Consider the following 55365-nt stretch of genomic DNA (forward strand, 5'->3'; position numbering starts at 1 on the left):
GTGCCGCCCGCAATCGGCGCCGATCCGTCGCCGATCACCAGCTTGGCGTTGGTGACCGCGATATCCTGCGCCATCGCAGGCGCCGCCAGCGCCGCGCAGGCAGCCGCGGCGAGAAACAGGGTCTTCCTCACTTCACATCCCCCTCGCCCGGCTGGCCGAGCTCGAAATCGGAAACCGGGCGGCGCTTGGGATCCTTGGCGTCATACAGCAGCGCGCCGTCGACCCACACCATTTCCGGCCGCGTGTAGACGCTGAACGGATTGCCGTTCCACAGCACCACGTCCGCCATCTTGCCGGCCTTGAGGCTGCCGGTCCTGTCGGCAATGCCCAGCGCGATGGCGGGATTGATCGCCAGCCACTTCCAGGCCGTCGCCTCGGACACGTCGAAGCCGCCGCGGATCGCCGAAGCGCGCGCCTTGGCGACTTCCTGGTTCAGCCGCTGGATACCGTTCGCATCGTCCGAATGGATCATCGCGCAGGCGCCTTCCTTCTCCAGGATGGCGAGGTTCTCGGGCACCGCGTCGTACGACTCCATCTTGAATCCGTACCAGTCGGCCCAGACGGCGGCGCAGGTATTGTTGACCTTCAGCAGATCGGCGATCTTGTAGGCTTCCACCGCGTGGTGAAATGCCGAGACGCGATAGCCGAATTCCTTGGCCATATCGAGGACATTGGCCATTTCATCGGCGCGATAGCAGTGATTCTGCACGCGAATTTCGCCGTCGAGCACGCCGCGCAGCGTATCCATCGCGATGTCCCTGGACGGTGGCTCGCCGCCATCCTTCTCATATTTCTCCCAGCGACGCTTATATTCGGCCGCCTTCGCCCAGGTCTGGCGGTCGACGGCGATGTTGCCCATCCGGGTGGAGGGTTCGCGGCCCCGGCTGCCATAGACGCGCTTAGGGTTCTCGCCGCACGCCATCTTCAGGCCATAGGGCGCGCCGGGGAATTTCATCCCCTGCATGGTGCGGGCATAGACGTTCTTGAGCACCACGGAACGGCCGCCGAACAGGTTCGCCGAGCCCGGCAGGATCTGGAGCGTCGTCACGCCGCCATTGGCAAGCGCGCGGCCGAAGCCGGGATCCTGCGGCCAGACGCTATGCTCGGCCCAGACATCCGCGGTGACCGGCGAGGTCGCCTCGTTGCCGTCCGAAAGGGCATCCACGCCCGGCGAGGGATAGTCGCCGAGATGGCTGTGGATGTCGATCACGCCGGGGGTCACATATTTGCCCTGCCCGTCGATCACGGTGACGCCGGCTTCGGCGGTCAGGGTCTGGCCGACCGCGACGATCCTGCCGTCGCGGAACAGCACCGCGCCCCCGTCGATCCGGCCGCCTTCGCCGTCGAGGATCGTCACGTTGGTCAGCAGGGTCGGCACGCCCGGATAGGGGCGGTAGGTCGACGGATAGGGATCGTGATCGTACCCCTTGCCCAGGCCCGGCCCCTTCTGCGCGGGTGCGGAGGAGGCGCTGGCGGGCTTGCCGCCGCTTCCCCCGCAGGCGGTTAGGGCGACGCAGGCGGCCGCCATGGCAAAGCTTCGGATCAAGCGTGACTCCCTGATGTTCTTATGATTGTCCCCGCGCAATTGATTGCTGTCACCGGCCGATTTGGCAAGCGCCTGTTCGAAGAGGAAGACGAAATCCGCAGAAAAGCGCGCGTCACCCTATGGCTTTTCGTTGGGAATTAACCGATGCTGACTAAATCGTAGCCTTGGCTTCGACCTGTTCAGGGGCAGGTAGTTTGCACGTTGATACCATGAAGCTGGGCGCTGCAGGCCTTGGCCCTAAGCGCCTGAACGTCTCCGCAGCGAAGACGCTCGCCGTCATCGCCTTCGTGTGCGGACTGACGACGCTGCTGGGCTGGGCGCTCGACATTCCCCTCCTCTACCGTTTCCTGCCGACCACCTATCCCCTGTGGCCGCTCAGCGGCTTGGCCTACACCTGCATCGCGGCCGGCGTGCTGGCGGATCAGGCCGAGCGGCGCCGCCTTGCCCTGCCGCTCTATGCCATCGCGCTGACCATCGGCGTGCTCGGCACCGCCCAGCCCCTGATCCATCCCTGGATCAATCCGGGCATGCTGCTTTTCCCCAGCCGGATCGAAGTGCTGGGATTGCCGCACGGCGGCAATCCCGGGGTGAACGCGGTCGTCTACCAGCTGATGCTGCCGATCGCCGCACTCGCCTGCCGCAGTCGATGGCGGCTGCTGCGCGAGGTCGCACCGCTGGTGGCCATCGCGCCGCTTGCCCTGGCGTTGTCGAGCGCCACCGCGATGATGCTGGCGACCAAGCCCAGCGTGGTAAACCTCGACCTGCGCGCGTCGGTGCCGGGCACGATCATAGCGATGTCGCTGACGGCAGCCATTCTGCTCGGTCATTGGCGCGTGGTCGGGCAGGCCTCGGCCAGGATCGAGCGTCCGCAACCGAGCGCCATCCAGACGGTCGTCGCCGGGGCGATCCTGCTGCCCGCCCTGCCCGCCACGATCGAGCTTCTGCTCGAGCGCCGCGCCGACGGCGCGATGATCCCCGGCCATCTCGTGCTCGGCATGTTCAACGTTCTGGCCATCGGCCTGATCGCCTATTGGGCGGTTCATCGCGTCGGCCGCGAACAGACCGCCCGCGCCGAACTGACGCTGGCGCTGGACGGCGCGACCGTGACGATGACGGACGCGCGGGGCGCGATCATCTACTGGTCGCTCGGCTGCCAGCAACTCTACGGCTTCACGGAAGCCGAAGCACTGGGCGCGAACATCTACATGCTGCTCCGGGCACGCTGTCCCAGCTGGAACAGCAGCTATGCCTTGCCCGACGCCGACGGCGCACAGGAACTGGTGGAACAGCGCAAGGACGGCAGCGAACTGCATGTCATCGAACGCCAGCTTCGCTTCGCAACGCCGGACCGCGGCGCCATCGTGGTGCACAGCATCCTCGATATCTCCGAGCGCGTTTCCGCGCTGCGCGCCCTGCGGGCCAGCGAGGAACGCCTGGCACAGGCCGCGGCGGCACACGAACTCGGCATCTTCGACTGGGACGTGGGGAGCGACCACGTCAACTGGTCGCCGGGTACCGAACAGCGCCTGGGCCTGCGGCCCGGCGCCTTGTCCAACTTCGAGTCCTGGCGACACCTGATCAACCCGGACGATCTGGAAAGTCTTCGCAACACCGTCACCCTCGCGACCAAGGAACGCGCGGACCGATTTGCGTTTCGGTACAGGCTGGACAATCAGGAAGGCGTGGCCCGGACTCTGGAGGGCTCCGCACGCTGCTTCTACGGCGCGAACGGCGAGCTGATCCGGGTGGTGGGCGCAGCCCTGGACATCACCGAGCGCGACGAGCGAGAAGCGGCGCTCCGGCGGCGCGAGGCGCAGATGCGCACGGTGCTCGAAACCGTCCCGGATGCGATGATCGTTCTGGGCAGCGACGGTTCGATCCTGCAGTTCAGCGCCGCCGCCGAACTGCTCTGGGGCTATCGCGCTTCGGAAGTGGTGGGGCGCCACTTCACCATGCTGATCCCGTCCGACGAAGCGGAAGCGGACGAGGAACTGCTGCGGCGCTTCATCGAAACCGGCGAGGGGCTGGTCGGCGAGGTGCTGGTCGGCACCGCGCTGACCGCCGACGGGCGACGCTTCCCGGCGGAGATGCGCGCCGGCGTCGCGCGCAGCGACGGGCATCTTCTGATTACCGTCTTCATCCGCGATCTGAGCGAGCGCGTTGCGGCCGAGCAACGCCTGAGCGAACTCAACAACGAGATCGCGCATGTGTCGCGCCAGAGCGCGATGAGCGAGATGGCCGCGGATCTTGCGCATGAGCTCAACCAGCCGCTCAGTGCGACAGCCAATTTTCTCGCGGCCGCCCGCATGTTGATCGAGCGCGGCGAAGGCGGCCCGCGCGTCACCGACCTGTTACGCATGGGCTCCGAGCAGACGCAGCGCGCCGGCGAGATCATCCGCAGGCTACGCGCCTTCGTCGCGCGCGGCGAAGTCGAGATGCGGGTTGAATCGGTCGAGCGGACCATCCGCGACGCGGTGGAGCTGGTGCTGGTCGGCACCGGCCATTTCAACCTGCGGGTGAGCTTCAACCTCGACCCTGCCGCGCGCTTCATTCTCGCGGATCGCATCCAGGTGCAGCAGGTGCTGGTCAATCTGCTGCGCAACGCGGTGCAGGCGCTCAAGATGGTCGATCCCGACGACCGCCAGATTACAATAACATCCGAGACGCTGCCCGACGAAATGGTAGCAATCACAGTTACGGACAGCGGTCCGGGCCTCCCCGCGCATGTGTTGGAAACACTTTTTTCACGCTTCAGTACGACCAAAGGCGGGGCTGGTGGAATGGGGATTGGACTTTCGATCAGCAAACGCATTATCGAGGGTCATGGGGGGATACTCAGTGCGGAAAATGCGCCGGGGGGTGGTGCGTCGTTCCGCTTTACTTTACCCGGTGTCGAAGAAGGTGAAGAATAATGACCCGAACGATCTACATCGTTGACGATGACGATGCCGTGCGCGCATCCCTGCACAGCCTGTTGTCCGTACGGCCGGACCTGATCGTCCGCGGCTATCGCTCCGGTGATGCTTTTCTCGAGCAGGAGAGCGAGCTGGATCCCGGCGTGGTGCTGCTCGATTTCCACATGCCCGGTTCCAGCGGGCTCGATGTTCTGACCACCTTGGATCGCGCGCCCAAGTTCGTGCCGATCGTACTCACCGGTCAGGGAAATGTCGGCCTGGCGGTGCAGGCGATGAAGGCGGGCGCGCTCGATTTCATCGAGAAGCCCTATGAAGCCGAGTTCCTGCTGAAGGTGATCGACCAGGCCTTCTCCAAGCTGGAGGAAGACAGCGAGGCCGCGGCACGGACCGCGACCGCGGAATCGAAGATCGCCAAGCTCTCGCCGCGCGAGACCGACGTGCTGAAGGGCCTGATCGAAGGCCGTTCGAACAAGATCATCGCCTATGAGCTGGACATCAGTCCGCGCACGGTGGAGATCTACCGCGCCAATCTGATGGAAAAACTGGAAGTCCGCAGCCTTTCCGAAGCGCTGCGCATCGCCTTCGCCGCGGGGCTGTTCCCCAAGGGGTGACTTATTGCATCGTCCCGCCATCGCGCAGCAGTGCAGCGATGGCGGCGGCGGGATCGTCCCCGCTGACATGATGCAGATGCGGTGCGACCGCGTCGACTTCCGCGCCCACTACGATCAAACGCTGCCAAAGTGGATCCATACAGAGCGCCGGCAAGCCGCCGGGCTGCTCGCGCGTTGCGGACAGATCCGCGACCAGGACGGGCGCGACCCCACCCAGCCGAGCGATGCGCGCGGGATCGACCCTTTCCATGCTCACGACATCGATGCCGGAAAGCGCAAGCCGCGCCGCCAGCATGCTGCGAAGGCTGGCCTCACGAACCATCAGGATCACCAGCATGTTGAGCACACCATCTTCTCGGCCTTTGTAACGCGCTTGTTTCCGATCATATTCCGGATCGTGGCTGCTGACCACCCAGGTATCGCTTTGGTCCGATATCCGTGGTCAGAACTTGAACACCAGATCGGCATAGCCGTAGCGCGCGTCGCTGCTATGCGGGGCATTGGGGGCCTCATGCAGGAAGCGGCCCTTGGCGAGATAGGCGGCGCCGACCTCGATCCGCAGCCGGTCCGGGATGAGCGAACGGCGCACCCGTACCTCCATTTCGGTTCCAGCATGCCGCCCCGCGGCACCCGATTTGTCACGCACGTTGGTGAAGGCGAAGGTGTCGGTGCGGTCGGCGAGCCACAGCCCGCGCACGGCGCCCATCAGATCGAGCCGCTTCGACGGCTTCGCCTCGAGGCGGATGCCCGGCGACACCAGATTCGCCAGCCCGACCGGGCCGAACAGGGACGTGGGGCCATAATCGGCGCGGCGCGCGCCATATAGCGAGTCGAACCGGCCATAGGCGGCATTGGCCCCATCCCCGCTGGCATAATCGAAGAAGGCGGCGATGCGCGGTGTCCAGCCCTTGGGGATGGTGTACCCGCCTTCGACATGGGCGAAGCCCGCACGCACCGTAAGGTTGGTGCGATCGGTGACCGCGTTCGTCAGATGCGTCTGGCCCCGTTGCAGCGCCGCTTCGGCCTCGACGTCGAACTTGCCCTTGGCGGGCACCCGGCGGAGACGCAATCCGAACGTCACCAGTCGGCGATCGCGGGTCTGATACCCCGGGCGATCCTGTTCGGTAAGGCGATAGACATAGCCGCCCACGCTCACCTTGTGGCCAATATCGGCAAGATTACCGTCGCCCCCGAAGAACACCGTGCCCGTATCGATGCGGTCAAGTTGGACACGATTGCCGATGATGTCGTCCATCGACGTGGCAAGCGCAGTCACGGGATGGGTCCAAAACAGTACCAGCTCGTCCTTGTGCTTGTTTCGATAGTCGACACGGCCGCCGAGATAGGACGGGAAAGTATTGCCAAAGTCGGCCCGCGAAACGAGGCGCATGGCGCCGAACGTCATGGTGAACCTGCCGCCGATGGCCGTCAGGCTATCTCCCCTGCTCACCAGATTGTGCAGCTTGTAGGTTGCGAAGGCCTGAAGCGGCTCGATCGTGTTGACGTCGCTGGCCTTGACCGAGCTGTTATGCCCCTCGCCGTAACCGCGCGCATCGAGCAGCTCGCCCGTGACGTTCAGATCGCCCCAGTCGACCTTGGCCAGGACCAGCGTCCGCACCGACGCGAACACGGTGCTTTCGTCCACCTTGGGACGGAACTGGCCGTCGATACCCTCCAGGCGCGCACGGACACTGCCTTCGATGTGCAGCTTCGGACCCGCCGACGCGGGCGGCGGGGTCGCGGACCCGGTCTGCGCATGCGCGGTCCCGGCGACGAGCGACAATGCCAGACCGATGCTGCGCCACGAATTTAGACGCTGTTGAATGCCGTACACCCGCGCGCTCCTGCCGCCCCTAATTGTTGGCCTTATAGGAAGGAACGGCCGCAAGATTCGTGCGCGCGACATCGGACCCGGAGTTTTCCGGAAGTTCCCGAGGGACTGTCCGTAATCGCCGAAAGGTCGGTCTCGCCGGAAACGCCTCTATAATAATCACCACGTCGCATCCGCGGCGCGGACAAACGCTCCGGCTGCAGATCGGGGCTTGCGGGTGGTATCTACATGTTCGCATTTCTCGACGATTGGCCCCTCACCAAGAAGATGCTGGCCGCCTTCAGTTTTCTGGGACTTCTGCTGGTCGGCCTCGCGATCAACGGCTGGATGTCGAACCGGGACCTGACGAGCATCGCGCGCAAGCACGTGGAAGTCAGCGTCGCCGGCATGTCCAACATGACCGACGTGATCAGCGACATCAAAGAGATGCGCATCATCGTCTACAGCCATTTCAATGCGCTGTCGGACGAGGAGCGCGCCAAGCTGCAGAAGCGGCTCGACACCGCGTCGGACGAGCTGGACAAGGATCTCAAGGGCTTCGCTGCCGTCGCCGATCCCTCCATGGCCGGTGACATCGCGCGGATGACGGCGATCAAGGGGCAGCTGGACGACATCAATCGCCGCATCTTCGAGGCGGACCTGGTCAACAAGGATACCGGCCTCAAGCTGATCAAGTCCGAAGGCAAGGAACGTTCGCACGACGCGCTCGACCAGGCGCAGAAGATCCTCGATACCCTGCGCAAGGCGTCCGAGGAAGCGAATGCGCGCGGCAATGCCTCGGCGGTGACGGCGCTGATCCTCACCATCGGCCTTTCGCTGATCTCGATTGCGGCGCTCGGCGGCGTCTGGCTGGTAATCAACCGTACGATCGCCCAACCGATGGCACGTCTCGCACGCGTGACGAAGACGCTGGCGGAAGGCGGCACGGCGACGGTCCCGAGCCTCGGTCGGGGCGACGAGCTTGGCGAGATCGCCCGCGCGGTCGAGCAGTTCCGCCTCGCCGCTTCCGAGCGCGCGCAGATCGACGCCCGCGCTGCCGCCGAACAGCAGATGGTGACCAACACCGTGCGCGAAAGCCTGGTCCGCGTGGCCCAGGGCGACTTGACCGCCGACATCACCGCAGACTTCCCGGGCACCTATGCCGAGCTGAAATCGAACCTGAACGAAGCGCTCGCGTCGCTGCGCGAGCTGATCGGATCCGTGACGGACTCGACCAACCGCATCCGCACCGGCTCGACCGAGATCGCCCAGGCCAGCGAAGACCTCGCACGGCGCACCGAAGCCAACGCCGCGGCGCTGGAGCAGACGGCTGCGGCCGTCACCCAGATGGACCAGCGCCTCAAGGCGACCGCAACGGCCGCCAACAGCACCGTCCAGCGCGCCGACCAGACGATCAGCGTCGTTTCCTCGGGTCGCAGCACGGCCGACGAGGCAGTCCAGGCGATGACCCGCGTGGCGGAAAGCGCCAAGGGCATCGACAGCGTGATCGAGGGCCTCGACAAGATCGCCTTCCAGACGCGCGTTCTCGCGATGAACGCCGCGGTCGAAGCCGGTCGTGCAGGGGAAGCGGGTCGCGGCTTTGCCGTCGTCGCCGACCTCGTCTCGGCGCTGGCGATGCGCGCGGAAGAAGAAGCCGGCCGCGCCCGCGACCAGCTTACCGCGACGCAGGCCGATATCGTCACGGCGGTCGGCATGGTCGAGAAGGTGGATGGCGCGCTGTCCAACATCTCGAGCGATGTCGGCGAAGTGCACCAGCTGCTCGGCCGCATCGCGACCGACAACCAGGCGCAGTCTTCGGCGATCTCCGAGATTTCGGACACCATCGGCACGATGGATCAATCGACCCAGCAGAATGCCGCGATGGTCGAACAGACCTCGGCGGCGGCCCGCAACCTCACTTCCGAGGTCGGTTCGCTGGCCGAACAGGCCGAGCGCTTCAACACGGGCAAGTCGTCCGGCGCGAGCAGCCGGCCTGCAGCCGCCCCGCGCGCCAAGAGCACGGCCAGATCCTCGGGCGGTGGCTATGTCTCGCCGGTCAAGCCGATGGCAGTACCGGCGGCCTCGGTCCCGGCCGGCGCGGACGACTGGACGTCGTTCTGATCGGCTGACCATCCTGCCACAAATCAAGACGGGCGCTCGGCTATGCCGCGGCGCCCGTTTTCCTTTGCCGCGCCCGCGGTCTGAACCGTCCCTTCGCGCAGCACGCCCGCGCCAGGCAGCGCGCGGCTCCAAACCGCCTCTCGTGCGGACTTGACGAGTAAGTCTACATATGTTGAAAATAGTCGGTACCGCAAAGGTGGCGACGCGATTGCGCACCGGTGGCGCGCCCCACCCGCTGGTGCGGCGCGGCGGACGAGGGAGGAGATGGGCCTGATGCCGGGTACGCTGCGGTCCTTGTACAGGCGCATGGTCACCTCGTCGCGCGCCGGCATCGTGCCCGCATGACCCGGGCTCTGGCGAAAGCGATATTGGCATTGGCGATGGGCAGCCTCGGCGCCGATCGCGGCGGTTGGGCACGGGCGATGGCGGCGGAGTGCGATGCAGCGGAAGCCGATGGCCGATTGCTCGGCTTCGCATTGGGATGCCTGCTGGGCGCGTGGCGGATCCTGCCGCAGCACCGCGAAGGCAGGTTCACCCTGCTGCGCCACGCATTCTCGCTTGGGATGCTGCTTCCCATGGCTGCGTTGCTGGCGGTGGCGGCGATCCTCGGCCTGCCATGGATCGAAGCGCCGAACGGCGTGGCTTGGTTGCTTGTCGGTAACAGCGGATCCGGATCGTTGCTGAACGCGGGATCGCGTAGCGTCGCGCCGGCGCTGACGCTCGTCCTGCTGCAACTCTCGGCCTGCCATCTGCCGCTCGCCTGGTGGATGCTGGACCGTGACTGGAATCGCGTTGCCGCCGCAGCGCGGTTCGGCGCGGCCGCAATGGTGACGCTGCTGATCGTGACCGCCTGCGCTGCCCTGAACGTGACGGCGCTGTTGCTTCCTTGCACCATGATAGGTGTGGAGTTCGCGGCCGTCCTGGCGCTCGCCAGCATGCAATCGCGGCAGGACCGCCATGCGGCAGATAGGAATTGCAGCAAGTCCGTCTGATCGCCGCCACCGAAGGAGACGGGCAAAATGCGCAAAGCGAGGACGAAAGCCGCCCGCCCTGCCGCGAGATCGCGGCAGGGGCGCCTGTGGCCGCTGGTCACCAGTGCGGCGATGCTGCTGGCCGTCCCCGCCGAAGCACAAACCGGCCAGACGATCGTGTCGAATAGCTGGTCCGTCTATGGCGCACCCTACCAGCATGGCCGCGACACGCGTGTGCCGGGGGACGGCGTCGTCGCCGTGGAAGCCATTGCCAATGCGGCTGCGCCCTGGTCCAGCGGCGCCGTTGTCCCGATCGCGGAACCCATCGCTGCCGGGGAGCGTGTGACCGCGATATTCTGGGCCCGGTCCGCGCAGCCGGTGCGGCTCTCGGTCGCGTTGCAGGGGCAGGCACCCGCCTATGCGCAGTTCGCGAGTGCCGACATCGCGCTGACACCGCAATGGCAGCGCGTATCGTTGCGCGGCACTGCGCCGATGGCTTTCGCCGCGAACACCCAGTCGCTCTCGCTGCCCCTGGGTCGGGCGGGTACGGACGTGACGCTGGGACCGATCGCCTTCTTTCGTGGCGAACCCGACGACACAGCGATCGCCAAGGCTTTTGCCAACTTTCACCCGGCCGAAGTCACCACGGATGTCCGCATCGCGTCCGAGCCCGGCGTCATCCTCGCCGGAACGCTGCACCTTCCCAACGGCCCCGGCCCCTTCCCGCTCGTCGTCGTCCTTCAGGGACATGGCCCCAACGGACGCGGCGGTTTTGCCGAGATCATCAAGCGCCTGATCGCAAATGGCGTTGCCGCACTGGAATATGACAAGCGCGGCGTCGGCCAGTCGACGGGCCTCTACAGGGAAGACCTCGAACGTCTGACGCTCGACGCCACCGCGGCGGTGGCGGCGATGCGCCGCCGCCCCGAGATCGATGGCCGCCGCATCGCGCTGATAGGACATAGCCAGGGCGGCGTGATCGCGCCCGCGGTCGCTGCGGCAGATCCCGGCATTTCCGCGATCGTCAATCTGGCGGGCTCCGTCGGGGACGGACTCCCCTATCTTCGCAGGGCGTTGCGCAACCAGATGCTCGCCGCCGGACAATCCGAAGCGGTGGCGGAGCGGGTCGCGGATGCTGCCGTCGCGCTGCTGCAGGCACGGATCGACCATGCGGATGCGGAGACCATCGCGCGCCGCCGCGCTTCCGTGGTCGACCATCTAGAAGCGGCCGGCTTTCCCAGGCCGCAGGCACAAGCCGGGCTGGAGAGGATCGATACCGAGGGCCGGCAGGCAGACAAGCTCCGTTCCGCATCGGACCTGCGGGCGCTGCGCATGCCGGTGCTGGCGATCTTCGGTTCGAAGGATCCGCTGGTCGTCGCCGACGACGAGGCGCAGGCGGCGCGGACCGCGCTCGCGGCGAACCCGCGCGGCAAGGTGATCGTGCTGGAGGGGCTGAGCCACTGGTTCCAGGAAGGGGCGGTCACCGGGCGCGAGGAGGAAGTGGCGAAGCTCGGCCCGAATGCCGGGTCTCCCCGCCTGGTCACCCTGGTGACGGACTGGCTGATCGATGCCTTGGGCCAGGGTGCGTCCACACCGAAAGCCGCCGCAGCGCAGGCCAGCGACCCAGTATGAAAAAGGCCCCGGGGAACACCCCGGGGCCTTTTCTTCTGCCGGTCGGCGGATGGGATCAGGCCGCGGCGGCGCGGGCCGTCGTCGCGGTGCTGCCGCGATCCTGGAAGCCGAGGCCCTCCATCACCGTGCGGTTCACCTCGATCAGCTCCAGGATCGACTCCCGGCCGGCGACGACGTGGCTCGTGAATCGATCGACCCAGAGGCTCAGCGAGATGATCTGCGCGCGCAGCTCGTTGGGCAGCCCGTTGCCGGGGGTGCCGCAATCGGTCGAGAAGACCGACCACATTTCGCGGTTCCGGTACAGCGACGGCATCAGCAACGCGCCCTTCAGGCCGGCTTCGTGCGCATTCATCATCTCTCCGGTGATCTCGCGCATCAGCCGCAACTCTGCAGAGCGCGGCGTTTCGGCCCGGCTCCGGGCCGCCTGATAAGCATTGATCGTCATTGTCGCTCCTTTGCTCGTATCGCCATTGTAGGAAGATTTTGCCGACCTCGCGCACACGCTTCCTATAAGATTCGAGCGCCCTCGCGTACGGGCGCTTTCCCAGGGAAAGCATCGTGATCAATGGCCTATTTACCTTCGCCTCGCCGCGCGCGCGCAGCGGCCGTGCGGGCGGGACGGGCGCACCGCACGACAGCGACGGACCACGGGGCATGATCCCGGCGGCCGCGCGCCCGCTTTCCACAATCGGCTTCGGAAAAACCCGCGTTTGGCAACGGTTCCGCAACCCTCCCGGGTGCATGGACCGGCGGTGCGGTGAACCCGCACCTAAGCATTATCCCCGAAGCACCCGGTACCCCCGGAAACCATCCTATAATTCTGGAAACATCCAGGGAAAGATTTTGGGCTCGTCATGCTGAACGCCGTTGGTTTCGTCATCATTCTCGCGTGCGTGTTCGGCAGCTTCATGATGTCGGGCGGCAAGTTCGAGATCATCGCACATGCGTTGCCGCACGAGCTTATGGCGATCGGCGGCGCAGCGATCGGTGCGTTCATCGTCGGCAACTCGATGCCGACGGTGAAGAAGGCCGGTGCCGGCATCATGCGCGCGTTCAAGGGCGGGCGCTGGAAGGCTTCCGACTATACCGACCTGCTGACGCTGATGTTCACGCTGCTGACGCTGTTCAAGAAGAGCGGCGCCACCGGCATCGAGCCGCATCTCGACAAGCCGGAAGAGAGCGACATCTTCAAGCCCTATCCACGGCTGCTGAAGGACCATCACCTGATCGAGTTCCTCTGCGACTACCTGCGGATGATGACGGTCAATTTCGAGGATCCGCACCAGCTGGAATCGGCGATGGAAGCGGACATCGAGAAGCACCATCACGAGGAAACCCATCCGCAGCACTCGCTGCAGCTGATGGCCGACGGCCTGCCCGCCATCGGCATCGTCGCGGCGGTGCTCGGCGTCATCAAGACCATGGGCTCGATCGATCAGCCGACCGAGATCCTGGGCGCGATGATCGGCGGCGCGCTGGTCGGTACCTTCCTCGGCGTGCTGCTGTCCTACTGCGTCGTCGCGCCGCTCGCCGGCAAGCTCCTCGAGACGATCGAAGCAGACTCCAAGCCCTTCACCATCGTGAAGACCGCCATCGTTGCCTACGCCCAGAACCAGCCGGTGCAGGTCGCGATCGAAATCGCCCGTCGCATGACGCCCTCCGCGTACGCGCCGACCTTCCAGCAACTCGAAACCGCTCTCGACGAGGCCAAAAATGGACTTTCCCCTGCCACCGCTTGAGGCCGGCGCGGACAACGCGCTTGCGCTCCCCGCGCACGGTGCGACCGTGACGGCTGCGGATCTTCAAACCCGCCTCATCCAGGCGGTCGACGGCGACGGACCGGTCGAGATCGATGCCTCGCAAGTCGAGAGCGTCGGCCAGGCGGTGCTGCAGCTGCTCGTCGCGGCCAGGGCCGAAGCCGAAAAGCTCGGCAAGGCCTTCACCATCCTCAACCCCAGCACTGCCTTCACCGATCGTGTGACCCGTTGTCAGCTAGCAGCGGCGATCGGCATTGATACCGGAGAACTTCTGTGACCAAGCTGATCCTTACCGTCGATGACTCCGCAAGCATGCGCATGCTGCTCAAGACGTCGCTGACCTCGCAGGGCTTTCGCATCGAAAGCGCGAACGACGGACAGCATGGCCTGGAGCGCATGCACGAGGTCAAGCCCGACCTGCTCATCACCGACATCAACATGCCGAAGATGGACGGGTTCGAACTGATCGAGGCCGTACGCCAGGTGCCGGAATTCAAGGGCGTGCCGATCCTGGTGCTCTCGACCGAATTCTCGGACGAAAAGAAGCAGCGCGCACGCTCGGCCGGCGCCACCGGCTGGATCACCAAGCCCTTCGAGGCCACCAAGCTGGGAGCGGCGATCCGCCGCGTTTGCCCGTGAGCGACGAATTCGACGATATCCAGGCAATCTTCTTCGAAGAGTGCACTGAAGGCCTCACGACGGCCGAAGAAGGGCTGTCGGCGATGCAGGCGGGAGACCTCTCCGCCGAAACCATCGCCGGGGTGTTCCGCGCGATCCACTCGATCAAGGGTGGCGCCGGCGCCTTCGGCCATTCGGACCTGACCGCCTTCGCGCACAAGTTCGAGAATGTGCTCGACGAAGTGCGTGCCGGGAAGATCGTCCCCACGCCCGGCGTGATCCGGGTGATGCTGAGCTCGTTCGACGTGCTGTCGGACCATGTCGAGGCCGCCAAGGGCAATGCGTCCCGGCCGAACGACGGGGCCGCGCTGAGCGCGCTCGAGCAGGTGCTCGCCAACAAGGGCGTGCCCGAGGGCGACGCGCCGGCTGCGGCCGCGCCTGCCGCACCGGCGCCCGCCCCCGCCGCGCCGGCACCCGCGCCGGCGGCACAGGAAGAGGAAGACGAGTTCGGCTTCCGCCCGGTTGGCGTGTCGCTCGACGATCTCGAGGCGCCCGCGGAGGAAGCGGCCGGCTGGAGCGTACGGTTCAAGCCGTCGCGCGCCGCGCTCGCCAATGCCGGCGAACCGCTGCTCACGGTCCGCGAGCTGGAGGGTCTGGGTGCGCGCGTCGAATCGGTCGACATCAGCACGCTTCCCGCGCTGCGCGACATCGATCCCGAGGACAGCTACTTCACCTGGGTGATGAACGCCCCGGCCGAGCTGCCGGAAAGCGATCTTTCCGACTGCTTCGACTTCGTCGCGCCGGACTCGGTCATCGAGATCAAGCGCACCGAAGACGTGGTTCTGCCCGAAGGCGCAGCCACGACCGAAATGGACGGCGAAGACGAGATTCCGTTCGTGCCGGTCACGGCGACGGTCGACGACTTCATGGATCTGGGGGCAGCCCCGGCAGCGCCCGCGCCGGCGCCCGCGACGGCACCGACGCCTGCTCCGGCAGCGGCGGCGCCCGAGGCGGCCCCTGCCCCCGCAGCTGCGGCGACCCCGCCGGCCGGCGGTGGCGGCACGCCCGGCGGCGCCGGCCCCGGTGGCGGCGGTTCAGGCGGCGGCGGCCCGGCCAAGCCGGCCAACGAAGCCGCGCAGACCATCCGCGTCGACCTGATCAAGCTCGACCTGCTGCTGAACCTGGTCGGCGAGCTGGTGATCCGCAACTCGATCCTGGCCGACCGGCTCTCGCCGGCCGATCGCCAGCGCGTCGAACTGCCCGAACTGGCCCGCCTCACCCGGCAGATCCAGGACAACGTCATGTCGCTGCGCGCCCAGCCGATCCGGCAGGCCTTCAGCCGCGTGCCACGCATGCTCCGCGATCTGTCGGTGGAAACCGGCAAGCAGATCAACCTCGAGACGATCGGTGAGACGACCGAAGTCGACAAGGGCGTGATCGAGAAGATCGGCGATCCGCTGACCCACATGATCCGCAACGCCGCGGACCATGGCCTGGAAAGCGCCGAGGAGCGGATCGCGGCGGGCAAGGACCCCGCCGGCACGATCAAGCTGTCGGCCGAGCAGAAGGGCGCCCGGATCTTCGTGCGCGTCGCGGACAACGGCCGCGGCATCAACCGCGAGCGCGTCCGCGCCAAGGCCGTCGAAAAGGGCATCATCAGCGCCGATGCGGTGCTGACGAACGAGGAAATCGACCAGCTGATCTGCGCCCCGGGCTTCTCCACCGCGGAGAAGATCTCGAACATCTCGGGTCGCGGCGTGGGCATGGACGTGGTGCGTTCCAACGTGGAAGCCCTGGGCGGCCGCGTCGAGATCCACTCGGTCCCCGGCGAAGGCACGACCTTCACGATGATCCTCCCGCTCACGCTGGCCATTCTGGACGGCATGATCGTGCGGCTCGCCGGCCAGCGCTTCGTCCTGCCGCTGACGCACGTGCTGGAGACGATCCAGCCCGAGCCCGGCCAGGTGAAGCGTACCTCGCCCGACAACGAAGTGATCGACATGCGCGGCGAATATCTGCCGGTGAAGCGTGCGACCGAGATCTTCGGCCTGAACGACGACCGCGCCATCGAGGACTCGCTGGTGGTGATCGTCGAGAGCGAAAGCTCGGGCAAGGTCGGCCTGGTCGTCGACACCATCGATGACCGTCGCGAAGTCGTGATCAAGAGCCTGGATCAGAACCTGCATCCGATCCGCGGCCTGGGTGGCGCGACCATCCTCGGCGACGGCTCGATCGCACTGATCCTCGATATCGAGGCGCTGGTTTCCTCGCCCTCCCGTTACACGCCCAAAGGACTGGCAGCATGAGCACCACCCCTGACACCGCGAACGACCGCAAGATCGTTACCTTCTCGCTGGCAAAGCAGATTTTCGGGATCGACATGAGCGCGCTCATCGAAATCCGCGAATGGGACGAGCCCACCCCGCTCCCCAACGTGCCGAGCTTCGTGAAGGGCGTGACCAACCTGCGCGGGAACGTGATCCCGGTGGTCGGCCTGGCCGAGCGCCTGGGCTGGGAACCGAGCGTGCTGCATGCCCGCTCTTGCATCCTGGTCGTCAACATCATGGGCAAGCAGGCGGGCTTCTTGGTCGACGAGGTCAACGACATCGTGGGCATCAACGTGGGCGAGATTCAGCCGGCACCGGCAGTCGAGACCGCGCTGGAGGAAAGCGTGATCGCGGGCCTGGTCCGCATCGCCACCCGCGCCAAGGACGGCACGCGCGACGAGAATGGCAGCATGGTCCTGCTGCTCGATCTCAACGCGCTCAGCCTGACCAAGCACCTGGACCTCGCAGCATGAGCCCCGCCGGGGGCGCCGCCGCGGCGTCCGCCGGCGCCGGAAACGCGATGGCACCGGGCCAGACCGCGGAGCTTACGCCGCGCGACTTCCAGGCCATCGCCGCGATCATGTACGACGATGCACGCATCTCGCTCAGCGAGGCGAAGACCACGCTCGTCCAGTCGCGCCTCGCGCGCCGGCTGCGCAAGTTCGGTCTCTCCCGGTTCTGCGACTATGTCGACCTGGTGCACAGCGATGCGGAAGAACGCCATGCGATGGTGGTGGCGCTGACCACCAACCACACGCACTTCTTCCGCGAGCCGCACCATTTCGATCACTTTCGCGAAACCGTGATCCCCACGCTGCAGCGCAAACAGGGTCCGATCCGGATCTGGTCGGCAGGCTGCTCGTCAGGCGAGGAAGTGTACACGATCGCGATGTGCCTGCTGGGGCCAAGCCGCAGCACCGCCTCGTGGTTGCGCAATGCCGATGTGCGGCTGCTGGCGACCGACATCGCCCCGCATGTCGTCGAGTCGGTGCAGCGCGGCGTATATGCCGAGAATGTCGCGGCCGGTGTGCCGGAGCCGTATCGCTCCACCTGGATGAAGCCGACGCAAGGCGGCTTCGTGATGGCGGACGAGGCGCGGCAGATGGTCACCGCGAAGGTGCTGAACCTGTTCGAACCATGGCCGCTAAAGGCAGCCTATGACGTTATCTTCTGTCGTAACGTGATGATTTATTTCGGAGATCCCGCAAAGGAAGAGCTGGAGCATCGCTTCGTCGAGCAGCTCGCCCGGGGAAGCTTCCTGTACATCGGTCACTCAGAACGGCTGATCGGCCCGGCCGCGAGCAAGATGCGCTCGTGCGGGCACACCATCTATCAGAAGCCGGAGTAAAAGGGCATGAAACCAGTCCGTACGCTCATCGTCGACGATAGCGCTTCCATGCGCGCGACGCTGAAGCGCATGCTCTCCGCCGACCCAGAGATCGAAGTGGTCGGCATGGCGCCGGAGCCGTTTGCGGCCCGCGACATGATCAAGGCGCTCAACCCCGACGTGCTGACGCTCGACGTCGAGATGCCGGGAATGGACGGCCTGTCGTTCCTCGAGCGCATCATGCGCCTCCGGCCGATGCCGGTGGTGATGTGCTCCACCCTCACCGCGCGCGGCGCGGAAGTGACCATCGAGGCGCTGCGCCTGGGCGCGGTGGACTACGTCACCAAGCCCAGCGGTTCGCCCGAGGACATCGAGCGCGACGCCGGCCTGCTCTGCGAGAAGGTGAAGAGCGCGGCGCGTTCTGTCGCCCGTGCCGGGCCGCAGCGCCTGCCGGTGCAGCCGAGCGTCGCCTCGGGGGGCGGTTCCGCCGCGCAGCTGATCGCGATCGGTTCGTCCACGGGCGGCGTCGAGGCGCTGTTCTCGCTGCTGCCGTCGCTGCCGGAAGATTCGCCGCCGATCCTCATCGTGCAGCACATGCCGGCAACCTTCACGCGCAGCTTCGCGCAGCGCCTGAACGCCGAGTGTCGCGTCAACGTCGTGGAAGCTACGGATGGTGCCCAGGTGACCCCGGGAACCGTCTATATTGCTCCTGGAGGCGAACGACATATGGAACTCTCGGGCGGTGCCAATGGCCGGATCAAACTGATCCCCGGCAATCCGGTGACCGGCCATCGTCCTTCGGTGGACGTGCTGTTCCAGTCGGTCGCGAAATTGGGTGCTGGTGCCGTCGGCGTCATCCTCACCGGGATGGGCAGCGACGGCGCACAGGGCCTGCTGGCGATGCGTCGGGCCGGTGCCCGCACGCTGGGCCAGACCAAGGAGACCTGCGTGGTGTGGGGCATGCCCCGCGCCGCAAAGGAAGCCGGTGCGGTGGAGAAGGAGGTTGGTCTGTCGGCGATGCCGGAAGCCATCCTGAAGGCTTGTCGAGAAACGGTTAAGGTTGGGAGCGCATAACAATGCCCGCTGCATCACAAATCAAGGTGATGGTCGTTGATGATCAGACCAGTATGCGGGCGATGATCCGTCGTGCGCTGCAGGACCTGGGGTTCAAGGACGTTCGCGACAAGGCCAGTGCGCCCGAGGCGCTCTCGGCGATCAAGAGCGATCGCGTCCACCTGGTGATCTCCGACTACAATATGCCCGAGATGGACGGGCTGCAGTTCCTGGAGGCGGTTCGCGCCGATCCGGTGATCGGCAAGACCGTGTTCATCATGCTCACCGGCTCGTCCGACCGCGAGGTCGTGCAGAAGGCGGCGGCGCTGGGCGTGAACAACTATGTCGTCAAGCCTTTCGCGCCGGCGGCGCTGAAGGAAAAGATCGAACGCGTCTTCGGCGAGCTGACCTGATATGCGCAGAGTTTCCATCGTACAGGGCGAGAACGCGGTGATCGCGGAGCCCCATGTCATGATTTCGACCCTGCTCGGGAGCTGCGTCGCCGCATGCCTCTACGACCCGGTCGCCAAGGTAGGAGGGATGAACCACTTCCTGCTCGGGGAGCCGGGCGCGGACCACAAGGTCTCGGGTTCGGACATGGCGCGCTACGGCGTCCATGCGATGGAACTGCTGATCAACAGCATGATGGCCAAGGGCGCGATGCGCACGCGGCTGCAGGCCCATCTCTACGGTGGTGCCAACATCATCTCCGGCCTGGGGAACATCGGCGCCTCCAATGGTGCCTTTGCCCGCCGGTTCATGGAGACCGAAGGAATCGCGATCGCGCATTGCGATCTCGGCGGCACGCTCGCCCGCAAGGTCGAGTTCCTGCCGCACGAGGGCAAGAGCCGCTGCACCAAGGTGGCGGAGCGCGTTCAGGAACGTCCGGTCGCCCCCCTGCCTGTTGCCGCCCCCGACGGAGAATTGGAGCTTTTCTGATGTCCTGCCTGCCCATGTCGGAACCATCCCACCCGCAGCCCCTGCCCGGCTACGACCCGTTCGCCGGCGTGCTGCACAGCGTCATGGCCGGCGAGATCCGCGAGATCAGCAAGAAGCTGGAAGGTCTGGCCGAAGTGCTCGTCTGCGACGAGCATTTCGCCGCCAACTATCTCGAGCAGCTTCAGGCGTTCGACTATCTGATCCAGCACGCCGACGAATGCGTGAACCTGCTGGAGCGGATCGCGGGCGGCGAGGATTCGCTGGCGGCGATCAGCCATGTCCGCCTCGGCGCCGTTCAGGAACGCCTGCGCAACGCGTTGAAGGGTCAGTAACATGGCCCGCGGGGGGGACGTTCGGCCGATCATCGTCAAGAAGGTCAAGAAAAGCGCGGCCGCGCACCATGGCGGCGCGTGGAAGGTGGCCTATGCCGACTTCGTGACGGCGATGATGGCCTTCTTCATGCTGCTGTGGCTGCTCGCCAATCCGGACAAGGACCGGCTGAAGGGCCTCGCCAAATATTTCTCGCCGACCATCGCAGACAGCGCGCCGTCGACCCCCGTCAGCAATTCGGCACCGGGCGCCGGCGGCCCCACCCGGCGCGCGGAAGCCGATCCCAGCGCCGCCAAGGGCCAGCCGACGTTCCAGGTGACGACGGCCGGCTCCGCGCGCGGCGGCACCGCCGATGTGCCGGCGACGATGCGCGTCATGGCTTCCGAACTGATGGTGGCGCTGGAAGCGACGCCGCAGTCGCAGGGCAAGAAGAATGTCGACGTCCAGCAGGATCGGCAGGGCGTGCGCATCACGTTGATGGACACCGATCAGCAGCCGATGTTCAAGTCGAATACCGCCGAGCTCAACCCCTATGCGCGGCTGCTGCTCACCAAGATCGCCCAGAAGATCTCCACCGTCGGCGCCCAGATCGCGATCGAGGGGCATACCGACGGCGCGGGCGGCCAGAGCGACGCCAACTGGCTGCTCTCCGGCCAGCGTGCGCTGGCGGCCCGTTCGGCGCTGGTTGCCGGCGGCGTGACGCCGGACCGGTTCGCCGAAGTGGTGGCGATGGGCGCGACCCAGCCGGTCTATCCGGACCAGCCGAACCGCGCCGAGAACCGCCGCATCAGCATCGTGCTCAAGGGCCAGACCTCGGCGCTCCCGACCGACTCCAGCTTCAAGTTCTGAGGGGCGGATCGTGAAAAAACTGCTGTTCCTCATCGTCGCGCTGCTTGCCGGCCTCGCCGCCGGCGGCGGCACCGCCTATGCGATGGTGAAGATGCTCGGCATCGGCGCCGCCCAGCAGGAGCCGGTGGCCGAGAAGGAAGAACTCGGCAAGTTCGTGCCCACCGGCAGGGTGCTGGTACCGCTCGTCTTCGCGGATGGCCACCTCGCCGGCTATGCCGCAATGGAGGTACAACTGGAGGTGGACGAAGCCAAGGCGGAGTTCGTCACCCAGCGGATGCCGCTGTTGCTCCACGCCATCAACATGCGCACCTATCGCACGCCGATGGCTGCAGGCCCGGACGGCATGCTGCCGGACCTGGAGGGCTTTCGTAAGGTGGTCGACGCCTCGGCGACCGAGGCATTCGGTCCCAAGGTCATCCGCAAGATTGCCGTCACTGCCGCCAACCCTGCCTGAACCTTCGTACGAATACCGATGCCAAGCTGAAGGTTTATTCATCCTATAATGAGGATAGGGCTGCATCGTCGCAGTTCAGCGGGGAGACAGACGCCGTGGGCGCAGCCGAACACCAGTTTGACCACAACAGCAGCGATCCCGGGCCCTGGCCCGAGCGTGCCCCGCGCACCGTGACGACGCTGATGGTGGGCAAGCTGATCTGCGCCGGCGCCGGCGAACAACTCTGCCGGGTCCGCAATATCTCCGCTACCGGCATGATGCTGGAAAGCCCCTTCCCGCTGCGCGAGGCAGATACGATCGTCGTCGAGCTGCGCGGCGGGCCGGTGCTGGAAGGCACGATCATGTGGGTGAGCGGCGGCCGCGCCGGCGTGCAGTTCACCGCGCCGATCGACGTCGAAGAGGTGCTGGCTGCCGCCAAGGGCAGCTCCCCCGCCGCCCGGTTGCGGCGCGCGGTGCCGCGTGCGCCGCGCTTCGCCATCGGCTGTACCGCGCGGCTGGTATGCAACGGCGTGTCCCACGTGGCCGTTGTCGAAAACATCTCGCAGAGCGGCGCCCGGATCCACCTGGCCAGCCGCCCGGAACTGGATCGCGTCGTGACGCTGGTGATCCCGGGGCTGACACCGCACAGTTGCACGATCCGCTGGAACGACGGCGAGTCCGCCGGCCTCGCCTTCATCGAGATGATTCCCTACGCCGAGCTCGCCGCCTGGCTTACCGAGATGCAGACGCAGCGCTGAACGCGCCCGCCGCGCCGTTCGGCGTCAGGCGACCGCCGCCGCACCCGCCGAAGCGCGCCGGCGACGCAGCGCCGCCCCGATGCCGCCCATGCCGAGGATAAGCAGCACCCAGGTGTCGCTTTCCGGCACCGCGCTGATTCCAAGCTGGCGGCCAAGCGCATCGGCGATCGCCTTGTGCACCTGCGTCGTGGGATGGATCGCGTCGAAATACAGGGCATTGCGGCAGTTATCGATCTGCGGCGACTTTCCTCCGAGGATCTGGCACGGCGTTGTCGTGTCCAGCGTGCTCGGCAGTCCGAAACTGGCGGGCGACTGGAGCAACGCATGTTCCAGCGCGAAGAGATCGAAATAGCTCGCCGTTACCCCGGGCACGGCGTCGATCCCTTCCGCTGCCGCCCGTAATCCGTAATTGATCTGCTGGGAGCGCGCCGAAAGCGCCTGCAATTGGCCCGGCACCGACCCTGCCTCCGCGATCGAATCCGGCAACAGCCCGATATCGGGCGCTCCGACGATCGCGAAATTGCGGGCTCCCAGCGCATATAGTCCCGACATCGCGTCGCTGAAGTCCGACAATGCGTTGGCGAAGCTGACCGCGCCGTTGACGTCGATGGTGTCGCGAACGTCATTGCCGCCGAACGTGAGCAGCACCAGGGCGTTGGGATCGATGGGCGCGCCCACGCGGTTCACATAGAGCCCCACCTGGGCAAGGAAGCTGGGACTGCGTTCCCCCTTCACCAACGCGGCCGTGGCCCCGCCGACGGCCAGATTGAGCCCGCCCGCCGCCAGCGGCGTGGCCGCATGACCGGTGATCGCGATGCTCAGATAATCCGCGAAATTGAATCCGTTCGAGAAGCGGCCGGCGAAATAGCCGTCCATCGGGTTCGCGGCGGCCCCGTTCGTGCCGGCAAAGGCATTGCCCGAGTCGACCAGACTGTCGCCAAAGACATAAAGCCCGGAATAGTGCGTTCCCGCCTGAGCGGCGACGGGAGCAAGGAACAGGGCGAACCCCGTGACGAGTCGCGCGAAAGCCAGCATGCAACATCCCCTCTTATTAACTACTTCTTAAGTGTATGAAGCAGCTTGTCCAAGAAGTTCATTTCAGGAACACGGCGCGGATCAGGTCAATACTGCACCGCAGCAGATCACACCCGAATGTCGAGCTTCGCCAGCTCCACCTGCACGCGCAGGTCTATGTCGCGCATAAGGGCGGCGAGGCCTGGATCCGTCGGCGTGGGCACGGCCTGCGACCATTCGACGATCTCGCGGAGGCGCGCGACGTTCGGCGTCCCGGCAACCAGCTCCTTGTGCAGCCGATCCAGCGCATCGATGCCCCGTTCGACATCGCGGGCCTGCTTGCGCCGACGCTCGGCAACCGGATTGTTCGCCGCGATCGCCACCAGCATCTGTACGCTGGTGGGCGACACTGTCGGCGGGGCGGCGAGCGGCTGTGCGGGCGCCGAGGTCTGCCCTTCGATACGGCTCGTCAGGCTGGGCACGGATTTAGGCAACGCCGCCAGCAGGTTGCGTGCCATCATCGGTGACAGGCTGTCGATACGCACGAAATCCGATCCTCTTGAGCCTTGTTGGCTCTCCTCTTCCTATAAGACGAGTAGCGTTAATTTTCCACTTGGCCCGAGAGGTTTATGTATCGTCTCTCTGCATCGTTCCTGGCGCTCGCGCTGGCCTGTTTCGGCGCGCCCCAGGCGATGGCCCAGACGCGGATCAAGGACATTGTCGACGTCGAAAATGTCCGCGAAAACCAGCTGGTTGGCTATGGCCTGGTGGTCGGCCTCGCCGGCACCGGCGATCGCATCCGCAATGCCCCCTTCACCGAGGAATCGATGCAGTCGATGCTCGAGCGGATGGGCGTTAACATTCGCGGCACCCAGATGCGCACGCAGAACGTCGCCGCCGTCTCGATCACCGCGACGATGCCCCCCTTTTCGCGCTCGGGTTCGCGGATCGACGTGCAGGTTTCCGCGCTGGGCGACGCGACCAGCCTCCAGGGCGGCACGCTGATCGCGTCCTCGCTTCGTGCGCTCGACGGCGAGATCTATGCGGTCGCGCAGGGGCCCGTGGCGGTTTCGGGCTTCAAGGCGCAGGGCGCCGCCGCCAATGTCAGCCGCGGCGTGACGACCTCTGCCCGGATCGCCGGCGGCGCGATCGTGGAGCGCGAGGTCCCCTATCAGCTGCGCTCGGCCAACAGCCTGAAGCTCGCGCTGAAGAACCCCGATTTCACGACCGCCGACCGCATCGCCCGGGCGATCAACGGCCGCTATCCCGGCGCTGCCCAGATGCTCGATCCCGCAACCGTGGAGGTCCGCCCGTCGAACCAGTTCGCCGGTTCGGTGATCGACCTGGTCACGCAGGTCGGCGATCTCGAGGTGAAGGTGGACCAGCCGGCCAAGGTGGTGATCAACGAGGCTTCGGGCACCGTGGTGATGAACAGCGACGTGCGGATCACCCCCGTCGCCATCGCGCAGGGCGGCCTGACCATTTCGGTGACCGAGACGCCGCAGGTATCGCAGCCCGCCCCCTTCTCGCAGGGACAGACGACGGTGGTGCCGCGCACCCAGGTGCAGGTGAATGACGGCAACGGCGCGAGCCTCGCCGTCATCAACGGTCCTTCGCTCAAGTCGCTCGTCAGCGGGCTCAACACACTGGGCGTCTCGCCGCGCGACCTGATCACCATTCTGCAGGCGATCAAGACCGCGGGCGCCCTCCAGGCCGAAATCGAGGTGCAGTGATGACCGATCTGACTCCCCTGCCCGCTTCTGCCGCCGCGGCTGCGGGCGCGCCGGCCAAGCCGGTGCCCAAGGTGGATCCCAAGAACGCCAAGACGGCGCGCGACTTCGAAAGCGTGTTCCTCGGCCAGATGACCCAGCTCATGCTCCAGAGCGTGCAGCAGGACGACCAGTTCAGCGGCGGCAACGGCGAGGAGATCTTCCGCGGCATGCTCGCGGAAAAGCTCGGCACGGAAATGTCGCGTCGCGGCGGAATCGGCCTGGCGCCGGCCGTTCTCGACCAGATCCTCAAGCTTCAGCAAGGACAGAAATGATCACCCAGCTCGTCGACGCGATGGTCTCCCTCACCTCCCTGATGGAGGAGGAGAGCGAACGCCTGGTCCGCACGCCGTACATGCGCGAGCTCGGCGAGATCGCCGATGCCAAGCTGCGCCTGGCCGGCCGCATCGAGGCGGAGATCGCCCGCCTGAAGCGCGAGCATCTCGACGACTGGCTCGACACGCTAGAACCGGAAGCCCGCGAAGCCCTGTCGGAAGCGAGCCGTGCGCTCCGCGACGCGTCGGTGGTGAACGCGCGGATCATCTCGCGACAGATCGAGCTGTCGTCGGAAATGATGGCCGCTATCGCCGCCGAGGCCCAGCGGCTGACCGGCAGCCGCAGCACGACCTACAGCGCCTGTGGCGGACTGACCGGCATTGATGCCCCTGCGCCCATTTCGGTTAATGCACGATTGTGAATATTTCTGAGATTCGTCTCATTGTGCAAACGATCGTTGCGGTGCGGCGAGCTTCTGTCTCGTTTTAGGGCAAGCGAACGCCTCGAAATTCCAAAATCCATCATGCAACCATCTGTTTTCATTTACAATTTTTGCTGTTCATCTCTCAGCAACTATCCTGTGGCGAATCCGGCGCGTTCGACTATACGGAAATGGACAGCACGTAAGGGAAAACGAGGTCCCCGCCCCGACTGATGGGAGCGGCTCCTAACGGCTGGCATTGGCATAGGGAGGTCTGGATTATGAAGTTCAAGTTGCTTATGGTTGCTGCGGTTGCGGCGAGCGCTCTTTCGATGGCCGGCACCGCGCAGGCTGCTAGCTACCCCTGCACGAACACCATTCAGTGCAACTTCGACGGCACTTCGGGCGGTCTGAAGGTCTATGTTCCGGCCAAGACCGAGAACACCGACATCTTCTCGATCACCTTCGGTTCGGCCGGCGTGTTCACCGTCAACCCGACCACCGCGTTCGGCAAGGTGCTGAGCTTCGTGTCGCTCGGCCTCAACGGCCAGAGCTTCACCAGCATCACCAAGGGTGACGACTATCTGTTCAACGTCACCAAGGCGGGCACCTACGACCTGACCGTGGTCACGAAGAACACCAGCGCCTCGCAGGCGAACTACTCGGCGAGCTTCGCGTTCGGCGCGGTGCCGGAGCCGGCTACCTGGGGCATGATGATCGCGGGCGTCGGCATGGCCGGTGGTGCGCTCCGTCGTCGCCGCAGCACGCGCGTCGCGGTCGCCTGATCGCACGCCACAGCGTGAAACAAGAAAGGGCCGCGAGTTTCTCGCGGCCCTTTTTTTTGTGCGTGTTCCGGTAGCGGGAAGCGAACGGAGGGCAGTCTCAGCCGTTGCCGCCCTTGCCGAGCGCGGTCTTCAGCAGCACCATCTGCTTGCGATAGATATTGGTCACCGCGCTGAAATCGGCCTGGACCTTGCCCATCTTCAGCAACTGGTCTTCCAGCGTGACATTGTTTCCATCCGGCTTGGTCTCGCTCACGTCCTTGTCGAACACGACGCCGCTGCCCATCGGCTGCACGGCACCGAGATTCTTCATCGTACCGGTCAACTCGACACGCGGCTTGGCGATGCTGATGCCGCCTGCTCCCTGGAGCAGATCGCCGAAATTAGGCTCGGACACGTCGCGCGACTTGTAGCCGGGCGTCTCGCTGTTCGCGAGGTTCTGCGAAATGACCTGCTGCCGCTGCGACAGGTTCTGCATCCGCATCTGGATCGCGGAGAAGATCGAAGGCATTTCGGACATGGATCAGAATCCTAAGGACGTGGGAATGCCGCCCGACAGTCGGGTGAGAGCGGCCTGGTAGTTTGCGAGCTGCGCCTTTTCGATCGACGTGTTGGTATTGCTGTTGCCGCCGGTGTTCTTGACACCATCGACCAGCGCCACCTTGGTATCGTCCCAGTAAAGCGAGCGATACGCGGTTTGCGTCATCGACAATGCGTCAGTGATCTTGGCGAGCGCGGCCTTGGCATTATCGAGGCTGGAAATGCTCAGCGCCTCGTTGAGGCCCAGGCTGAAATTGCCGCCCGGGCGGACCTTCGGCGCGCTGGCGGAAAGCGTCGCCTGTGCGGCGATGCGCTGCGGTTCCATGCCGAGCTTCGACAGCGCATCGACGCCGTCCGCGCCGGCGAGGATTTCGAGTTCGTGCCCGGCCTTCATCTGGATGCGCAGCGACTGCTTGCCGTTCACCGAGACGGCCGTCACGGTCCCCTTCGACCCGCCGATCATGCTCTGGATGCGGTCGGCGATCGTTTTGAACGTGTCGTCCTTCTGGATCAGCACCTTCCGGACGCCGCCGTCATCGGCCTTGATCGAGAAATAGTCGCCAGGGCGCAGCGCGGTCTGGGTGCCGACCTTGCTGGACACATCAGGATTGATCGTACCGCGGCCGAAGCCGAGCGCTGCGATGGCGTTGTCGCCGCCGACATCCGCAGCGATGCGGACAGGTTCGGTACGCTGCAGCGCGGCGCCGAACTGGTTGGTATGCGCAATCGCGCCCGTGGTCGTGTCGATCCGCGAAACGAAACCGTCGACCGAGCCCTTCTTGGTGGCCGCAAGATCCCCCGTGGTGCGACCGCCGACGTAGAGATCGTTGCCGAGAAAGGCGATGCTGTCGACCTGATCGTCCTTCGCGGACCCGATATAGGTGGTGCTCGCGCCCGAGAGCGCGCTGTCGATCCGCGTGACGAACCCGTCGCGATCGCCGCTGGTGCTGTTCACCTGGCTGCCGGACAGCGCGGCGCGGGTCGCCCCGCCTACCACGACCGTCCCGTCGGGACCGACGGCGATTGCCCGCGCATCCGCCGTGCCGAGGCTGATGCTGCCGAGACTGGTGCTGAGCGACGAGGCGCTCATCTTCTGCACGCTGGCGACACCGTTTGCCGACATCAGCGCGAGGAGATTGCCGTCCTTGTCCATGGCAAGCCCGTTGATCACGTCGGCCCCGCCGGTATCGATCACCCGCTTTTCGGCAATCTTCCCGGTGGCGTCCAGGCGGGCGATCACGGCGTCGCCGCCGTCCTTGTTGGAGACGCGGCCCGCGACGAAAACGGAGCCATCGGCACCGACCGTCACCGCCTTGCCGACATCGGCGCCGCCCGAGCGCAGCACCGTGGAGAATTTCTCGTCGCCATTGGCGGCATATTTGGCGACGACCATGTCACCATCGGTGCTCATGCCGTTATAGGCGCCGCTGACGGTGCCGGCGACGACGATGCTGCCATCAGACGCGACCTGGACCGACGCACCGCTGGACGTGCCCGCGGCGCCCAAGCTGCGCTGCCATACGACATTGCCCGCCCCGTCCATCTTGGTGAGGAACAGGTTGTTGTCGCCGTCGGAGACGTTGCTGCCGAGGTCACCCTTGGTGTTGCCGACGACATAGCTATAGCCCTGCGCGTCGGTGGTGATCGCCGCAGCATCGGTATTGGTGAAGACGTTGCTGGTCTTGGTCTGGTTGAAGACCGTCTTGCCGCTATTGTCCTTCGTCACCGTCACACCGGTGGCGATGGTTCGACCCGCCGCGACATTCTGCGCGGTGGCGGCGCGATCAAGCGCCTGGATGCTGGCGAGGGTGACCTTGCTGCCGGCGCCGCCCGGATCGTTGAGGCGAAATACCTGCGTCGCGGTGGGCGCATCCAGCGACGTCTGACCGCTGGCGACGACCAGGGCATCCTTCGAGCCGATCTGGTCGATGCGGACCTTCTCGAGGCCGCCCGGGGAGTCGAGCACGAGGTTCCACTTGCCGTCCGTGGCCTTGGCCTCGAAGCGCGCACCCCATTTGGTGACGGGATTGCCCTTGCTGTCCAGCTTCGTCGAGCCGTCGGCATTGGTCACCACCGCCGAGCTGATCTGCGCATTGATCGACGCTGCCACCGAGGTGATCGTCGGCGGCTGCGGTCCGGTCGAAAGATCCACCGTGAAGGTCTGGCTGGTGACGCCCGTGCTCTTCGTGGTGCTGAGCGTCACGCTGAACTTCTCCGTGCCGGTAAGCCCGGGCAGCGGATCCGTGCTCTTCGACGTCAGCGGCTTGCCGGCGACTTCGAAGGAGTGGTCGGCCTTGATCTGCATCGACGTGGCGCTGGTCGAAGTCTTGTCGAACGCGAGGTTGACCTTGTCCGACGGCGCGCTGGCGAGATACTTCTGGAGGTCCGCCAGCCCCTTCTGGAAAGCCTTCTGATAGATCGCGCGCTGGCCGTCCGACGTGCCCTTGGCGTTCGCCGCCTCGGCCAGCACCCGCAGCTTGTCCAGCGCCTTGTACGCCGTGAAGCTGGTCTTCACGTCGTCGTTCAGGATGTTTCCCTGGCTGTCCTGGCTCTGCGGATCGATGATGGTAGGTTTGGCGAGGATCGACGTCAGCTGGCTGGACGAGGAGGTGGCGGCCCTCGGATCCTTCCATGGCGGCGTGGTCGTGGGTGCCGTGAACTGCGCCTTGGCCACGCGCACGGCCTTGCTCTCGAAGGTAGGGGCGGCGAAGTTGGCAGAATTCAAGGCATTCTGCCCGGTGAGGATACTCAGTCCGATGAGATTTGCCGATAAATTAACCATGATCCGATCCGTCCCTTCCCCATTTGAATCTATAATAGAGGAGAGCGCGGCCTTGCGGGTGCGCGCGGACCATTTTCTGCAGGGATGAGCATGGCTTCTGTCGCCACGGTGGGTGAACCGCCAGAACTGAAGAAATTCTCCGGACCGCAGCGCGCGGCCGCGCTGATGCTCGCGCTCGGCAAGGAGCATGGCGCGCCGATCTGGGACCAGCTCTCCACCGACGAGATCAAGGAGCTCTCCTCCACCATCTCCAGCCTGGGCCGCATCCCCAGCGTCGTCGTCGAATATCTGCTCGTCCAGTTCACCGGCGAAGTGGCGAGCATGGCCTCGCTCCACGGCAGCTACGAAACCACCGAACGCCTGCTCGCCGGCATCCTGCCGAACGACAAGGTGAAGGAGATCATGGAGGATATCCGTGGTCCCTCGGGCCGGACGATGTGGGACAAGCTGTCCAACGTTTCCGAAACGGTGCTGGCGGGTGCGCTGAAGCAGGAATATCCCCAGACCGTCGCCGTCATCCTCTCCAAGCTGCGTCCCGACCATGCCGCCCGCGTGCTGGCCGAGCTGCCGCGCGAGTTCGCCGTGGACGTTATCATGCGCATGCTGCGGATGGATACGGTGCAGAAGGAGGTCATCAACCAGGTCGAGCAGACGCTGAAGACCGAGTTCATGACCAACCTTTCCCGTTCGCAGAAGCGCGACCCGCACGAGAGCATGGCCGAGCTGTTCAACTCGCTCGACCGCTCGACCGAGGAAGCGATGCTCACCGCGCTCGACGCCAAGGCGCCGGAAAGCGCCGAACGCATCCGCGCGCTGATGTTCACCTTCGAGGACCTGTCCAACCTGCTGCCGCCGGCGATCGCATCGATCGTCCGCAATGCCGACAAGCGCGAGATGGCGCTGGCACTGAAGGGCGCACCGGATCAGCTGAAGCAGATGTTCTTCAACGCGATGACCGAGCGTGCCGCGAAGCTGATGCGCGAGGACATGGCCGGCATGGGCCCGGTCCGCGCCCGCGATTGCGAAGAGGCCCAGTCGAGCCTCGTCCGCCTGGCCAAGGACCTTGCCGATCGCGGCGAGATCCTGCTGGTCGATCCCAAGTCCGACGACGCGATGATTATCTGAGGAGCATGGCAGCATGAGCATCCATGTCGAACGTTTCGCCTTCGATCGTGTCTTTTCGGCCCCCGTGCCGGACAAGAAGCTGGTCGACGAGGACGCGCTGATCGAACTCGCCGCGCTGCGCGCCGAGATCGCGCTGCTCAAGGCCGATCAGCAGGCGGTGATCGATCGCGCGCGTGCCGAAGGCTATGAGGCGGGCCTCGCCCAGGCCCGGGCCGAGCGCGAAGTGGCGCTGCTGAGCGCGGTCGATGCGCTGCACGCCGGCATCGAGGTGATCGACGCCCAATTCACGGAAATCACCGAGCGGGTGACGAGCGAGGCCACGGAAGTCGCGCTTGCCGCCGCCGACCATATCGCCGCGCGCGCCATCGAGCGCGCGCCCGGCGAGGCGATCGATGCGGCGATCGGGCGGGTACTCGGCCAGGTCGCGCGCGGCACCGAGCTGCAGGTGCGCGTCCACCCCGATCTGGTGGACGACATCGAAGCCAAGATCGCCGACCGCCAGTCCAAGGATCGCCGCAAGCTGAGCCTCACCGTCGCGCCGGATGCGACGCTGGCGCTGGGGGACGCGCTGATCAACTGGGACGAGGGTGGCCTGACGCTCAACGCGCAGCAGCGGCGCGACGCGGTGGCCGCCGAGCTGGAGAGCCTGCTGCTGCACTGAAACCGGCGAGCGGAACGGCCTTTCCCGCCGACGGTTGACCCCCTTCGAAACCGTGAAGGGGATTTAACATGCCGCAGCCCGTTCGTTTTTCGCCCAGCGTCGAACAACCCCAGCCCGACGAGGCGGAGACGATCGCCGGACTGAAAGAACAGTTCCAGAAGATCCTCGACACGACCTCGCAGGATTACCGGCACGCCGTCCGATCGGTGCACGCCAAGGGCCATGGTGTTGCGCGCGGCACGTTCACGGTTGCGGAGAATCTGCCGCCCGAACTGGCGCAGGGCCTGTTCGCCACGCCCGGCCGCCATGAGGCGATCCTGCGCTTCTCCACCAATGCCGGCGACATTCTGGACGACTCCATCCGCCTGCCCCGCGGCGTCGCGCTGAAGGTGCTGGGCGTGGAGGGCGAGCGCCTTCCCGGTAGCGAAGGCGACACGACGCAGGACTTCGTGATGGTCAACGCACCGGCCTTCGCCGCGCCGGACGCGAAGAAGTTTCTCACCAACCTCAAGCTGTTGGCTTCCACCACCGACAAGGCGGAAGGCGCGAAGAAGCTGCTTTCCGCCGTGCTGCGCAGCTTCGAGGCGGCGCTGGAGGCGGTCGGCGGCAAGTCGGCGCTGCTCAGCACCTTGGGCGGCGCCAAGCCCGTCCACCCGCTGGGCGCGACCTATTACAGCCAGACGCCCTATCGCTATGGCGAGTACATCGCCAAGTTCCAGCTCGTACCCGTTTCCGGCATCAAGGACTTCGCCGACGAGACGATCAATGCCACCGGCCGCCCGGACGCGATCCGCGAAGCGGTGAACGAGTTGCTGTTGGAACAGGGCGGAACCTGGGAGCTCCGCGTGCAGCTGTGCACCGATCTCGAGGAAATGCCGGTCGAGGATGCCTCGGTCGTCTGGGACGAGGACGAAAGCCCCTATCGCACCGTCGCGACGCTGCAGGTCGAGCCGCAGGCGGGCTGGGTGCCTGGCGAAAGCGACCGGATCGAGGACCGGCTGTCCTTCGCGCCCTGGCACGGCCTTGCCGCGCACCAGCCGCTTGGCGGCGTCAACCGCGCGCGCAAGGAACCGTATAAATTCTCGGCAGACTATCGGGGCCGCTTCAACGGCTGCCCGATGCATGAGCCGCGGGTCCTGGACGATCTGACCGTAGAAGCCTGAAGGGCGGAGGCCGCTGCGAGGCGGCGGCCCCTTCCCTTTTCCGCGCGATCAGCCCCGATGCGGATCGCGCGGATGTCCCGGCGGAGGTCCTGGATGCGGCGCCTGCGGATGCGGCCGCGCCTGCTCTGCATGGGCCGCGGCCTGCGCACGCTGCTGCTGCGCCATCTGCACCCGCGCCTGCGCCTGGCGCTGTTTCGCCTGCGCGTGCTCAGCCTGCGTTTGGCGCGCGCGTGCGGCGGCCTGGGCCTGTTGCTGCGCCCGCTCTTCCATCGCCCGTTGCTGTGCCTGCTGGCGCTGGGCAGCCTGTGCCTGTGCGCGTTGCTGCGCCTGTTCGCGCTGGGCCATCTGCTGCATCTGCCGCTGCTCGGCCAGCTGCGCCGCATGCGCGCGCTGTGCAGCCGCCCGAGCCTGGGCTTGTTGCTGCGCCTGCGCCTGGCGCTCCGCCACCAGTTGGCGCGCCCGCTGCTGGTCTGCGGCCTGCTGGGCCTGCCGCCGTTCCGCCTGCTGACGCGCTTGCTGCTCCGCGAGCTGCCGCTGCATCGCCTGCTGGTTCGCACGCTGCTGCGCCTGCTGTTGCCAGATGCGCCGCTGCTCCGCCTGGGCCTGGGCCTGTTGCTGGGCACGCTGCTGTGCCTGGCGCTGTTCAGCCTGTCGCTGCGCCAGCTGCTGTGCCCGGATCTGCTGTTCCTGGCGTTGCGCCTCGGGCTGGCGATCACCGCCGAACCAGCTGGGCAACCAGCCGCGATGCGGCGGCGGCGCGGGCGGTATATAGGCCACAGGCTGGGGTGCGGGGGTGCGGAAACCCTGTTGCTGCCAGGCCGCAAAGCGCTGGGCGGCGAAGGCGCGCTGCTCGCGCTCCTGCTCCCAGGCGTTCCGCTCCTGCGCGGCATGGGCCTGCCGATAGGCTTGCCATTCCGCCTGCCGCGCCTGTGCCGCCGCCCACTCGGCGTTGGCGGCGGCGATCTCTGCGCGGCGTGCTGCCCAATTGGCCGCGACGACGCCGCGATGCTCGCGCGCTGCGGACAGACGATAGAGATACTCGGCGCGGTCGTAATAGCGCGAGGCGATATCGGCGCGGCCGACATAGGCCTCCGGCGGCAACAGGTCCCCGCCATCGTCATAGACCGCGACGAGATCGCCGCCGGAATAGGCGTAGCTGTAGTTGGGATCCCGCACGAGATAGGGCGTGTCGGCGCCCGGCTGATAGTAATAATAGCGATAGCCGCCGTCGATCGGCTCGGCATAGCGCCGGTCGCCGACGCTGGTTTGCCACACCCAGGGCGATACGCGCCCATCGTCATAGGCATAGTCCGGCGGCGCATCGCCGATGGCGTTCGCGACGCCTTCCGCCCGATCCAGATAGGCATAGGCATCGCTGCGCCGTGCCACCTGCGCCACGCGCACACGGCCGGTCGCCGGCAGGGCCTGGGCGGGCGGCGCGGCGGCGAGGGACGTCGCCGCGCCCGGTTGCAGCGGCACTGCGGCAGGCAGCGCCGGCAGTGCGTCGACCATATTGCCCATCACGGCGTTCGCGGCGGCCTGATGCGCCGGGGTGCCGGGATTGCACCCCGCCAGTGCCAGGGCGAGCACATTTGTGCCGAGCATGGCGGGGCGTCTCCAAGGATCGGACATGGCAGCTCCTCACTTCCTGCCCCCTTGTCCCGCATTCTGCCGGATCTCGGCTGAACCGGGGCTGGCGCCGGCGTTCATCGGCCGTCAAACGTCCAACGCCCGTTTCGGATGCGGAAACGGGACGCGCGGATCAGCCCGAAGCGAGGTGGCGCATCTGCGCACCGACGGTGCGGGGCGTGAGGCCACTGGCCAGCACCATGTCGAGCAGCGCCTCGTGCTGGCCGGCGGAGACCGTCCCGTCGCTCTCCGGCCCGTCGCCGACCTGATGGAACACCAGGATCGCCCAGCGCTGCTCGTGCCGCGCCAGCTGGAGATAGTTGAACACGTCCAGCGGCTCCGCGTCATAGCCGATCGCCAGTGCCTGGAGCCGGTAGGGGTGCCGCGTCACCCAGCCCGACGGATTGGGCGGCCCCTCGCTGTTGCGGGCGCTGCGGATGCCGAGCCGTCGTAGCATCGCTTCGTATCGCGCCCGCTGCACATTGGGCGCGCCGGGGCCGAGATTGGTGACGTCGCACGGATAGGCGAAATCCCGCGCCCGCGCCGGCCCTGCCACGCTGTCCAGCCAGGCCTCGAGCGGGGCGAATTCGCGAGCGGCATAGTCGCGTGCGGAAAGCGGGCCGATGTTGCACGGATGGTGCATGGTATGCGCGCCCAGTTCATGCCCGCGCGCCGGCAGCTTCTCCCAGTCGCCGACGCGATCGACGATATTATCCCAGGTGACGTAGAAGGTGCCGCGCAGCCCCCGCCGCTCCAGCGCCGGGACCGCAACATCGAGGTGCGACGGCAGGCCGTCGTCATAGGTGAGGCTCACGGCACCGCCTGTGGCGGTTTCCGCATGTGCGGCGCGGGCGCCGAGGATCAGCGTCGCCAGCCCCGTCGCGAAGTGCCGCCTGTTCACCTGCATGTCGTCTCCCATCGGGCCCGGAACGCGGCCGCGCTGCCTGTGGCCGCGAAAGACGGGCCTGGCAACCGTCCCGCGGCGGCTTCGCATCAACCGCTCGCGCGCTAGGCAAAAAATTCCCACCCGGCAGAAACTGCCGCTCCGCCCCCTTCCTATAAGACTAAGCAACAAGGGGCATTCCGCGCCCCGTAGCTACTGCATGGGGCGGCTTTGGAAGCGATCAAGAATCTGGTGACGCAACTCGGCACCAAGCGGCTCGCGATGATGGGCGGTGTGGCGTTCGCCCTGCTGGCGGCGCTGACCTTCGTGGCGATGAGCAGCTCCAAGTCCAACATGGGCTATCTCTACACCGATCTCGATCCGGCCGCGGCCTCGACGATCACCGAGAAGCTGAAGGCGCAGAACGTGCCCTACACGCTCTCCGCCGACGGCACCGCGATCATGGCCCCCGAGGACAAGCTGGCCGAACTGCGCATGAGCATGGCCAGCGAGAAGCTGGGCGGCAAGATCGGCTATGAGGTGCTCGACGAGGAGCAGCCCTTCGGCGTTTCCGCCAGCCGCGCCAAGATGAACGAGACGCGCGCCATTGAAGGCGAGCTCTCCAAGTCGATCCAGACCATCCAGAGCGTCACCGCCGCCCGCGTCCATATCGTGATGCCCGAGCGCGCGATGTTTGCCAACGAAAGCCGCAAGGCGACCGCCGCCGTCACCATCAAGACCAAGGGCCATATCGGCTCCGAGCAGGTGGCGGCGATCCGCTACCTCGTTTCCTCCTCGGTGCCGGAGCTTTCGCCCGACGCCGTCTCGGTCGTCGACCAGACCGGCGCGCTGCTCGCGCGCGCGGGCGATCCGGACACCGCCGCCGCCGGCGACGCCGACGAGCGCCAGCAGACCGTCGAAGGCAAGCTGCGCGACGAGATCGAAGCGCTGCTCCAGCCGATCGTCGGCGAGGGCAAGGTCCGCGCCGAGGTCTCCGCCCAGATTGATCGCGACCAGACGCGCGAGGAATCGAACGTCTATGATCCGGACAAGCAGGTCGTCGCCCGCCAGGTGAGCGTCGAGACCGGCGACCAGAACAAGGAAAGCGACGCGGGGCCCCAGACCGCTTCGGTCGCGAACCAGCTGCCCGACGCCAAGGCCAATCCGGGCACCCCGGGCAGCTCGCGCCAATCGGCCAGCAACCAGACCTCGGAAGACACGACCTATTCGAACAGCTCGACCAAGACGGTCACGCTGCGCTCGCCGGGCAAGGTCACCCGCCTCACCGTCGCGGTGATGGTCGATGGCGGTCCGAAGGGCCTGCCCGCCGACCAGATCCAGCGTCTGCAGCGCCTGGTGGAGAATGCCGTGGGCATCGACACCCAGCGCGGTGACAGCGTGGTGGTGGAAAGCATGCCCTTCTCGGCAGTGCCGGTGGACGAGGGCAAGGAAAGCTTCCTCTCCAAGCTGCCGATGGACCGGATCTGGACCTTCCTGCAGCTCGCGCTGATCGCCGGCGTCGGCCTGCTCGCCCTGCGCATGCTGAAGCCCAAGGCCGACCCGCTGCCGATCGAGCCGGAAATGACCGCGCTCGAAGCCCAGAAGCAGGCCGAGGAACTGCGCGCGCTGACCGAACGGGCCGCCGATGGCGACCCGGACGCGCTGCAGCAGCTCGAGCATATGACGCCGAGCGAAACCGCGCTGCTCGATCAGGAAATCGCCCTCGCCCAGGTGGACGGGCGGATCAAGCTCTCCGCCCTGAAGCGGATCGGATCGGCCATCGCGGCCAGCCCGCCCGAGGCCGCCTCGGTGATCCGCCAGTGGATGAACGCATAGGATATTAGCAGATGACGATCGATCCCCACGACATCATCCCGTCCGACGGCTCCGAGCCCCGGCCCGCGCCCGCCCCCGATTTCGAGGATTTCGAACTGCCGGGCAGCACGCCCGATCCGCATGCCGTCAGCGCCGGCCTGGAAGCGGTGCACGACGTTCCGGTGAAGGTTCAGGCGGTGCTGGGCCGCGCGCGCATGCCGATCGGCGATCTGCTCGCGCTCTCCTCCGGCACCGTTCTCGAACTGGACCGCCGCGTCGGCGAGCCGGTCGACATCTTCGTCAACGATCGCCTGATCGCCCGCGGCGAAGTCGTGCTGATCGACAACGCGCTGGGCGTGACGCTCACCGAAATCGTGCGGCCCGACCGCTGATGGCAAATCCGATCCGCATGCTGCTCATCGGCGCCCCCGGCAGCGAGTTCCGTCTCGCCGCCGAACTGGCGCGGAGCGCCGGCGCCGAAGTGGCGATGGCCGACACCCCGGAGGACGGGCTGGTCGAGCTGCGCCAGGGCGGTGCCGATCTCGTGATGATCGACGTCGAGGCCGACATTGCCGGCTTCATGGCGAGCATCCATGCCGAACGCTTCACCATCGCCGTGCTGGCCTGCGGCATCGACGCCCCCGCCGAGCGTGCGGTGGCGGCGATCCGTGCCGGTGCGCGCGACTATGTGCCGCTCCCGCCGCAGCGCGAGTTGATCGCCGCGGCGATCGCCTCGGTGGTCGAGCGCAAGGCACCGGCCTGGATCGGCGGCCACCCCGCCCTCGCTCGCGCCCTGTCGCTCGCGGCCGGCGTCGCGCCCAGCGGCGCGCCCGTGCTGATCACCGGCGAAAAGGGCAGCGGCAAGGAAATGATGGCGCGCGCGGTGCACGACGCTTCCGGGCGCCCGCACCCCATGCTCGTCGCCGAATGCGCCGGGGTCGCACCGGACGTGCTCGAATCCGAACTGTTCGGCCATGAAGCCGGCGCCTTCCCCGGCGCCGTCGCCCGCCGCATCGGCCGGCTCGAAAAGGCCGGGCACGGCACGGTGCTGCTGCGCGAAGTCGGCATGCTGTCGCCGGCGCTGCAGGCCAAGCTGCACGACGTGCTGCAGAAGCAGCAGTTCCGCCGCCTTGCCGGCAGCGAACTGGTGCCGTTCCACGCTCGGCTGATCGCGACGTCGAGCCTGAACCTCGATGCGCTGGTCGAAAGCGGCACGTTCCGCGCCGATTTGCTGGTGCGGATGGGGCTGGTCCGTGTCGAGGTGCCGCCGCTGCGTGCCCGCGGCGAGGACATCCTCGCCCTCGCCCGCTATTTCGCCAAGCGCCACGCCGAAGTGGACGGCCTGCCCGCGCGTGCCTTCACCGACGAGGCATTGGCGCTGCTCCAGCGCTATGTCTGGCCGGGCAATATCCGCGAGCTGGACGAGACGGTGCACCGCGCGATCCTGCTGGGTCGCGGCGCCGCGATCATGCCGGGCGACCTGGTGCGCGCCGACGGCACGCCCCTGTCCGAGCTCAACGCCGAGACCAATCCGCTCGACATCAACAGCCTGGTCGGCCGGACGGTGGAGGAAGTCGAGCGCGAGCTGATCCTGCAGACGCTCGAGCGCTGCCACGGCAACCGCACCTCGGCGTCGAACATCCTCGGCATTTCGGTGCGGACGATGCGCAACAAGCTGCGCAGCTTCATCGAAGCCGGCATCGCCGTCTCGCCCGCGCCCTGACCTCTATTCCCGGTAGCAGCCCATGCCTCCCGTCGTCCTGAACTTCTTCCAGCGGATCGGCGCCAATCGCGACATGGCGCTCGCCGGCGGCGTGATCGCGATCATCGCGATGCTGATCCTGCCGATGCCCGGCTGGCTGCTCGACATGGGCCTCGCCCTGTCGATCACCCTCTCGGTGATGATCCTGATGACGGCGTTGTTCATCGAGAAGCCGCTGGAACTCAGCGCCTTCCCGACGATCCTGCTGATCGCGACGATGCTGCGGCTGGGCCTGAACCTCGCCTCTACCCGCCTCATCCTCGGCCATGGCCATGAAGGACCGGATGCCGCCGGCGGCGTGATTGGCGCCTTCGGCAAGTTCCTGATGGGCGGCGAGACGATCATCGGCCTCACCATCTTCATCATCCTGGTCGTCATCAACTTCGTCGTCATCACCAAGGGCGCCGGCCGCATCGCCGAAGTCGCCGCGCGGTTCAGCCTCGACTCGATGCCCGGCAAGCAGATGGCGATCGACGCCGATCTTTCCGCCGGCATGATCAACGAGGAACAGGCCAAGCAGCGCCGCGCCGACGTGGAGGCCGAAAGCGGCTTCTACGGCGCGATGGACGGTGCGTCCAAGTTCGTGAAGGGCGATGCGGTCGCCGGCCTGCTGATCACCGCGATCAACATCGTCGTCGGCCTGGGCATCGGCGTCATCTCGCACGGCGTGCCGATCGGCGAGGCTTTCCATACCTATACCGTGCTCACCGCCGGCGACGGGCTGGTCAGCCAGATCCCGGCACTGATCGTCTCCACCGCCGCGGGCCTGCTCGTCTCCAAGGGCGGCGTGGCCGGCAAGACCGGTTCGGCGCTGGGCGACCAGCTCGGCCGCTATCCCAAGGCGTTCGGCATGGTGTCGTTCCTGATGGGTGCGCTGGCGCTGATGCCGGGCCTGCCCTTCGTGCCGTTCGCCGCCTTCTCCGCCCTGTCGGGCTGGCTGGCCTGGGACATGTCGCGCCGCGCCACCGCCAAAGCGGCGCAGGAGCGGCTGAAGGCGGCCGCCGAAGCCGTTCAGGCGCAGACCGTCGAACAGCCGATTGCCGAGACTCTGGCCATCGACGCCGTGCGGATCGAGATCGGCTATGCCCTGCTGCCGATGATCAACGACGATACGCGCGAACCGCGGCTTGACGATCAGGTGCGCGCGCTGCGCCGCCAGATGGCGACGGAATATGGCTTTGTGCTGCCGTCGGTGCGGATCATCGACAATATGGGCCTGAAGCCCAACGAATATGTCATCTCGATCAAGGAAACCGAGGCGGCGCGCGGCGAGATTCGTCTGGAAAAGCTGCTGCTGATCAATCCGGGCGGCGGCCAGGTCGGCCTGCCGGGCGAGGAAACCAGGGAACCGGTGTTCGGTCTGCCCGCGCTGTGGATCGATCGCGAACTGCGCGACGAAGCCGGCTTCCGCGGCCTCACCGTGGTCGACTGCGGTACGATCATCGCGACGCACCTGACCGAACTGGTGAAAGACAATATCTCCGATCTGCTCTCCTACACCGAGACGCAGAAGCTGCTGACCGAAGTCCACAAGGAATCGGAAAAGCTGGTGGCGGACATCATCCCGTCCAAGGTGTCGGTATCGAGCGTGCAGCGCATCCTGCAGAACCTGCTGGCCGAAGGCATCTCGATCCGCGACGTGCCGACGATCCTGGAAGGCATCGCGGAATCGGCGCCGCTCACCAGCAACCTGACGACGATCACCGAGCATGTCCGCAGCCGCCTGGCGCGCCAGATCAGCGCGCAGCAGGTGCGCGGCGAGGCCATCCCGGTCGTCACGCTCTCGGCGGACTGGGACCAGGCCTTTGCCGACAGCATCCTCGGCGCAGGCGACGATCGCCAGCTGGCGATGGCGCCTTCCGCGCTGCAGCAGTTCATCGGTGCCGTGCGCGAAACCTATGACCGGCTGGCGCAGGACGGCGAGATCCCCTGCCTGCTCACCAGCCCATCGATCCGGCCGTTCGTCCGCTCGATCATCGAGCGTGTCCGCCCGGCAACGGTGGTCCTTTCGCAGAACGAGATCCATGCCCGCGCCCGCATCCGCGCGCTCGGGGTAATTGGCTGATCTTCCACGATCGTTTCGGCGATCATCCTATAATGGTTTGGAACGGCCACTTTTCGGCCGTGGGCACGAGGCGACTGCATGAATGTCACGACTATCGGCTTCCCCTTCGCCGCTCCCGCACCGCAAGGAGGCGCGGCGGATGCCGGAACCGGCGCCGGCTTTGCCGGGCTGCTCGGCACGGTGGCCGGTGACGGGGCCGCAGGGCAACCGACCTTCGGCATGCCCGGCGCGCCGATGCTCGGCATGCCGCAGATCGGTGCCCAGACCAACGCGCCCTTGCTCCCCAGCGCACTCGACCCGGCTACCGCACTGCCCGGTGACAAACCCCAGGTGGCGATGGCCCAATTGCTGGCCACGGCGGCACCGAGCGCGGTCACGCCTCCGGTGGCCACCGGAGGCAATCCGCTCGCCGATGCTATCGCCAAGGCACTTGCCAACGCCCAGGGTACCGGGACGGACGCCGCGACGACCGGCGACACGCCGGCGGTGCCTGCCGAAACCGGCGCGACCCCGGCCAAGGCAGCCGCCACGCCGTCCCAGCCCGGCCCCACGGAGCCGGGGCAGGGCTCCGCCGAGACCAAGCCGGGCACCACGGACCTTCCGATCGCAGCAACTGATGCAGCACTCCCCACGGCACCCGCTGCTCCGGCAGCGCCGCAACCTGCGGTAGCGGGAAAGCCGGTCGCCAAGCCGGCTCGGACGGAAGCGAGTGACGATGCGGGGCTGGATCCTGCGGGCGCGCCCCTCCCCGCGCCGCAACAGGCCAATGTGGCTCTCGCGGTGCAGCCGGTCGCGGTACCCGTTGCCCAACCGCAGCCCGTCGCGCAGCCCGCGGCGCAGCAGCCGGCCGCGCAGGGCAAGACCAGCGGCGTGCAGGCGCCGCGCTCCGGCAAGATCGACACCGTTGCGGCGAACGACACCGCGCCCGCGCAGAGCACGCACGACAAGATTGCGGATCTGGCACAGGCGATCGGCCCGCACGGACAGAGCGGCGGCGACGCCAGCGCGCAGGGCGACAGCAAGCAGCAGGCATTCGGGCAGCAGCTCGCCTCGGTGGATGCCCGCCAGGCGGGCGCCGCTGCGATGGCGGGCACCGCCCCCTTCAATGCGATGCCAGCGACGACGGCATCGCCAGCGTCCGAACCCGTGCTGCACGCCCGCCCGGGCGAGCTGGGCCGGAACCTCGGCGTCGAAATTGCCCGCAAGGTGGATGCGGGCGAGGACACGCTGCGCGTGCGGCTGAATCCCGCCGAGCTCGGCCGCGTCGAAGTGACGCTTGCCTTCGACGACAAGGGCCGGGTGCAGGCAACCATGCGCGCGGAGAGCGAGCACGCGCTGAATCTGCTCCGCCAGGACGCGCCGGACCTTGGCCGCGCGCTCGACCAGGCCGGCATTCGCAACGACGCCGCCAGCTTCCGCTTCGAAAGTCGCGACGGCGGATCGGGCGGCAGCGGGAACGGCCAGTCCGCCTTCCAGCAGCAGTCGCGCGGCGGCAACCAGCAATTCCAAGACGAACCCGAAATCCAGACTGCCGCCTATCGCTCCGTCCGGAGCGATGGCCAGGTCGACCTCATCGCCTAACGCTCAGGAGTAGCGCATGACTCTCGTCTCTTCCGCCACTAGCCAGTCCGCAGCGCAAAGCGCCTCGGATGCGGCGACGTCCAAGCTGACCGGCGACTATACGCTGTTCCTGAAACTGCTGACCACCCAGATGCAGAACCAGGATCCGATGAACCCGATGGACAGCGCGCAATATACGCAGCAGCTGATCCAGTACTCGCAGGTCGAACAGTCGATCTCGCAGACCAAGACGCTCAACTCGATCCTGTCGGGCCTGAACATGACCTCGCTGACCACGAGCTCGTCGATGATCGGCCAGCCGGTGCAGCTCAACTCTGACAAGGCGGGCCTCAGCGCAACGACTCCCGCGCAGTGGGAGTGGAACTCGACCAACGCGATCAGTCAGCTCACCGCCACCGTCACCGACTCGAAGGGCGTGACGGTCGAGACGTTCAACGTCCCCGTGTCCGGCAAGTCAGGCCAGTTCAGCTGGGACGGCTCCACCACCAAGGGTCAGAAGTACACCGACGGCCTGTATCAGCTGACGCTGACCGGCAAGACCGATGCCGGCGCCAAGATCGCCACGACCGCAACTGCCGTCGGCAAGGTCACCGATGTGCAGATGCTCAATGGAACGCCCGTCGTTTCGGTAAACGGCGCACAGTACCCCACCAGCATGATCTTGCGGATTCAGAAGTAACTATTTCGGGTTAGACTGATGCCTATGTAGTCCGGCTTAAGTAAAAATCCTGGATCTGATTGGAGCCGGATTCGTTTCTCTCCCGACCAAATTTGCGATATAAAAGGAACAGAAGCAGCGAGGACGTTCCGATCCCCTCACGATCCTAGCGCTTCGAAATTTGCCGAGCCCCCCGCTCGGCATAGCGGCAGGCCAGTTCCCCCCAACTGGCCTGCCGCTCGCATTTCCGGGCCATGCGGTTGCATCGCCGGATCATCGCGGGATGCCCCTGCCCCTTCGCATCCGGCGTCCTCAGCCCCGCGCATCGCCGCTGCGTGACCTTGGGGCGCTTCCTTCCGCCGGACGCGATAGGTTGCATCCCATCGCTCCGAAGCGGGTGCAACGGCGCCAGCGCTCTCAATCTCGATAGGTAAGATGGCGGGTACGGGCCCAAGCCGGAGGCTACGCAGCCTGCGCGGGCAGCACGAAACCCGTTAGCGCGAAAATCTTAGTGGACCCGCGCCTCGGCACGGCGGGTGAGTTCGCGCGCATGGGCGGATACGATGCACAGCTCGGCATAGAGCCGATCCCAGAAGGGTGCCGCGATCTCCAGCGCAGCGCTGCTTTCCTGGGCGAGGACGAGCGCCGCAGAGGGGTCCAGCTCAAGCTTGAAGCGGGTGGAGAACATGCCGTCGACATGCTCGTCCGGCAGCCCCTGGGGCACCGACAGGCGCGCCGACATGATGTAGCCGGCCAGCACCTCCACGCCATACCCGTCGAGCAGGATCCGCGGGCGGGCCGAGAGGTCGGGACGTTCCAGCACGATCAGTGCACCCGAGGGATGCTCCTCGACGCTGACGCGGAGCCGGCCACCAAAGGCATCGGTAATTTCACGAATCCGCGGAAACAAGGCCGATCTCCCAATTTCTCATCATTATAGAATTGGAAACCATATGTCCCCGCCGCGTGCAGACAAAAAAGAGGGCCGGGATGGCGAACCATCCCGGCCCCCGCAAGCCTTCGGCCCCCAGGGTTGGGCCTTGGGCTATTAGCGGAACAGCGACGTGATCGTCTGCGGCGCCTGGTTGGCGATCGACAGAGCCTGCACGCCCAGCTGCTGCTTGACCTGCGCGGCCTGCAGACGAGCCGATTCCTTCGCCAGATCGGCGTCGACGAGGTTGCCGATACCGGCTTCCACCACGTCCGACAGCTTGCTGGTGAACTGCAGCTGACCGTCGAGCTGGCGCGAAGCCGCACCGAGGTTGCTCAGCGTGGTCTTCACCTTGTCCGAGAAGGTGCCGAGCGCGGTCTGCAGCGTGTCGGCGGCACCAGCGTTAGCGAGGGCGATCGCGGCGCCCTTGGTACCAGCAGCCGTCGCGAAGTCGGTGTCGGTAGCCTGGTTCGCAACGTTGATCGTGTCGCTGGCCGAAGTCGACTTGGTCGACATCAGCGCGCTGACGCTACCAACGGTCGTGCTGGCGGCCGGAGCCTTGAGGAGGTTGACGCCGTTGAACTCGGACGAATCGATGATCGAGTTCACCTGAGTCTTGAGCGAGGTCAGATCCTTCGCGACCGAGTCACGGCTGGTCTGGTCGAGACCAGCGTCCTGCGCTTCCTTGGTCTTCGAGGACATCTGGTTGACCAGATCCTGGATCTGCTCGGCACCAGCAACGGCCACGTCGGTGGTGCTCTTCGCGCGGTTGAGCGAGGAGGTAACCGCCTTCATGGTGCCCACGTCGCCGCGGAGCTTCGAAGCGATGGTGTAACGAGCCGAGTCGTCCTTGGTCGAGCTGACTTCCAGGCCGGTGTTGATGCGGCTCTGGGTGGTCGCCAGTTCCTTGTTGGTCGCATTCAGGCTCTGGAGAGCAGCCATTGCGCCGACGTTGGTGTTAACCGAAAATGCCATGTTGAATTCCTTCTTGGATGAAGCGCCGCTTTCTGCGGCCTGGACCGAAACCGCCGGTCCGGCGACGAGCAACGTACCCGCTGCTCACACCTCTCTTTTGGGAAGGAAATCGGACACACCAAAGTTCGTGCGAAGATTTTTCGTGGTTATTCCGTTTTTAATCAATTAGATAGGAAAGTATTGCCTAGCGAGCGACAAAAGCGGCAAATATTGCCTAGCAGGGCGAAAGAACATGTTGCGCGCGGCCCCGCCCCGTACACGGCGTGTCACGTCATCGTTATCCCTCCTGCTCCGCAAGCAGGACGTCTTCCGGTAGCGGTCGGGCAAAAAGAAACCCCGGCTTTCGCCGGGGCTATGAAGATCTGGCCATCGCACTGGCGCAGGCAGAGGGCCTCGCGCGCTTTGCGGAGTGCGGATATGTTTACTGCGCCAGCCCCGCCACGATGGGCAACACCGGTGCAAAGATCGTCGGCAGCCCGTTATGGACGTAAAGCCACTTGGCATAATCCATCAGGATGTCGGCCCGGTAGGCCGTCACGTCGTTGCCGAAGGTGAAGAGGATATAGTCCGCCGATAGCCGCTCGACGAGCGTATTGCTCTCGGCGGGGTCCATGCACTGGATCTCGAAGTGGAGGACGGCAGGGCGGCAATCATGGTCGAGCACGTCGTCGATGATCGCCTTGTCCATGCCCTCGGCGTCGATCACCAAAATTTCCGGCTCGCGCCCATCGGCCAGCACCTTGAGTTCGTCGAAACCGGTCACCGGCACCGTCACCCGCTCGATGCACGTCTGGATTCGGCGCGTCGTCTCGGGATCGATGGTCAGACCCCCGATCGCATTCTTGTCGTCATAGACGGAGGAGATGCCGAGCACCCAATGGGGCAGCCCTGCCGCCGTTACCTTATCCGGATTGATCGCGTTCAGGACCAGCGGCTGCCCGTCCACGCTATAGGCACGCTGCACGGGTGTCGCGTTGCGGTTGTTGGCATAGGATTGTTCCAGCCGGCGAAACATGTGCGGATTGGGCTCGAGCAGCAGCGCCGGCGGATCATAGTTGACCATCGCGGATCGGAGCGGATCGACAAGGATGCCGTCGGCGGCACCGATCTGCCACACCATCCGGTCGCGATCCCGCTCCAGCAGCCACTGGGCGACCTTGTCGAACTGGAAGGCCGGACGATCGCCGGCATCGACGGACAGCTCCGGGCTGAGAAACTGCGCAGCCTCGACCGCCATCGTCCGCGCATCGGCAATGACCTTCAGGACGACCTGGTGCGAGTCGGACCAGGGCTCCTCGAAGCTCTCCAGAATACCCGCTGCATCGACCAGGTCGCCCTTGGCCAGAAGCTGGAGCGCTTTTACCTTCTTCTGCTCCGGCGGAAGCCACGCCCCGCCCCACACATGAATGCCGAACGTGTTGGCAAGGTCTTTCCTGCGGATCGCGGAGAAGGGTTCGTCATAGAGATAGGGGTAGAAGCACTCCACCGGCAGCCGCCGATGGCGATGATTGGCGAGATGCTGCCCGAACAGCCACGGCCCCGTCGTCACGTTCGGCCGCGTCTCGTCCGGTTCGGCGGCGAGGATATGGTCGATCAGGTCACGGAAGATCGGATGGCCGGCCGGCGCCCCGATAAACCCGATCGAGCAATATTCGGTCGCCTCGGTTTCATTGCAGACGGTGAGCTCCGCGCACAGTTCTTCGGGGACGAAGTGGTTGTACGGCAGGATGTCGCAATCGAGATAGATGCCGCCATGCGTATACAGGATCTCGTACCGCGCAAGGTCCGCCCGCGAGACATGGCTGGTAAAACGATCGAGCGCCGGCTTGGACAGGGCAAATTGATCGAGGTCGCGATCGGTCCAGGTGATGAACTCGCCATCCGGATACTGGCGCTGCCATGCCTGCCAATAGGCTTCATAGGCTGCGGGGATCGGCCGGGTTCCGAACCAGATCCTGTGAAACTTGGTGGCCATGATCGTGACGCTACCTGCAAGCGGAAAAGGAGAAGGTTCGCCGACGGCTCAGGCCGCGGAGGCCAGCGGGTCGGAACCTGCCGCCGCGCCCAGCGCGTGGCGATGGATATGATCGTAGATGTGGCGCGTGCTGCCCCAGAGCTGATCGGCATAGACCGGGTCGGGGCCGTCATATTTCACGCCGGTGAAATGCTCCGGAATGAAATAGTGGCTCGGGTAGATCCGCAGCCCGTGATATTGATATTTGCGATAGGCATCGGTCAGACGCTGCGGGCCGACGGTTTCCCAGGCCATGCGATCGACCACGGTCGGCTCGTTGAAGATGTCCATGATGATCTGCCCGACGAACGGATTCCGCGGCACCGAACCGAAATAGCCGGCGGCGATCAGACCGGGGCGCGCAATCTCGCTTTCCCAGCAGGCGAACGCCTCGCAATCGAGCAGATGGTCGTCCAGCGGGCGGACGCATACGCTGTCGGCGTCGACGACGACACCGCCATGCTCGTACACGATTTCCCAGCGCATCATGTCCGCGACGCCGTTGAGCTCGCGCTCGGACATTTCGCTCATGTGGCGGCCGTTGATCCAGCCGCGCTCCTGCAGCGATTCATTGCCCCAGACGGTGATCTCCCAATCGGGATTGCGCGCCCGCCAGGTGCCGATGCAATTGTCGGGTCGCTTGGTTTCATCGCCGACCCAGATGAAATGCAGCGTCTTGGGTATCATGGCAGCAGTCCTTTGATCCGGTGGGCCTTGGCCGCACGCGGTGCGCCGCCCACTCCCTTGCCCAAGCGCCGGCGCTGCGGGCTGCCGGACACAAGGCATGTCCCTCGACTTTATAGAGGATCGGCGCTGCCCCCATCGGGGCAGATAAGGCCTTTATTTACCCTATCCGCCGGGAGCCCTGCGTGGCCCACCGAAAACGAAAGGAGAAGCAGGTCGCCCCGCCTCCCCTTGCAAACATTCGCCGTGCGTCGCGCGATCAGAACGGAAAGAGCGCATCGTAGATCTGCTGGCCCCAGCGCGCCTGCTGCGCGTCGGTCAGCTGGCCCCGGCCGCCATAGATGACGCGCGCTTCGGCGATCTGGCTGTGCTGGATCGAATTGTCGCGGGCGATGTCCTCGGGCCGGATGATGCCGGTGACGATCAGCTCGCGCATCTCGAAATTCACTCGCACTTCCTGGCGGCCGCGGATCATCAGATTGCCGTTGGGCAGCACCTGGGTGACGATGGCTGCCATCGTCATTGTGATCGTTTCCGATCGGTTGGTGGTGCCGCCGCCGGTATATTTGGAACCCGAGCTGGTATCGACCAGCTTGGAGGGGTCGCTGCCGGTCAGCTTCTTGATCGGGGTCTGCAGGCCCAGCAGGCCGGCGATGCCACTCGTCTCCGTGCCGCCGCGGGTGCGCGAGGTATTGTTGCCGATATCCGCCTTGTCCGCGATGGCGATCCTGATCGTCAGGATATCGCCTACCTTGCCCGCCCGCTGGTCACGGAAGAACGCCCCCGCGCCCGTGCGGAACAGCGACGCGCTCGGCGCATTCGCCGGCTGTTCGGGACGCGCGCGGTTCGAGCGATCCAGCGGCGCGGCGAGCGAGGGCTCGACATCCGGGGCATCGACCGGCTCCATCGTCGTCAGCTTCGGCGCCTTGCCCACCGTCTTCAGCCGGCCGACCGCACCGCAGCCCGACAGCGTGGCGCCCAGCGCCAGCGCGAGAATGATCTTACGCATGTACCCTAGTTCCTCAGGGAGTGGAGATCCGCACCGTGCCGGTGCCGTCGACGATGCCGTCGAGCGTACGATTGGTAGCCGTGACGACGATCCGCACAGGATCGCCCTGGGCACCGCCGCCCAGTGCACGACCGGCGGCGGTGATGACCATCGGACCGGAGACGATCTTGGCGGTCACCGGCTCGCCGCGCTTCACCAGCTGCGGCTTCATCACATCGCCGCGGCGGAGGAGCGTTCCGGGCATGAGCGCACGCGACGCATCCATGCCCACCACCTCTTCCGGGCGGAGCGCGCCGCGCGCGCTCGCCTCGGGACGGGTTTCGATCGAGAGGTCGCCCATCTCGATCCGCGTGCCGCGCGCGACCGCCTGCTGGACCACCGCCACCGGCACGTCCTGGGCAGGCGCCCCCGCGAGCAGCAAGAGGCCCAGCAGCATCGACATCAGCGCAGCTGGCTGGTCGTCGCCAGCATTTCGTCGGCGGTCTTTACGACGCGGCTGTTCATCTCATAGGCGCGCTGCGCGGTGATCAGCGCCGTGATTTCCGAGACCGGATTGACGTTCGAGGCTTCGATGAAGCCCTGGGTCAGCGTGCCGATACCGGTATCGCCCGGCGAGCCGACCGTGGGCTGGCCCGACGCAGCGGTTTCGAGGAAGAGGTTGCCGCCCTTCGCTTCCAGGCCGCTTTCGTTCATGAAGGTGGCGAGCTGGAGCTGGCCCAGCTGCTGCGGCTGGGTATTGCCGGCCACGGTGACTTCGACGAGACCGGTCTTGGAGACGCTGACGTCGAGCGCGCCCTGCGGGATGGTGATGCCCGGCTGCACCGGATAGCCGTCCTGCGTGACCAGCTCGCCCTGGTCGGAGATCTGGAACGAACCGTCGCGGGTGTACGAGGTGGTGCCGTCGGGCATCGTCACCTGGAAATAGCCCTTGCCCTGGATCGCCATGTCATAGGGATTGCTGGTCTGGGTCATCACCCCCTGCTCGTTGATGCGATAGACGCCGCCGGTCTTCACGCCCGAGCCGATCTGGATGCCGGCGGGTACCTTGGTGTCGCCGCCGGTGGCCGAACCGGGACGCGAGACCTGCTGGTACAGCAGATCCTGGAACTCGGCGCGCTGCCGCTTGAAGGCGGTGGTGTTCATGTTGGCGATATTGTTCGAGATCACGTCGACATTGGTCTGCTGGGCCAGCATGCCGGTCGCGGCGATGGAAAGCGTACGCATGGGTTCTATTCCTTGGTGAGAATCAGCCGACGCGGCCAAGCTTGTCGATGGCGCTCTTGCGCAGCTCGGACATCGTGTTGGAGAGGTTCTGACTGGTCTGGTAGGCGCGCAGGATCTGGATCATGTCCGTCGTCTCGGTAATCGCGTTGACGTTCGATCCCTCGACGCCGCCGCTCACCAGCTTGGTCTCGCTCGCCGGCAATTCACGGCCTCCGGTGCCGGTGAACATGTCGTTGCCGCGCGGATCGACCACCGCCTCGTTACCGAACACCGTCACGGCGATACGACCCAGCGGGCCGTTCTCGCCCATCACGGTACCGTCCGCCTGGACGTTGACCTTGCCCGCCTCTTCCGCGGGAATCTTGATCGGCTTGCCGCCCTCGCCGAGGATGACCTGCCCGCCAGAGGTGGCGAGCTCGCCGCTCTCCAGCACCTTCACATAGCCCGCGCGCGTATAGGCGGTGGTGCCGTCGCCGGCCTGCACCGCCAGATAGCCGGGTCCGTCGATCATCACGTCGAGCGGATTGCCGGTCGGCTGGAACGCGCCGTTCGAGGCATCGTGCACCGCGCCGTAATCGAGCACGAACGACGTCTGCTTGGCGGGTTTCACCGCGCTGTCGGTCTGTTCCACATATTCACGGAACACCGGCTGTTCGCGCTTGAATCCCACCGTATTCATGTTGGCGAGGTTGTTCGCCACCACGTCCATCCGGCGCTTGAGCGCCTGCTCCTGGCTGAGGAGCACATAAGAAGAGATGTCCACCGGACCGTCCTTCGAAAAATGGTCACTAGGCAGAAATTGCCGGGTGACGCTTCTATAATAGAGGGAAATCGGACGTGCGGACGCCGCGGCCGATAAATCGGAAGGTCCAGGGTTATTATGTCGGCCGAGATCGTCGAGGATAAGAGCGCGCAGGAGGCCCCGGCGCCCAACAAGAAGAAGAAGCTGATCATCATCGGCGCCGCCACGGCTGCGGCGCTGACGCTCGGCGGTGGCGGTGCCGCCTTCTTCATGGGCGGCAAGAGCGCCAAGACCGAGGCGCACGCCGAGGAAGCTGCGGCCGACGAGGGCCATGGCGAAGGCGCGGCCAAGGAAGGCGAAGGCGGCAAGGAAGGCGAAGGCAAGGGCAAGTTCGTCGATGTGCCCACTGTCTCCGTGAACCTCCGCTCGCCGGACGGATCGCCGCGCTTCCTGAAGCTGCACCTGATGCTGGTGCCCGGCCCGAAGACGACCGACACGGCGCTCAAGGACAAGCTGCCGGTGGTGCTCGATGCCTATCAGCCCTTCCTGCGCGAGCTCCGTCCCGAGGACCTGGGCGGCTCGGCGGCCGTGTTCCGGCTGAAGGAAGAGCTGATGGTGCGCGCCACCCGCGTGCTCGGCCCGGGCATGGTCAAGGAAGTTCTCATTCAGGACCTGATCCAGCAATGATCGACCTAGACGATTTCGACCTTCCCGATCCGCCCGCCGCTCCGTTCGGCGACGATATGGGGAATTTCGGCCAGGCGGACATCGACGCGCTGTTCGGCGGCAGCGAACCGGTTCTGAAGAAGAAGGGCCTGCGCGCCGTTCTGGAATCGAAGGTCATCAGCCACGAACGGCTGCCGATGCTGGAAGTGGTGTGCGACCGCGTGGTCCGCAGCTTCGCCAGCTCGATGCGCAACATGACCTCGGACGCGATCGACGTGAGCCTGGAGGAAGTCACCTCGGCCCGCTTCGGCGAATTCATGAACCGCGTGCTGCTGCCGGCGATGGTAGGCGTGTTCAAGGTCAGCGAATGGGAAAGCTATGGCCTGATCACGGTCGAATCCGGGCTGATCTATTCGGTGGTCGACGCACTGCTCGGCGGCCGCGGCAGCAACACGCCCACGGTGATCGACGGGCGCGCCTTCACCCCGATCGAAACCTCGCTGGTCGCCCGCGTGCTGGAAACGGCGCTGCGCGATTTCGCCGACGCGTTCGAGCCGATCGAGCCGGTGAACATGAAGCTGGAACGCATCGAGACCAACCCGCGCTTCGCCGCCATCGCCGCCACTTCGAACATCTGCGCCATCGCCACCTTCCGCGTCGACATGGACGGTCGTGGCGGCTGCATCACCATGGTGTTCCCCTATGCCACGCTGGAGCCGGTGCGCCACAAGCTGCTCCAGCGCTTCATGGGCGAGAAGAGCGGCCGCGACAGCATCTGGGAGGCGCACATGGCCTCCGAAATCCGCAAGACCAATGTGACCGTCAACGTGCTGCTCGGCGAGAAGGCGCTGCCGCTCTCCGACCTGGAAGAGTTGCAGGTCGGCCAGACCATCGCGTTCGACAAGAGTCCCGACGACGCGCTCGACATGGCCTGCGGCGAGATCAAGCTCGCCCAGGCCCAGATCGGCCAGCGCAGCGGCCGCGTCGCCGTGCGCCTGGTCAACGACGTTTCCCGCACGAGGAAGAAGTAACATGAGTATCGCGCTTTTCGCCAATGTGCTGACGATCATCCTGTGCGTCGCGGTGCTCGTGCAGAGCATGCGCATGATGCGCAGCCTGCGCGCCGTGAAGGAAGGCGCCCTTACCGATGTGGTGAAGGCACTGGACAACGCCACCGTGCAGGCCCGCTCCGTCCTTTCGGACATGAAGCAGACGCTGGGCACCGATTGCGCCCGCCACGCCCGGCTTGTCGAGCAGGCACGCGATCTGCGGGACGAGCTGTCGGACATGATCGGCATCGCCGACAGCGCCTGCGAACGGATCGTCTCGGCCGTCAGCCTCGCCAACGCGCTGCGCGTGGCCGGTGAGGAAGCGGCCGCCCAGGAAGGAGAAACCGACGTCGTGGCCGACGAAACCCCCACCACGCGCGAGGCAGCGTAATGGCCCGCCCTTCCCTGCTGCTGCTGATGGCCGCGGCGTCTGCCATCGCGGCGGTCGCCAATGCCGCCAGCATCGCCACCGGCGATCAGGACGGCACCAGCAAGACGCGGCTCGGCAACTCGATCGAACGCGACCTGAGCGCGCGCGACCAGGACGCGGCGAAGCGCCAGCGCGCGCTGGACCTGCGCGAACAGGCTGCCAAGGCTGCGGAACAGCGCCTGGCGGCAAGCGTGGAAGCGCAGCAGAAGGACGCAGCCACGGGTGCGCCGGGCGCCCCGGGTGCCCCCTCGCCCGCCGAAGCCCAGTTCGACGAACTCGCCCGCATCTATCAGGCAATGAAGCCGGCCAAGGCTGCGGCGGTGTTCGAGCAGCTCGACATGGAAGTGCAGATGAAGGTGGCGCAGCGCATGCGCCCTGCCTCCACGGCAGCGATCCTGGCGTCGATGTCGCCCAAGGGCGCGGCCTCGCTCAGCATGGCCCTGGCGCGCAAGAGCGCGGCGAAGCCGGTCGCGGCGCCGGCGGCGGCCGCCATGGCCGGCCCGCCGGGCGCCGCCCGCAGGCCGGGTTGAAACTCCATCCATTCAACCTCGTCATCCCGGCTCTGGCCGGGATGACGGTGTAGGGGATCGGGGATCGGGCGGGCTGGCGGATTGGCCTGCCCCAAGGGCTTAGCGCTGGGACGCGCCCACTTCGACGATCAACACGCGCTGCAGATCCGGCGCGGCAATCTTGAGCGCCGCGGTCAGCGTCTTGTCGAGATCGGCGACATTCACCGCGCGCAGGGCAGAAGCGTCGAGTCGCGCGAATTCCACGCCGCCGGCAATCGCTGCCATGCGCAGGTTCGGCATCGCCGCGGTCAGCTTCTCGGCGGTCGCTGCGTCGTGCACCTCCAGCACCAGCCTGAAGCTCAGCGTGCCCGCGACGCGATCCGAGTCGATGATCGGCACCGCGACCGGCTCCATCTTGATCAGATGCGGCGCATCGCCTTCGCCACCGCCGCCAGAGGCGAGCGCACGCCCAGCCGGCAGTGGCGAAACCGCCGCGGCCACCAATCCGAGCATCGCCAGCGTCTGCTTGCCGCGCACCAATTTTCTCCTGTTTGCGCTTGGTTCGGGCCGCCGCTGCGGCCGCGCACGTCCTATAAATAAGGGACAAGCACTTAACGGATTACAAATGAGCCACGATCAACGCCCCGCCCGGATGCGCGTCGTCGCCGATGCGGCGGCCAGCCGCGGCAACGCCGTCGACACCAGCGACGCACAGCAGGCCCAGGCCGGCGCGCCAGGCGCTGCCGCGCCCAAGGGCCTGCCGATCGTGCCTGCGCTCATCTTCATCATCGCCTGCGCCATCGGCGGCGCGGTGGTGACCTATCTTATGGCGGGAGCCCATTGATGCGTCGTCTGCTGATCGTCGCACTGCTGTCCAGTACCGCCGCCGCGCCCCCCAGCGATCCCGCGCACGCGCCGGCGGCGCACGAAGCACCGGCTGCCGCCGCCGCAGAATCCGCTCCCGCCCCTGCCCCGACAGCGGGCGCAGGCCGCCCGGTACTGCCGCCGTTCGCCGCGGTGCTGGCCCAGATGCCGAACATCACGGACAGCCGCGCCTGGCCGGAGCTGACCGAGGAAGCCGCGTGGGACGAGATCGTCCACGCCAAGCCCGAAACCCGCCAGCTCGCGCGCTGGCGCTATGCCGGCTCGCTGATCCGCCGCGGCATGGGCGCCGAGGCGCTGGGCGTGCTCGAGACGATGGAAGCGGACGATGCCGATCTGGCACTCGTGGCGCCCTTCCAGCTGGCCAGCGGCGCTGCGCTGGTGATGATCGGCCATTATCGCGACGCCGTCGAAGCGCTGTCGCTGCCCGAACTGGAAGGCAATTCGGAAGCCTGTGCCTGGCGCGTCCGTGCGCTGGCCGGCACCGGCGACGGGCAGGCTGCCGCGCGCCAGATCAACTGCGCCGTCCCATCGATCAACGGCCGCTCGCCCGAAGAGCGCAAACCCTTCACGCTCGCCGCCGCGCGCGGTGCGATCGCCGTGGGCCAGGGCCAGTCCGCGCTTGCCTGGCTGAAGCTCTTCGGCGACCAGAATGCAGAAGCCAATCTGCTGCGCGGCAAGGCGCTGCTGGCATCGGGCGATCCCGCCGCCGGGCTGTTCCGCCTCTCCCGCGCCGAGCTGAGTGGCTCGCCGATCGTGCAGGCCGAGGCCAGACTCGCGCATATCGAGGGCGACCTGAAGCTGCATCGCGTGGACCCGGCCGAAGGCGTCAAGCAGCTGGAGGCCTTCCGCTATGGCTGGCGCGGCGACGAGATCGAGGCCGGCGCGCTCCGGCTCGAATATCAACTGGCGCTCGAGACGAACAATCACCGTGCCGCCCTGCGCAGCGCCGCCACCCTGTTCCGCTTCTATCGCCCGGACGGCGATGCCGCGCCGATGCTGAAGCAGATCCAGGCATGGCTTGGCGAGATGCTCGCGCCGGACAGCGGCACGCCGCTGCCCGAGGCGGCGGGCCTCTATTGGGACTATAAGGAACTGGCACCCGCGGGCGCAGAAGGCGACGCGCTCGCGCTGCGCCTGGCGGACCGGCTGGAAGCCGCCGGCCTGTATCCGCGCGCGGCCGAGCTGCTCCAGTATCAGCTGATGCAGCGCCGGCAGGACGTGGCCCAGGGCCCGCTGTCCGTGAAGGTCGCGACCCTGTTCATCCTCTCCGGCGATCCGGTGAAGGCGCTCGACACGATCAACGCCACCGAACAGGCCAGCTATT

General features: G+C 66.2%; 57 protein-coding genes (2 of these 57 cut by a window edge). 37 read left to right on the plus strand and 20 right to left on the minus strand.

Going from position 1 to position 55365, the window contains the following annotated elements; all coding sequences use genetic code 11:
• Both A7X12_RS24255 and A7X12_RS24260 read right to left on the minus strand, forming a co-directional pair.
• A protein-coding gene (locus tag A7X12_RS24255; RefSeq protein WP_064313986.1) for an amidohydrolase family protein crosses the window boundary here: on the minus strand, window positions 1-131 show its beginning. It extends 1180 nt beyond the left edge of the window; the window shows 131 of its 1311 coding nt (coding positions 1-131); its start codon is at window positions 129-131; its stop codon lies off the left edge, out of view.
• Window positions 128-1528: an amidohydrolase gene (locus A7X12_RS24260; RefSeq protein WP_064313987.1), complete on the minus strand. Its 1401-nt coding sequence runs from the start codon at window positions 1526-1528 to the stop codon at window positions 128-130. Before A7X12_RS24260 ends, A7X12_RS24255 begins: the two co-directional genes overlap by 4 nt.
• 212 nt (window positions 1529-1740) lie before the next feature.
• Between A7X12_RS24260 and A7X12_RS24265 the strand changes: the two genes are divergently transcribed.
• Window positions 1741-4458: a PAS domain S-box protein gene (locus A7X12_RS24265; RefSeq protein WP_232318674.1), complete on the plus strand. Its 2718-nt coding sequence runs from the start codon at window positions 1741-1743 to the stop codon at window positions 4456-4458.
• Complete coding sequence (locus tag A7X12_RS24270) at window positions 4458-5072, plus strand: response regulator transcription factor (RefSeq protein WP_084446076.1); 615 nt, start codon at window positions 4458-4460, stop codon at window positions 5070-5072. Before A7X12_RS24265 ends, A7X12_RS24270 begins: the two co-directional genes overlap by 1 nt.
• A gap of 1 nt (window position 5073) precedes the next feature.
• Here A7X12_RS24270 and A7X12_RS24275 read toward each other — a convergent pair whose 3' ends face one another.
• Together A7X12_RS24275 and A7X12_RS24280 are read right to left on the minus strand one after the other, a co-directional pair.
• Complete coding sequence (locus A7X12_RS24275; RefSeq protein WP_232318675.1) at window positions 5074-5409, minus strand: hypothetical protein; 336 nt, start codon at window positions 5407-5409, stop codon at window positions 5074-5076.
• A 105-nt stretch (window positions 5410-5514) separates the two neighbouring features.
• On the minus strand, window positions 5515-6906 hold the full coding sequence (locus A7X12_RS24280; RefSeq protein WP_198162167.1) for an alginate export family protein: 1392 nt from the start codon (window positions 6904-6906) through the stop codon (window positions 5515-5517).
• 225 nt (window positions 6907-7131) lie between these two features.
• Here A7X12_RS24280 and A7X12_RS24285 point away from each other — a divergent pair, with 225 nt between their 5' ends.
• From A7X12_RS24285 to A7X12_RS24295, 3 genes are all read left to right on the plus strand, one after another.
• Window positions 7132-9003 carry a methyl-accepting chemotaxis protein gene (locus A7X12_RS24285; protein ID WP_064313991.1) on the plus strand — a complete coding sequence of 624 codons (1872 nt, stop codon included), beginning with the start codon at window positions 7132-7134 and terminating at the stop codon, window positions 9001-9003.
• A gap of 341 nt (window positions 9004-9344) precedes the next feature.
• Window positions 9345-9995: a hypothetical protein gene (locus A7X12_RS24290; protein WP_157105717.1), complete on the plus strand. Its 651-nt coding sequence runs from the start codon at window positions 9345-9347 to the stop codon at window positions 9993-9995.
• Window positions 9996-10022: 27 nt separating this feature from the next.
• A complete protein-coding gene (locus A7X12_RS24295) occupies window positions 10023-11606 on the plus strand; it encodes an alpha/beta hydrolase (protein WP_064313993.1) in 1584 nt (527 codons plus the stop codon).
• Window positions 11607-11661: 55 nt separating this feature from the next.
• Here the strand turns inward: A7X12_RS24295 and flaF are convergent, their stop codons facing one another.
• Entirely contained in the window at window positions 11662-12051 is a 390-nt protein-coding gene (gene flaF / locus A7X12_RS24300) for a flagellar biosynthesis regulator FlaF (RefSeq protein WP_064313994.1), read from the minus strand.
• Between the two features lie 409 nt (window positions 12052-12460).
• Here flaF and motA point away from each other — a divergent pair, with 409 nt between their 5' ends.
• From motA to A7X12_RS24365, 13 genes are all read left to right on the plus strand, one after another.
• A complete protein-coding gene (gene motA / locus A7X12_RS24305; RefSeq protein WP_064313995.1) occupies window positions 12461-13345 on the plus strand; it encodes a flagellar motor stator protein MotA in 885 nt (294 codons plus the stop codon).
• Window positions 13320-13640: an STAS domain-containing protein gene (locus A7X12_RS24310; protein ID WP_064313996.1), complete on the plus strand. Its 321-nt coding sequence runs from the start codon at window positions 13320-13322 to the stop codon at window positions 13638-13640. Before motA ends, A7X12_RS24310 begins: the two co-directional genes overlap by 26 nt.
• Window positions 13637-14002, plus strand: coding sequence for a response regulator (locus A7X12_RS24315; RefSeq protein WP_064313997.1), 366 nt, complete (start codon window positions 13637-13639; stop codon window positions 14000-14002). Before A7X12_RS24310 ends, A7X12_RS24315 begins: the two co-directional genes overlap by 4 nt.
• Window positions 13999-16287 carry a chemotaxis protein CheA gene (locus A7X12_RS24320; protein WP_064313998.1) on the plus strand — a complete coding sequence of 763 codons (2289 nt, stop codon included), beginning with the start codon at window positions 13999-14001 and terminating at the stop codon, window positions 16285-16287. The genes A7X12_RS24315 and A7X12_RS24320 overlap by 4 nt, the downstream gene beginning before the upstream one ends.
• Window positions 16284-16781 (plus strand): chemotaxis protein CheW, encoded by a 498-nt coding sequence (locus A7X12_RS24325; RefSeq protein ID WP_064313999.1) that lies wholly within the window; start codon window positions 16284-16286, stop codon window positions 16779-16781. The genes A7X12_RS24320 and A7X12_RS24325 overlap by 4 nt, the downstream gene beginning before the upstream one ends.
• Window positions 16778-17656: a CheR family methyltransferase gene (locus A7X12_RS24330; RefSeq protein WP_064314000.1), complete on the plus strand. Its 879-nt coding sequence runs from the start codon at window positions 16778-16780 to the stop codon at window positions 17654-17656. The genes A7X12_RS24325 and A7X12_RS24330 overlap by 4 nt, the downstream gene beginning before the upstream one ends.
• A gap of 6 nt (window positions 17657-17662) precedes the next feature.
• Window positions 17663-18709, plus strand: coding sequence for a protein-glutamate methylesterase/protein-glutamine glutaminase (locus tag A7X12_RS24335; RefSeq protein ID WP_064314001.1), 1047 nt, complete (start codon window positions 17663-17665; stop codon window positions 18707-18709).
• Between the two features lie 2 nt (window positions 18710-18711).
• Window positions 18712-19101, plus strand: coding sequence for a response regulator (locus A7X12_RS24340; protein ID WP_064314002.1), 390 nt, complete (start codon window positions 18712-18714; stop codon window positions 19099-19101).
• A gap of 1 nt (window position 19102) precedes the next feature.
• Window positions 19103-19627: a chemotaxis protein CheD gene (locus tag A7X12_RS24345; RefSeq protein ID WP_064314003.1), complete on the plus strand. Its 525-nt coding sequence runs from the start codon at window positions 19103-19105 to the stop codon at window positions 19625-19627.
• A complete protein-coding gene (locus A7X12_RS24350; protein WP_064314004.1) occupies window positions 19627-19959 on the plus strand; it encodes a hypothetical protein in 333 nt (110 codons plus the stop codon). Before A7X12_RS24345 ends, A7X12_RS24350 begins: the two co-directional genes overlap by 1 nt.
• Before the next feature lies 1 nt (window position 19960).
• Window positions 19961-20806 carry a flagellar motor protein MotB gene (locus tag A7X12_RS24355; protein ID WP_064314005.1) on the plus strand — a complete coding sequence of 282 codons (846 nt, stop codon included), beginning with the start codon at window positions 19961-19963 and terminating at the stop codon, window positions 20804-20806.
• A gap of 10 nt (window positions 20807-20816) precedes the next feature.
• Window positions 20817-21260: a hypothetical protein gene (locus tag A7X12_RS24360; protein WP_064314006.1), complete on the plus strand. Its 444-nt coding sequence runs from the start codon at window positions 20817-20819 to the stop codon at window positions 21258-21260.
• Window positions 21261-21355: 95 nt separating this feature from the next.
• Window positions 21356-21997, plus strand: a complete 642-nt coding sequence (locus tag A7X12_RS24365) for a PilZ domain-containing protein (protein ID WP_064314007.1) — start codon at window positions 21356-21358, stop codon at window positions 21995-21997.
• 24 nt (window positions 21998-22021) lie between these two features.
• Here the strand turns inward: A7X12_RS24365 and A7X12_RS24370 are convergent, their stop codons facing one another.
• Window positions 22022-23032, minus strand: coding sequence for an SGNH/GDSL hydrolase family protein (locus A7X12_RS24370; protein WP_064314008.1), 1011 nt, complete (start codon window positions 23030-23032; stop codon window positions 22022-22024).
• A gap of 107 nt (window positions 23033-23139) precedes the next feature.
• Complete coding sequence (locus A7X12_RS24375) at window positions 23140-23556, minus strand: flagellar assembly protein FliX (RefSeq protein WP_064314009.1); 417 nt, start codon at window positions 23554-23556, stop codon at window positions 23140-23142.
• Window positions 23557-23640: 84 nt separating this feature from the next.
• On the opposite strand from A7X12_RS24375, the gene A7X12_RS24380 reads away from it, so the two are divergent.
• The 4 genes from A7X12_RS24380 (at window position 23641) to A7X12_RS24395 (ending at window position 26262) form a co-directional block, all read left to right on the plus strand.
• On the plus strand, window positions 23641-24744 hold the full coding sequence (locus A7X12_RS24380) for a flagellar basal body P-ring protein FlgI (protein WP_064314010.1): 1104 nt from the start codon (window positions 23641-23643) through the stop codon (window positions 24742-24744).
• Window positions 24744-25055, plus strand: a complete 312-nt coding sequence (locus tag A7X12_RS24385) for a rod-binding protein (RefSeq protein ID WP_084446081.1) — start codon at window positions 24744-24746, stop codon at window positions 25053-25055. The genes A7X12_RS24380 and A7X12_RS24385 overlap by 1 nt, the downstream gene beginning before the upstream one ends.
• Window positions 25052-25477, plus strand: coding sequence for a hypothetical protein (locus A7X12_RS24390; RefSeq protein WP_064314011.1), 426 nt, complete (start codon window positions 25052-25054; stop codon window positions 25475-25477). The genes A7X12_RS24385 and A7X12_RS24390 overlap by 4 nt, the downstream gene beginning before the upstream one ends.
• Window positions 25478-25758: 281 nt before the next feature.
• Window positions 25759-26262, plus strand: coding sequence for an FxDxF family PEP-CTERM protein (locus tag A7X12_RS24395; protein WP_064314012.1), 504 nt, complete (start codon window positions 25759-25761; stop codon window positions 26260-26262).
• Window positions 26263-26359: 97 nt separating this feature from the next.
• On the opposite strand, the gene A7X12_RS24400 is transcribed toward A7X12_RS24395, so the two are convergent.
• Window positions 26360-26779 (minus strand): flagellar basal body protein, encoded by a 420-nt coding sequence (locus tag A7X12_RS24400; RefSeq protein WP_157105719.1) that lies wholly within the window; start codon window positions 26777-26779, stop codon window positions 26360-26362.
• A gap of 3 nt (window positions 26780-26782) precedes the next feature.
• A complete protein-coding gene (locus tag A7X12_RS24405; RefSeq protein WP_232318676.1) occupies window positions 26783-29524 on the minus strand; it encodes a hypothetical protein in 2742 nt (913 codons plus the stop codon).
• A 147-nt stretch (window positions 29525-29671) separates the two neighbouring features.
• On the opposite strand from A7X12_RS24405, the gene A7X12_RS24410 reads away from it, so the two are divergent.
• The 3 genes from A7X12_RS24410 to A7X12_RS24420 all read left to right on the plus strand — a co-directional run bounded on the left by A7X12_RS24410 (window position 29672) and on the right by A7X12_RS24420 (window position 32530).
• The gene (locus A7X12_RS24410) at window positions 29672-30706 is read left to right on the plus strand and encodes a flagellar motor switch protein FliG (RefSeq protein ID WP_064314135.1); all 1035 of its coding nucleotides are present in this window, start codon (window positions 29672-29674) and stop codon (window positions 30704-30706) included.
• A gap of 13 nt (window positions 30707-30719) precedes the next feature.
• Entirely contained in the window at window positions 30720-31367 is a 648-nt protein-coding gene (locus A7X12_RS24415; protein WP_064314014.1) for a FliH/SctL family protein, read from the plus strand.
• A gap of 68 nt (window positions 31368-31435) precedes the next feature.
• The gene (locus A7X12_RS24420; protein ID WP_064314015.1) at window positions 31436-32530 is read left to right on the plus strand and encodes a catalase family protein; all 1095 of its coding nucleotides are present in this window, start codon (window positions 31436-31438) and stop codon (window positions 32528-32530) included.
• A gap of 48 nt (window positions 32531-32578) precedes the next feature.
• Here A7X12_RS24420 and A7X12_RS24425 read toward each other — a convergent pair whose 3' ends face one another.
• Together A7X12_RS24425 and A7X12_RS24430 are read right to left on the minus strand one after the other, a co-directional pair.
• Entirely contained in the window at window positions 32579-34135 is a 1557-nt protein-coding gene (locus A7X12_RS24425; RefSeq protein WP_064314016.1) for a hypothetical protein, read from the minus strand.
• A gap of 157 nt (window positions 34136-34292) precedes the next feature.
• Window positions 34293-35066, minus strand: a complete 774-nt coding sequence (locus tag A7X12_RS24430; protein ID WP_064314017.1) for a polysaccharide deacetylase family protein — start codon at window positions 35064-35066, stop codon at window positions 34293-34295.
• Between the two features lie 207 nt (window positions 35067-35273).
• On the opposite strand from A7X12_RS24430, the gene fliF reads away from it, so the two are divergent.
• The 6 genes from fliF (at window position 35274) to A7X12_RS24460 (ending at window position 42944) form a co-directional block, all read left to right on the plus strand.
• Entirely contained in the window at window positions 35274-36878 is a 1605-nt protein-coding gene (gene fliF, locus A7X12_RS24435; RefSeq protein WP_064314018.1) for a flagellar basal-body MS-ring/collar protein FliF, read from the plus strand.
• Window positions 36879-36889: 11 nt separating this feature from the next.
• Entirely contained in the window at window positions 36890-37249 is a 360-nt protein-coding gene (gene fliN, locus A7X12_RS24440; protein ID WP_064314019.1) for a flagellar motor switch protein FliN, read from the plus strand.
• Complete coding sequence (locus A7X12_RS24445) at window positions 37249-38580, plus strand: sigma-54-dependent transcriptional regulator (protein ID WP_064314020.1); 1332 nt, start codon at window positions 37249-37251, stop codon at window positions 38578-38580. The genes fliN and A7X12_RS24445 overlap by 1 nt, the downstream gene beginning before the upstream one ends.
• Window positions 38581-38602: 22 nt before the next feature.
• Window positions 38603-40684 (plus strand): flagellar biosynthesis protein FlhA, encoded by a 2082-nt coding sequence (flhA, locus tag A7X12_RS24450; protein ID WP_064314021.1) that lies wholly within the window; start codon window positions 38603-38605, stop codon window positions 40682-40684.
• A 78-nt stretch (window positions 40685-40762) separates the two neighbouring features.
• The gene (locus A7X12_RS24455) at window positions 40763-42265 is read left to right on the plus strand and encodes a flagellar hook-length control protein FliK (RefSeq protein ID WP_064314022.1); all 1503 of its coding nucleotides are present in this window, start codon (window positions 40763-40765) and stop codon (window positions 42263-42265) included.
• 16 nt (window positions 42266-42281) lie between these two features.
• On the plus strand, window positions 42282-42944 hold the full coding sequence (locus A7X12_RS24460) for a flagellar hook assembly protein FlgD (RefSeq protein WP_064314023.1): 663 nt from the start codon (window positions 42282-42284) through the stop codon (window positions 42942-42944).
• A 487-nt stretch (window positions 42945-43431) separates the two neighbouring features.
• Here A7X12_RS24460 and A7X12_RS24465 read toward each other — a convergent pair whose 3' ends face one another.
• The 8 genes from A7X12_RS24465 to A7X12_RS24500 form a co-directional block, all read right to left on the minus strand.
• Window positions 43432-43833, minus strand: a complete 402-nt coding sequence (locus A7X12_RS24465; protein WP_064314024.1) for a hypothetical protein — start codon at window positions 43831-43833, stop codon at window positions 43432-43434.
• Between the two features lie 138 nt (window positions 43834-43971).
• Window positions 43972-44829 (minus strand): flagellin, encoded by an 858-nt coding sequence (locus tag A7X12_RS24470; RefSeq protein ID WP_064314136.1) that lies wholly within the window; start codon window positions 44827-44829, stop codon window positions 43972-43974.
• Window positions 44830-45250: 421 nt separating this feature from the next.
• Window positions 45251-46804 (minus strand): glycosyltransferase, encoded by a 1554-nt coding sequence (locus tag A7X12_RS24475; RefSeq protein WP_064314025.1) that lies wholly within the window; start codon window positions 46802-46804, stop codon window positions 45251-45253.
• A 48-nt stretch (window positions 46805-46852) separates the two neighbouring features.
• Window positions 46853-47530: a glycosyltransferase family 32 protein gene (locus A7X12_RS24480; RefSeq protein WP_064314026.1), complete on the minus strand. Its 678-nt coding sequence runs from the start codon at window positions 47528-47530 to the stop codon at window positions 46853-46855.
• 256 nt (window positions 47531-47786) lie between these two features.
• Entirely contained in the window at window positions 47787-48536 is a 750-nt protein-coding gene (flgH, locus tag A7X12_RS24485) for a flagellar basal body L-ring protein FlgH (protein ID WP_064314027.1), read from the minus strand.
• Between the two features lie 13 nt (window positions 48537-48549).
• Complete coding sequence (flgA, locus tag A7X12_RS24490; protein ID WP_064314028.1) at window positions 48550-48978, minus strand: flagellar basal body P-ring formation chaperone FlgA; 429 nt, start codon at window positions 48976-48978, stop codon at window positions 48550-48552.
• Window positions 48978-49760 (minus strand): flagellar basal-body rod protein FlgG, encoded by a 783-nt coding sequence (flgG, locus tag A7X12_RS24495; protein WP_064314029.1) that lies wholly within the window; start codon window positions 49758-49760, stop codon window positions 48978-48980. Before flgG ends, flgA begins: the two co-directional genes overlap by 1 nt.
• Window positions 49761-49782: 22 nt before the next feature.
• On the minus strand, window positions 49783-50523 hold the full coding sequence (locus tag A7X12_RS24500; RefSeq protein WP_064314030.1) for a flagellar hook-basal body complex protein: 741 nt from the start codon (window positions 50521-50523) through the stop codon (window positions 49783-49785).
• 117 nt (window positions 50524-50640) lie between these two features.
• On the opposite strand from A7X12_RS24500, the gene A7X12_RS24505 reads away from it, so the two are divergent.
• From A7X12_RS24505 to A7X12_RS24520, 4 genes are read left to right on the plus strand one after another with little or no spacing between them, the layout of a single operon-like run.
• Window positions 50641-51189, plus strand: coding sequence for a flagellar basal body-associated FliL family protein (locus tag A7X12_RS24505; protein WP_064314031.1), 549 nt, complete (start codon window positions 50641-50643; stop codon window positions 51187-51189).
• Window positions 51186-52199, plus strand: a complete 1014-nt coding sequence (gene fliM / locus A7X12_RS24510) for a flagellar motor switch protein FliM (RefSeq protein WP_064314032.1) — start codon at window positions 51186-51188, stop codon at window positions 52197-52199. The genes A7X12_RS24505 and fliM overlap by 4 nt, the downstream gene beginning before the upstream one ends.
• A 1-nt stretch (window position 52200) precedes the next feature.
• Window positions 52201-52608: a DUF6468 domain-containing protein gene (locus A7X12_RS24515; RefSeq protein WP_064314033.1), complete on the plus strand. Its 408-nt coding sequence runs from the start codon at window positions 52201-52203 to the stop codon at window positions 52606-52608.
• On the plus strand, window positions 52608-53177 hold the full coding sequence (locus A7X12_RS24520) for a MotE family protein (protein WP_064314034.1): 570 nt from the start codon (window positions 52608-52610) through the stop codon (window positions 53175-53177). The genes A7X12_RS24515 and A7X12_RS24520 overlap by 1 nt, the downstream gene beginning before the upstream one ends.
• A 99-nt stretch (window positions 53178-53276) precedes the next feature.
• Here the strand turns inward: A7X12_RS24520 and A7X12_RS24525 are convergent, their stop codons facing one another.
• Complete coding sequence (locus A7X12_RS24525; protein ID WP_084446086.1) at window positions 53277-53693, minus strand: hypothetical protein; 417 nt, start codon at window positions 53691-53693, stop codon at window positions 53277-53279.
• Window positions 53694-53781: 88 nt separating this feature from the next.
• Between A7X12_RS24525 and A7X12_RS24530 the strand changes: the two genes are divergently transcribed.
• Together A7X12_RS24530 and A7X12_RS24535 are read left to right on the plus strand one after the other, a co-directional pair.
• Window positions 53782-54000: a hypothetical protein gene (locus tag A7X12_RS24530; protein WP_232318677.1), complete on the plus strand. Its 219-nt coding sequence runs from the start codon at window positions 53782-53784 to the stop codon at window positions 53998-54000.
• Window positions 54000-55365, plus strand: the 5' portion of a protein-coding gene (locus A7X12_RS24535; RefSeq protein ID WP_064314036.1) for a hypothetical protein. 455 nt of this gene lie beyond the right edge of the window; the window shows 1366 of its 1821 coding nt (coding positions 1-1366); the start codon lies at window positions 54000-54002; its stop codon lies off the right edge, out of view. Before A7X12_RS24530 ends, A7X12_RS24535 begins: the two co-directional genes overlap by 1 nt.

The organism is Sphingomonas sp. TDK1 (genome assembly GCF_001650735.1).
Classification (GTDB): Bacteria; Pseudomonadota; Alphaproteobacteria; order Sphingomonadales; family Sphingomonadaceae; genus Sphingomonas.

What these genes read in the sequence shown, in the direction of transcription:
- A7X12_RS24325 (WP_064313999.1), top strand. Translation starts at nt 16,284, where the DNA reads ATGAGCACCACCCCTGACACCGCGAACGACCGCAAGATCGTTACCTTC.
- A7X12_RS24530 (WP_232318677.1), top strand. Translation starts at nt 53,782, where the DNA reads ATGAGCCACGATCAACGCCCCGCCCGGATGCGCGTCGTCGCCGATGCG.
- A7X12_RS24480 (WP_064314026.1), bottom strand. Translation starts at nt 47,530, where the DNA reads ATGATACCCAAGACGCTGCATTTCATCTGGGTCGGCGATGAAACCAAG.
- A7X12_RS24520 (WP_064314034.1), top strand. Translation starts at nt 52,608, where the DNA reads ATGGCCCGCCCTTCCCTGCTGCTGCTGATGGCCGCGGCGTCTGCCATC.
- A7X12_RS24345 (WP_064314003.1), top strand. Translation starts at nt 19,103, where the DNA reads ATGCGCAGAGTTTCCATCGTACAGGGCGAGAACGCGGTGATCGCGGAG.
- A7X12_RS24260 (WP_064313987.1), bottom strand. Translation starts at nt 1,528, where the DNA reads ATGGCGGCCGCCTGCGTCGCCCTAACCGCCTGCGGGGGAAGCGGCGGC.
- A7X12_RS24335 (WP_064314001.1), top strand. Translation starts at nt 17,663, where the DNA reads ATGAAACCAGTCCGTACGCTCATCGTCGACGATAGCGCTTCCATGCGC.
- A7X12_RS24430 (WP_064314017.1), bottom strand. Translation starts at nt 35,066, where the DNA reads ATGCAGGTGAACAGGCGGCACTTCGCGACGGGGCTGGCGACGCTGATC.
- A7X12_RS24395 (WP_064314012.1), top strand. Translation starts at nt 25,759, where the DNA reads ATGAAGTTCAAGTTGCTTATGGTTGCTGCGGTTGCGGCGAGCGCTCTT.
- A7X12_RS24355 (WP_064314005.1), top strand. Translation starts at nt 19,961, where the DNA reads ATGGCCCGCGGGGGGGACGTTCGGCCGATCATCGTCAAGAAGGTCAAG.
- A7X12_RS24475 (WP_064314025.1), bottom strand. Translation starts at nt 46,804, where the DNA reads ATGGCCACCAAGTTTCACAGGATCTGGTTCGGAACCCGGCCGATCCCC.
- A7X12_RS24400 (WP_157105719.1), bottom strand. Translation starts at nt 26,779, where the DNA reads ATGTCCGAAATGCCTTCGATCTTCTCCGCGATCCAGATGCGGATGCAG.
- A7X12_RS24350 (WP_064314004.1), top strand. Translation starts at nt 19,627, where the DNA reads ATGTCCTGCCTGCCCATGTCGGAACCATCCCACCCGCAGCCCCTGCCC.
- A7X12_RS24310 (WP_064313996.1), top strand. Translation starts at nt 13,320, where the DNA reads ATGGACTTTCCCCTGCCACCGCTTGAGGCCGGCGCGGACAACGCGCTT.
- A7X12_RS24445 (WP_064314020.1), top strand. Translation starts at nt 37,249, where the DNA reads ATGGCAAATCCGATCCGCATGCTGCTCATCGGCGCCCCCGGCAGCGAG.
- A7X12_RS24390 (WP_064314011.1), top strand. Translation starts at nt 25,052, where the DNA reads ATGATCACCCAGCTCGTCGACGCGATGGTCTCCCTCACCTCCCTGATG.
- motA (WP_064313995.1), top strand. Translation starts at nt 12,461, where the DNA reads ATGCTGAACGCCGTTGGTTTCGTCATCATTCTCGCGTGCGTGTTCGGC.
- A7X12_RS24330 (WP_064314000.1), top strand. Translation starts at nt 16,778, where the DNA reads ATGAGCCCCGCCGGGGGCGCCGCCGCGGCGTCCGCCGGCGCCGGAAAC.
- flgG (WP_064314029.1), bottom strand. Translation starts at nt 49,760, where the DNA reads ATGCGTACGCTTTCCATCGCCGCGACCGGCATGCTGGCCCAGCAGACC.
- A7X12_RS24295 (WP_064313993.1), top strand. Translation starts at nt 10,023, where the DNA reads ATGCGCAAAGCGAGGACGAAAGCCGCCCGCCCTGCCGCGAGATCGCGG.
- A7X12_RS24425 (WP_064314016.1), bottom strand. Translation starts at nt 34,135, where the DNA reads ATGCTCGGCACAAATGTGCTCGCCCTGGCACTGGCGGGGTGCAATCCC.
- A7X12_RS24340 (WP_064314002.1), top strand. Translation starts at nt 18,712, where the DNA reads ATGCCCGCTGCATCACAAATCAAGGTGATGGTCGTTGATGATCAGACC.
- flaF (WP_064313994.1), bottom strand. Translation starts at nt 12,051, where the DNA reads ATGACGATCAATGCTTATCAGGCGGCCCGGAGCCGGGCCGAAACGCCG.
- A7X12_RS24275 (WP_232318675.1), bottom strand. Translation starts at nt 5,409, where the DNA reads ATGCTGGTGATCCTGATGGTTCGTGAGGCCAGCCTTCGCAGCATGCTG.
- flgA (WP_064314028.1), bottom strand. Translation starts at nt 48,978, where the DNA reads ATGTCGATGCTGCTGGGCCTCTTGCTGCTCGCGGGGGCGCCTGCCCAG.
- A7X12_RS24290 (WP_157105717.1), top strand. Translation starts at nt 9,345, where the DNA reads ATGACCCGGGCTCTGGCGAAAGCGATATTGGCATTGGCGATGGGCAGC.
- flgH (WP_064314027.1), bottom strand. Translation starts at nt 48,536, where the DNA reads ATGCGTAAGATCATTCTCGCGCTGGCGCTGGGCGCCACGCTGTCGGGC.
- A7X12_RS24420 (WP_064314015.1), top strand. Translation starts at nt 31,436, where the DNA reads ATGCCGCAGCCCGTTCGTTTTTCGCCCAGCGTCGAACAACCCCAGCCC.
- A7X12_RS24385 (WP_084446081.1), top strand. Translation starts at nt 24,744, where the DNA reads ATGACCGATCTGACTCCCCTGCCCGCTTCTGCCGCCGCGGCTGCGGGC.
- A7X12_RS24505 (WP_064314031.1), top strand. Translation starts at nt 50,641, where the DNA reads ATGTCGGCCGAGATCGTCGAGGATAAGAGCGCGCAGGAGGCCCCGGCG.
- A7X12_RS24455 (WP_064314022.1), top strand. Translation starts at nt 40,763, where the DNA reads ATGAATGTCACGACTATCGGCTTCCCCTTCGCCGCTCCCGCACCGCAA.
- A7X12_RS24470 (WP_064314136.1), bottom strand. Translation starts at nt 44,829, where the DNA reads ATGGCATTTTCGGTTAACACCAACGTCGGCGCAATGGCTGCTCTCCAG.
- A7X12_RS24370 (WP_064314008.1), bottom strand. Translation starts at nt 23,032, where the DNA reads ATGCTGGCTTTCGCGCGACTCGTCACGGGGTTCGCCCTGTTCCTTGCT.
- A7X12_RS24380 (WP_064314010.1), top strand. Translation starts at nt 23,641, where the DNA reads ATGTATCGTCTCTCTGCATCGTTCCTGGCGCTCGCGCTGGCCTGTTTC.
- A7X12_RS24515 (WP_064314033.1), top strand. Translation starts at nt 52,201, where the DNA reads ATGAGTATCGCGCTTTTCGCCAATGTGCTGACGATCATCCTGTGCGTC.
- fliN (WP_064314019.1), top strand. Translation starts at nt 36,890, where the DNA reads ATGACGATCGATCCCCACGACATCATCCCGTCCGACGGCTCCGAGCCC.
- A7X12_RS24415 (WP_064314014.1), top strand. Translation starts at nt 30,720, where the DNA reads ATGAGCATCCATGTCGAACGTTTCGCCTTCGATCGTGTCTTTTCGGCC.
- A7X12_RS24270 (WP_084446076.1), top strand. Translation starts at nt 4,458, where the DNA reads ATGACCCGAACGATCTACATCGTTGACGATGACGATGCCGTGCGCGCA.
- fliM (WP_064314032.1), top strand. Translation starts at nt 51,186, where the DNA reads ATGATCGACCTAGACGATTTCGACCTTCCCGATCCGCCCGCCGCTCCG.
- A7X12_RS24285 (WP_064313991.1), top strand. Translation starts at nt 7,132, where the DNA reads ATGTTCGCATTTCTCGACGATTGGCCCCTCACCAAGAAGATGCTGGCC.
- A7X12_RS24410 (WP_064314135.1), top strand. Translation starts at nt 29,672, where the DNA reads ATGGCTTCTGTCGCCACGGTGGGTGAACCGCCAGAACTGAAGAAATTC.
- A7X12_RS24460 (WP_064314023.1), top strand. Translation starts at nt 42,282, where the DNA reads ATGACTCTCGTCTCTTCCGCCACTAGCCAGTCCGCAGCGCAAAGCGCC.
- flhA (WP_064314021.1), top strand. Translation starts at nt 38,603, where the DNA reads ATGCCTCCCGTCGTCCTGAACTTCTTCCAGCGGATCGGCGCCAATCGC.